Annotated in this window: 43 protein-coding genes (1 of these 43 running past the window's edge); 28 read left to right on the forward strand and 15 right to left on the reverse strand. The window is 70.2% G+C overall.

Translation table 11 applies throughout. From position 1 onward, the window contains the following. Nucleotides 1-99, reverse strand: partial view of a cell wall hydrolase gene (locus ACODSY_RS11095; RefSeq protein ID WP_488951806.1) — the start only. Its footprint begins 1,020 nt before the window's first position; the window shows 99 of its 1,119 coding nt (coding positions 1-99); its start codon is at nt 97-99; its stop codon lies beyond the left edge, outside the window. A 274-nt stretch (nt 100-373) separates the two neighbouring features. On the opposite strand from ACODSY_RS11095, the gene ACODSY_RS11100 reads away from it, so the two are divergent. The 14 genes from ACODSY_RS11100 (at nt 374) to ACODSY_RS11165 (ending at nt 11,905) form a co-directional block, all read left to right on the forward strand. Next, nucleotides 374-2,353 (forward strand): hybrid sensor histidine kinase/response regulator, encoded by a 1,980-nt coding sequence (locus ACODSY_RS11100; protein ID WP_488951807.1) that lies wholly within the window; start codon nt 374-376, stop codon nt 2,351-2,353. 157 nt (nt 2,354-2,510) lie between these two features. After that, on the forward strand, nt 2,511-3,596 hold the full coding sequence (gene nadA, locus ACODSY_RS11105) for a quinolinate synthase NadA (protein ID WP_488951808.1): 1,086 nt from the start codon (nt 2,511-2,513) through the stop codon (nt 3,594-3,596). Nucleotide 3,597: 1 nt separating this feature from the next. Beyond that, nucleotides 3,598-5,109 carry an L-aspartate oxidase gene (locus ACODSY_RS11110; protein ID WP_488951809.1) on the forward strand — a complete coding sequence of 504 codons (1,512 nt, stop codon included), beginning with the start codon at nt 3,598-3,600 and terminating at the stop codon, nt 5,107-5,109. Nucleotides 5,110-5,127: 18 nt separating this feature from the next. After that, complete coding sequence (gene nadC / locus ACODSY_RS11115) at nt 5,128-5,982, forward strand: carboxylating nicotinate-nucleotide diphosphorylase (protein WP_488951810.1); 855 nt, start codon at nt 5,128-5,130, stop codon at nt 5,980-5,982. 94 nt (nt 5,983-6,076) lie between these two features. Next, nucleotides 6,077-6,517 (forward strand): curli assembly protein CsgF, encoded by a 441-nt coding sequence (locus tag ACODSY_RS11120; RefSeq protein ID WP_488951811.1) that lies wholly within the window; start codon nt 6,077-6,079, stop codon nt 6,515-6,517. Nucleotide 6,518: 1 nt separating this feature from the next. Beyond that, on the forward strand, nt 6,519-7,298 hold the full coding sequence (locus ACODSY_RS11125) for a CsgG/HfaB family protein (RefSeq protein ID WP_488951812.1): 780 nt from the start codon (nt 6,519-6,521) through the stop codon (nt 7,296-7,298). 25 nt (nt 7,299-7,323) lie between these two features. Further along, entirely contained in the window at nt 7,324-8,394 is a 1,071-nt protein-coding gene (locus ACODSY_RS11130; RefSeq protein ID WP_488951813.1) for a hypothetical protein, read from the forward strand. Beyond that, nucleotides 8,394-8,798 carry a hypothetical protein gene (locus tag ACODSY_RS11135; RefSeq protein ID WP_488951814.1) on the forward strand — a complete coding sequence of 135 codons (405 nt, stop codon included), beginning with the start codon at nt 8,394-8,396 and terminating at the stop codon, nt 8,796-8,798. The genes ACODSY_RS11130 and ACODSY_RS11135 overlap by 1 nt, the downstream gene beginning before the upstream one ends. A 55-nt stretch (nt 8,799-8,853) precedes the next feature. After that, on the forward strand, nt 8,854-9,066 hold the full coding sequence (locus tag ACODSY_RS11140; RefSeq protein WP_488951815.1) for a hypothetical protein: 213 nt from the start codon (nt 8,854-8,856) through the stop codon (nt 9,064-9,066). 298 nt (nt 9,067-9,364) lie between these two features. Further along, the gene (locus ACODSY_RS11145) at nt 9,365-9,760 is read left to right on the forward strand and encodes an ArsR/SmtB family transcription factor (protein ID WP_488951816.1); all 396 of its coding nucleotides are present in this window, start codon (nt 9,365-9,367) and stop codon (nt 9,758-9,760) included. Continuing rightward, nucleotides 9,757-10,293: an SRPBCC family protein gene (locus ACODSY_RS11150; RefSeq protein ID WP_488951817.1), complete on the forward strand. Its 537-nt coding sequence runs from the start codon at nt 9,757-9,759 to the stop codon at nt 10,291-10,293. The genes ACODSY_RS11145 and ACODSY_RS11150 overlap by 4 nt, the downstream gene beginning before the upstream one ends. Nucleotides 10,294-10,340: 47 nt before the next feature. Continuing rightward, nucleotides 10,341-11,090, forward strand: coding sequence for a DUF899 domain-containing protein (locus ACODSY_RS11155; protein WP_488951818.1), 750 nt, complete (start codon nt 10,341-10,343; stop codon nt 11,088-11,090). Beyond that, complete coding sequence (locus ACODSY_RS11160) at nt 11,087-11,311, forward strand: hypothetical protein (RefSeq protein ID WP_488951819.1); 225 nt, start codon at nt 11,087-11,089, stop codon at nt 11,309-11,311. Before ACODSY_RS11155 ends, ACODSY_RS11160 begins: the two co-directional genes overlap by 4 nt. 48 nt (nt 11,312-11,359) lie before the next feature. Then, on the forward strand, nt 11,360-11,905 hold the full coding sequence (locus ACODSY_RS11165; protein WP_488951820.1) for a Rid family hydrolase: 546 nt from the start codon (nt 11,360-11,362) through the stop codon (nt 11,903-11,905). A gap of 51 nt (nt 11,906-11,956) precedes the next feature. On the opposite strand, the gene ACODSY_RS11170 is transcribed toward ACODSY_RS11165, so the two are convergent. Then, entirely contained in the window at nt 11,957-13,804 is a 1,848-nt protein-coding gene (locus tag ACODSY_RS11170) for a methyl-accepting chemotaxis protein (RefSeq protein ID WP_488951821.1), read from the reverse strand. Nucleotides 13,805-14,040: 236 nt separating this feature from the next. Here ACODSY_RS11170 and ACODSY_RS11175 point away from each other — a divergent pair, with 236 nt between their 5' ends. Further along, nucleotides 14,041-15,465: a porin gene (locus ACODSY_RS11175; RefSeq protein WP_488951822.1), complete on the forward strand. Its 1,425-nt coding sequence runs from the start codon at nt 14,041-14,043 to the stop codon at nt 15,463-15,465. Here ACODSY_RS11175 and ACODSY_RS11180 read toward each other — a convergent pair. After that, nucleotides 15,462-16,148, reverse strand: coding sequence for a DJ-1/PfpI family protein (locus ACODSY_RS11180; RefSeq protein WP_488951823.1), 687 nt, complete (start codon nt 16,146-16,148; stop codon nt 15,462-15,464). The genes ACODSY_RS11175 and ACODSY_RS11180 overlap by 4 nt on opposite strands. An 82-nt stretch (nt 16,149-16,230) precedes the next feature. Between ACODSY_RS11180 and ACODSY_RS11185 the strand changes: the two genes are divergently transcribed. Further along, a complete protein-coding gene (locus tag ACODSY_RS11185; protein WP_488951824.1) occupies nt 16,231-17,181 on the forward strand; it encodes a GlxA family transcriptional regulator in 951 nt (316 codons plus the stop codon). Here the strand turns inward: ACODSY_RS11185 and ACODSY_RS11190 are convergent. Both ACODSY_RS11190 and ACODSY_RS11195 read right to left on the reverse strand, forming a co-directional pair. Further along, the gene (locus ACODSY_RS11190; RefSeq protein WP_488951825.1) at nt 17,178-21,311 is read right to left on the reverse strand and encodes a hybrid sensor histidine kinase/response regulator; all 4,134 of its coding nucleotides are present in this window, start codon (nt 21,309-21,311) and stop codon (nt 17,178-17,180) included. The genes ACODSY_RS11185 and ACODSY_RS11190 overlap by 4 nt on opposite strands. Nucleotides 21,312-21,416: 105 nt before the next feature. Beyond that, on the reverse strand, nt 21,417-21,962 hold the full coding sequence (locus ACODSY_RS11195; RefSeq protein ID WP_488951826.1) for a DUF1003 domain-containing protein: 546 nt from the start codon (nt 21,960-21,962) through the stop codon (nt 21,417-21,419). A 57-nt stretch (nt 21,963-22,019) separates the two neighbouring features. Between ACODSY_RS11195 and ACODSY_RS11200 the strand changes: the two genes are divergently transcribed. After that, complete coding sequence (locus ACODSY_RS11200) at nt 22,020-22,844, forward strand: SDR family oxidoreductase (RefSeq protein ID WP_488951827.1); 825 nt, start codon at nt 22,020-22,022, stop codon at nt 22,842-22,844. Here ACODSY_RS11200 and ACODSY_RS11205 read toward each other — a convergent pair. Next, on the reverse strand, nt 22,807-23,781 hold the full coding sequence (locus tag ACODSY_RS11205) for a cell wall hydrolase (protein WP_488951828.1): 975 nt from the start codon (nt 23,779-23,781) through the stop codon (nt 22,807-22,809). The genes ACODSY_RS11200 and ACODSY_RS11205 overlap by 38 nt on opposite strands. 416 nt (nt 23,782-24,197) lie before the next feature. On the opposite strand from ACODSY_RS11205, the gene ACODSY_RS11210 reads away from it, so the two are divergent. Continuing rightward, on the forward strand, nt 24,198-24,377 hold the full coding sequence (locus ACODSY_RS11210; RefSeq protein WP_488951829.1) for a YMGG-like glycine zipper-containing protein: 180 nt from the start codon (nt 24,198-24,200) through the stop codon (nt 24,375-24,377). Nucleotides 24,378-24,527: 150 nt separating this feature from the next. On the opposite strand, the gene ACODSY_RS11215 is transcribed toward ACODSY_RS11210, so the two are convergent. Together ACODSY_RS11215 and ACODSY_RS11220 are read right to left on the reverse strand one after the other, a co-directional pair. Further along, the gene (locus ACODSY_RS11215) at nt 24,528-25,460 is read right to left on the reverse strand and encodes a hypothetical protein (RefSeq protein ID WP_488951830.1); all 933 of its coding nucleotides are present in this window, start codon (nt 25,458-25,460) and stop codon (nt 24,528-24,530) included. Beyond that, the gene (locus ACODSY_RS11220) at nt 25,457-25,801 is read right to left on the reverse strand and encodes a PadR family transcriptional regulator (protein WP_488951831.1); all 345 of its coding nucleotides are present in this window, start codon (nt 25,799-25,801) and stop codon (nt 25,457-25,459) included. The genes ACODSY_RS11215 and ACODSY_RS11220 overlap by 4 nt, the downstream gene beginning before the upstream one ends. A 188-nt stretch (nt 25,802-25,989) precedes the next feature. On the opposite strand from ACODSY_RS11220, the gene ACODSY_RS11225 reads away from it, so the two are divergent. Both ACODSY_RS11225 and ACODSY_RS11230 read left to right on the forward strand, forming a co-directional pair. Next, complete coding sequence (locus ACODSY_RS11225; RefSeq protein WP_488951832.1) at nt 25,990-26,712, forward strand: ankyrin repeat domain-containing protein; 723 nt, start codon at nt 25,990-25,992, stop codon at nt 26,710-26,712. A gap of 65 nt (nt 26,713-26,777) precedes the next feature. Continuing rightward, nucleotides 26,778-27,683 (forward strand): alpha/beta fold hydrolase, encoded by a 906-nt coding sequence (locus tag ACODSY_RS11230; RefSeq protein ID WP_488951833.1) that lies wholly within the window; start codon nt 26,778-26,780, stop codon nt 27,681-27,683. Here the strand turns inward: ACODSY_RS11230 and ACODSY_RS11235 are convergent, their stop codons facing one another. Further along, nucleotides 27,684-28,793, reverse strand: coding sequence for an aromatic ring-hydroxylating oxygenase subunit alpha (locus tag ACODSY_RS11235; RefSeq protein WP_488951834.1), 1,110 nt, complete (start codon nt 28,791-28,793; stop codon nt 27,684-27,686). Nucleotides 28,794-28,938: 145 nt separating this feature from the next. Between ACODSY_RS11235 and ACODSY_RS11240 the strand changes: the two genes are divergently transcribed. Next, nucleotides 28,939-29,214 carry a helix-turn-helix domain-containing protein gene (locus ACODSY_RS11240; protein ID WP_488951835.1) on the forward strand — a complete coding sequence of 92 codons (276 nt, stop codon included), beginning with the start codon at nt 28,939-28,941 and terminating at the stop codon, nt 29,212-29,214. Between the two features lie 90 nt (nt 29,215-29,304). Then, nucleotides 29,305-31,551 carry an excinuclease ABC subunit UvrB gene (gene uvrB / locus ACODSY_RS11245; protein WP_488951836.1) on the forward strand — a complete coding sequence of 749 codons (2,247 nt, stop codon included), beginning with the start codon at nt 29,305-29,307 and terminating at the stop codon, nt 31,549-31,551. 257 nt (nt 31,552-31,808) lie between these two features. On the opposite strand, the gene ACODSY_RS11250 is transcribed toward uvrB, so the two are convergent. Then, nucleotides 31,809-32,540: a hypothetical protein gene (locus ACODSY_RS11250; protein ID WP_488951837.1), complete on the reverse strand. Its 732-nt coding sequence runs from the start codon at nt 32,538-32,540 to the stop codon at nt 31,809-31,811. A 248-nt stretch (nt 32,541-32,788) separates the two neighbouring features. Between ACODSY_RS11250 and ACODSY_RS11255 the strand changes: the two genes are divergently transcribed. The 4 genes from ACODSY_RS11255 (at nt 32,789) to ACODSY_RS11270 (ending at nt 34,965) form a co-directional block, all read left to right on the forward strand. Beyond that, nucleotides 32,789-33,136 (forward strand): hypothetical protein, encoded by a 348-nt coding sequence (locus tag ACODSY_RS11255; RefSeq protein WP_488951838.1) that lies wholly within the window; start codon nt 32,789-32,791, stop codon nt 33,134-33,136. 275 nt (nt 33,137-33,411) lie between these two features. Then, on the forward strand, nt 33,412-33,699 hold the full coding sequence (locus ACODSY_RS11260) for a hypothetical protein (protein WP_488951839.1): 288 nt from the start codon (nt 33,412-33,414) through the stop codon (nt 33,697-33,699). A gap of 288 nt (nt 33,700-33,987) precedes the next feature. After that, nucleotides 33,988-34,254: a hypothetical protein gene (locus tag ACODSY_RS11265; RefSeq protein ID WP_488951840.1), complete on the forward strand. Its 267-nt coding sequence runs from the start codon at nt 33,988-33,990 to the stop codon at nt 34,252-34,254. Between the two features lie 63 nt (nt 34,255-34,317). Next, nucleotides 34,318-34,965 carry a hypothetical protein gene (locus ACODSY_RS11270; protein ID WP_488951841.1) on the forward strand — a complete coding sequence of 216 codons (648 nt, stop codon included), beginning with the start codon at nt 34,318-34,320 and terminating at the stop codon, nt 34,963-34,965. Between the two features lie 157 nt (nt 34,966-35,122). On the opposite strand, the gene ACODSY_RS11275 is transcribed toward ACODSY_RS11270, so the two are convergent. Then, entirely contained in the window at nt 35,123-35,389 is a 267-nt protein-coding gene (locus tag ACODSY_RS11275) for a GNAT family N-acetyltransferase (protein WP_488951842.1), read from the reverse strand. Between the two features lie 60 nt (nt 35,390-35,449). Between ACODSY_RS11275 and ACODSY_RS11280 the strand changes: the two genes are divergently transcribed. Then, a complete protein-coding gene (locus ACODSY_RS11280) occupies nt 35,450-36,028 on the forward strand; it encodes a DUF3617 domain-containing protein (RefSeq protein WP_488951843.1) in 579 nt (192 codons plus the stop codon). Nucleotides 36,029-36,090: 62 nt separating this feature from the next. After that, nucleotides 36,091-36,579 carry an SRPBCC family protein gene (locus tag ACODSY_RS11285; RefSeq protein ID WP_488951844.1) on the forward strand — a complete coding sequence of 163 codons (489 nt, stop codon included), beginning with the start codon at nt 36,091-36,093 and terminating at the stop codon, nt 36,577-36,579. Here ACODSY_RS11285 and ACODSY_RS11290 read toward each other — a convergent pair. The 4 genes from ACODSY_RS11290 to flgK all read right to left on the reverse strand — a co-directional run bounded on the left by ACODSY_RS11290 (nt 36,576) and on the right by flgK (nt 42,164). Further along, complete coding sequence (locus tag ACODSY_RS11290) at nt 36,576-37,766, reverse strand: acetyl-CoA C-acyltransferase (protein WP_488951845.1); 1,191 nt, start codon at nt 37,764-37,766, stop codon at nt 36,576-36,578. The genes ACODSY_RS11285 and ACODSY_RS11290 overlap by 4 nt on opposite strands. A 124-nt stretch (nt 37,767-37,890) precedes the next feature. Further along, a complete protein-coding gene (mnmA, locus tag ACODSY_RS11295) occupies nt 37,891-39,072 on the reverse strand; it encodes a tRNA 2-thiouridine(34) synthase MnmA (RefSeq protein ID WP_488951846.1) in 1,182 nt (393 codons plus the stop codon). Between the two features lie 54 nt (nt 39,073-39,126). Further along, a complete protein-coding gene (locus tag ACODSY_RS11300) occupies nt 39,127-40,056 on the reverse strand; it encodes a flagellin (RefSeq protein ID WP_488951847.1) in 930 nt (309 codons plus the stop codon). Nucleotides 40,057-40,067: 11 nt separating this feature from the next. Further along, the gene (flgK, locus tag ACODSY_RS11305; RefSeq protein WP_488951848.1) at nt 40,068-42,164 is read right to left on the reverse strand and encodes a flagellar hook-associated protein FlgK; all 2,097 of its coding nucleotides are present in this window, start codon (nt 42,162-42,164) and stop codon (nt 40,068-40,070) included. Nucleotides 42,165-42,655 lie beyond the last annotated feature (491 nt).

Here is a 42,655-nt window from a genome sequence, read left to right on the forward strand (position 1 = left end):
CTGGGCCAACTTGAGCAGGCCCTCGTTCGAAAGGTCGCGCGAGGCGAACCGCGCTCTGTCCTGCGCCTGCTGCGAGGGCGCGCAGGCACTGACGGCCAATGCGGTCGCCAGGACCGCAGCCGTTCCGATCTTCGCCCACAGCGAGCGAAGGGCATGGCCGCTCAATAGCCTCAGGGTCACATCCCCATCTACGTCCGAGCCGTCGCATATAGGCGCAAACCGGCGGTCTTTGGACTCGGAGAAGGCAAAAATCGTGCAAGCGCGTCGCGCTCGGCCTGTTGCGAGCCGGCGTCATCAGGACAGTTGCAACGCCCATTGCCGCATCCCATGCTGGTCGAGGGCCCAACTCGGGTCGGGGTTGGATGCCAGGTTCATGATGCCGGCGCTCTCGCCGCTTCGGCTGATTCCGCGACGCTCGCCGCCATTCCTCACGGCGCTGGCGATCAGCGTCGCATCGCTGGGTGCGTCGGTGCTGGCGCGCGGCTTGGTGCTGGGCTGGACCAACGCCAACGGGCTTTCGGTCAGCACCCTGCCCGCCCTGATCGTCGCGACGCTTTACGCAGGGCCGCGCTGGGGCTGGGCCACCCTGGCCGCCGCCCTGGCGATCGGGCTCGGCGCGCCGATCGTCACCGCCGTGGGCGTTTCCGGCGCCGCCGTGGCGGGGCTGTTCACCTTGTCCGCCGCCCTGACCATCGTCGTCTCGTCCAGTCTGCGCGAAGCGCTCCTGCGGCTCGACGAGGCCAACGCCGCCCACGCCGACGCACAGAAGGCGCTGGAGGCCACCGAGCACCGCTTCCGCGCGCTTGCCGACAGTGCGCCGATCCTGATGTGGGTCACCCGCACTGACGGCAAGCGGGAGTTCGCCAACAAGACCTACGTCGACTATCTGGGCGAGGGCTACCAGACCGCCCTCGACTTCGACTGGCGCAAGGTGCTGCATCCGGACGACATCGCGCGCATCTTCCAGGAACAGGTGGCCGGCGAGGCGTCGCGCAAGCTCTTCACGCTCGAGGCGCGCTTCCGCCGCCATGACGGACAGTACCGCTGGGTGCGCAGCGTCTCCCAGCCGCGCTGGGCGCCGGACGGCGCCTTCGACGGCTTCATCGGCGTGGGCTACGACTTCACGGAAGCCAAGCGCGCCGAGGAAGACCTGAAACGCATCAACGACCTGCTGGCCGAGCGGGTCCAGGCCGCGCTGGCCGAGCGCGACGAGGCCGAGGCCGCCCTGCAGCGCGCCCAGAAGCTCGAGGCGGTGGGCCAGCTCACCGGCGGTGTGGCGCACGACTTCAACAACCTGCTGACCGTGGTGATCGGCGCGCTCGACCTTATGCAGCGCCACCCGAACGACGAGGCGCGGCGCGAGCGCATGATCGAGGCCGCCCTCGGCGCCGCGCGCCGCGGCGAGCGTCTGACCCAGCAGCTCCTGGCCTTCTCGCGGCGCCAGGCGCTGAAGCCCGAGCCCGTGCAGGTGGACGCGCTACTGAAGGACAGCGAACCCCTGCTGCGCCGCGCCGTGGGCGAGGCGGTGACTCTGGTGGTCGCTCCGTCCGCGCCGGACGCCACGGTCAATCTCGATCCCAGCCAGTTCGAGGCGGCGATCATGAACCTGGTCGTCAACGCCCGCGACGCCACGCCCGCCGGCGGCATGATCCGCATCGAGACCCTCCCGGTCACCCTGGCCGCGAAGCAGATCGAGGGGTTAGAGGCCGGCGACTACCTTTGCGTCGGCGTCCATGACACCGGCGCGGGGATGGACGAGGAGACCATCGCGCGCGCCTTCGAGCCGTTCTTCACCACCAAGGCGCCCGGGCGCGGCACCGGCCTGGGCCTTAGCCAGGTCTATGGCTTCACCCGCCAGAGCGGCGGCGCCGCCACCGTGGACAGCAAGCCCGGCAAGGGGGCCAGCGTCTGCCTCTACCTGCCGCGCATCGCCCCCGATCCCGCCGCCGCCGCCGCCGTCGCGCCCAGCGCGCGCGCCGCCTCGAGCCCCGCCCTGCGCGTGCTGCTCGTGGAAGACGACACCCAGGTGGCCGAACTGGTCGAGGCCATGCTGAGCGATCTCGGCCACGCGGTGCGGCGGGCGGAGCACGCCGAGGCGGCCCTGGAGATCCTCCACGCGGGCGGGCCCTTCGACCTGATGCTGACCGACCTCATCATGCCGGGCGACAAGTCTGGCGTGGACCTGGCCCGCGAAGCCGTGGCGTTGCGCCCGGGCCTGCCGGTCATCCTCTCGTCCGGCTATACCGGTGAGGTGCTCTCGGCCGCCGAGGACACGCCGTGGCCGCTGCTGCGCAAGCCCTATGGTTCCGACCAACTCGCCCAGACCATCGCGAGCGTCGCCCCGCCAAAGTGATCGTCACGAATCGTAAAAGGGCCTTGCGCGCCGCTGCGTCAGGCCTATATGGTCGGTTATGCTCCAAGTGAGCAAAAGGGAGCTGGCGTCGGACTCGGTTAGTTCGGCGCATTTTATAGGCCCGAGAAATGCTCACTTTGAGCATAAGGAGGAATCCATGGCCGCCGACGGGTTCCAGTTCGCGTTCACCCCGGCTGTGGAAGCCGCCACCGCCCCTGCATGGGAGAAGGTGAAGCGTCACGTCACGCCCATGGAATGGCGCCTCCAGGCTCCGCTCATCGCCGAGATCAACCGGCTGAAGCGCGAGAAGAACGCCGTCATCCTGGCCCACAACTACATGACGCCCGAGATCTTCCACGGCGTTGGCGACTACGTGGGCGACAGCCTGGGCCTGGCCAAGGAGGCCGCGCGCTCGGACGCCGCGGTGATCGTGCAGGCCGGCGTCCACTTCATGGCCGAGACGTCCAAGATCCTGTCGCCCGAAAAGCGGGTGCTGATCCCAGACCTGCGCGCCGGCTGCAGCCTCGCGTCCTCGATCACCGGCGCCGACGTCCGCCTGATCAAGCAGCGCTATCCCGGCCTGCCGGTGGTCACCTATGTGAACACCACCGCGGACGTGAAGGCCGAGACCGACATCTGCTGCACCAGCGCCAACGCCGTGCAGGTGGTCGAACAAGCCGCCGCCCAGTGGGGCGTCGACAGCGTCATTCTGATCCCCGACGAATTCCTGGCCCGGAACGTCGCGCGCCAGACCGATATCAAGATCATCGCCTGGAAGGGCCGCTGCGAGGTGCACGAGCGCTTCACCGCGTCAGACATCCTGGAGCTTAAGGACGCCTATCCCGACGCCGAGATCCTGGCGCACCCCGAGTGCCCGGCCGAGGTGCTCGAGGTCTCGGATTTCGCCGGCTCGACCGCCGCGATGAACGACTACGTCATCCAGCGGAAGCCCAAGCGGGTGGTGCTGATCACCGAGTGCTCGATGGCCGACAACGTCGCCGCCGACGCGCCGTTCACCGAGTTCGTGCGGCCCTGCAACCTGTGCCCGCACATGAAGATGATCACGCTGGAGAACATCTACGAGGCGCTGCTGAACGACCGCTACGAGGTGACCGTCGATCCGGCGATCGCCGACCGCGCCCGGCTGGCCGTCCAGCGGATGATCGACCTGCCACCGCCCGCCCAGCCGGCCCGCTACGACCTGGTCAAGGCGCGCCACCACGTCGACGTGGAGCTGATCTGAGATGCCTGAACGCCTCCGTCACGACGGGGTGCTGGTGGTCGGCGCGGGGCTTGCGGGCCTCACCGCCGCCATGGCCGCCGCGCCCGCCAGGGTTCTGCTGCTCACCGAAGCGCCCCTGAACCGCGGATGCTCGTCGGCCTGGGCCCAGGGCGGGGTCGCCGCGGCCCTGTCGGACGACGACGCGCCGGCCCTGCACGCCGAGGACACGGTGATCGCCGGCGCCGGCCTGGTGGTCCCCGAGGTCGCGCGGCTGCTGGCCGAGGAAGGCCCCGCTGCGGTTCGCCGCCTCGCCGCCCTCGGCGCGCCGTTCGACCGCAAGCCCGACGGCGCCTTCGCCCAGAGCCTGGAGGCCGCCCACTCCCGCGCCCGCGTGGCCCGGGTGAAGGGCGACCAGGCCGGCCGCGCGATCATGGAAGCGGTCACGGTGGCGGCCCTCGCCGCGCCTCACATCCAGGTCAAGGTCGGCGCCAAGCTGGTCGGCCTGCTGCAGGACGCCACCGGCCGCGTGCGCGGCGTGCTGGCCCGCGACGGCGCAGAGGTCATCGAGATCACCGCCCACGCCGTGATCCTGGCCACCGGCGGCATCGGCGGCCTGTACGCCGTCACCACCACGCCCGCCGAGCTGAAGGGCGAAGGCCTGGGGCTGGCTGCGCTGGCCGGGGCCACCATCGCCGACCCCGAGTTCGTGCAGTTCCACCCCACGGCCATCGACATCGGCCGCGATCCGGCGCCGCTGGCCACGGAGGCCCTGCGCGGCGAGGGCGCCAAGCTGGTGGACGCCGCCGGCCAGCCGTTCATGGCCCTCTACCACCCGGACGCCGAGCTGGCGCCGCGCGACGTGGTGGCCCGCGCCATCCACGCCGAGCGCACGGCGCGCCGCGGCGCCTTCCTCGACGCCCGTGAGGCGGTCGGCGCCCACTTCCCCGACGAGTTCCCGGCGGTGTTCGCCGCCTGCATGGGCGGCGGCGTCGATCCGCGCGTCCAGCCGATCCCGGTCGCGCCAGCCTGCCACTACCACATGGGCGGGATCGCCACCGACACGGACGGCCGCACCAGCCTGCCCGGCCTCTACGCCGCCGGCGAATGCGCCTCGACCGGCGTCCACGGCGCAAACCGCCTGGCCTCGAACTCGCTGCTGGAGGCCGCGGTCTTCGGCGAACGCGCCGGCCGCGCCGCCCGCGACGAGCGCGCGCCCGCCCTGCCGCTGCTCCGCGCGACGCCGGCGCCCGAACTGCCGGACCGGGCGCTGCAGGCGCTGCGGGTCGCCATGAGCCGCGACGCCGGCGTCATCCGCGACGCCGCCGGCCTCGAACGGCTGCTCGGCGAGATCGTGGCCCTGCAGGGCCGTCACGGGTGCGCGGCCGCCCTGGTCGCCGCCCGTCTGGTCGCCCAGGCCGCCCTGGATCGCCGCGAGAGCCGCGGCGGCCACTTCCGCTCCGACTTCCCCGACACCCTGGCGGCCGAACGCACGTTCGTCACCGCCGCCGACCGCGCGCCCTGCCGCGCGGCCTGAGGATCCAGCAGCGCCCTGATGACGATCGAGCCCCTCCCCGACCTGCTGCTCCAGCCCGTGGTGCGCGGCGCGCTCGCCGAGGACCTGGGCCGCGCCGGCGACATCACCGCCCAGGCCTGCGTGCCGGCCGACGTGAAGCTCACCGCCGACTTCGCCGCCCGGCGCGGCGGCGTCGTGGCGGGCTTGTCGGTCATCCGCCTGGCCTTGGCCGAACTCGACCCCCATGTCCGCGTGGACGAGCTCAGTGCCGACGGCCAGGCCGTGCCCGCCGGGACGACGCTCGCCCGCGTCAGCGGCTCGGCCCGCGCCATCCTCACCGCCGAGCGTACGGCGCTGAACCTGCTGGGCCGCATGTGCGGCATCGCCACCCTGACCCAGGACTTCGTCGACGCCGTCGCCGGCACGGGCACGAAGATCACCGACACCCGCAAGACCACGCCCGGCCTGCGGGCCCTGGAGAAATACGCCGTGCGCTGCGGCGGCGGGATCAACCACCGCTTCGGCCTGGATGACGCGATCCTGATCAAGGACAACCACGTGGCCGCCTGCGGCTCGGTCGGCGAGGCCATCCGTCGCGCCAAGGCCTTCGCCGGCCACCTGGTGAAGGTGGAGGTCGAGGTCGACAGCCTGCTGCAGCTCCAGGAGGCGCTCGGCAACGACCCCGACGTCATCATGCTGGACAACTTCACCCTGCAGGACATGCGCGAGGCGGTGAAGCTGGTGGACCGCCGCGTCACCCTGGAAGCCTCGGGCGGGATCACCCTCGACACCGTCCGCGCCTTCGCCGAGACCGGCGTGGACGTCATCAGCGTCGGCGCCCTGACCCACTCCGCCAAGGTGCTAGACATCGGTCTGGACGCCGTCGAAGCCTGAGCCTCCGCTCGGGGTTTCGCCCGAGTGACCGTCCGTCGCACCGCGCCTTAACTCTGTTCGCGGCCGGGGAGCCGTCAGCGGACGGGGCGTCCACATGAAGAGCAGCTACGCGCCGCGCCTTCTGGCGTGGTCGACCGCGATGGCCGCGATGGCGGCGGCCGGGCCCGCGGGCGCGACCGATCTGCACTACGTGCTGATGTCGCCGAACTTCGGCGGAACCAACCCCATCGCCTTCCAGATGGCCCAATACAACAAGGCGCTGCAGGCGTCGCGCGCGGCCGCAGAGGCGGCGGCGGCCCGCACGGCGACGCCTCCGGACCCTAACCAGGTGTTCGTCAACGCCATCATCTCGCAGCTCAACGGCATCGTCGCCCAGACCATCGCCCAGCGCATCGCCAACGCCGGCGCCGGCCAGGCCGGCACGATCCAGTCGGGCGCGGTGACCATCACCTACATGAACTCGGACGGCCAGCTGACGGTGACCATCACGACGCCCAGCGGCTCCACCACCCTGACCATACCCGCCGGAGCCTGACGTGGGCCTTCGCATCCCGCTGGCCCTCGCGACAGCCCTCGTGCTCGGCGCCTGCCAGCACCTGACTCCGACGCCGAAGCCTCCGCGGGTGGCGGGCCGCGCCGAGATCGAGCTGCCGCCGCCCCCCGCGCGGCCGCTCACGGTGGGCATCTACAGCTGCGTCGACACCTCGGGCCAGCGCCGCCCCACCCAGCTGCCGCAGGAGCTCAGCACCGCCGCGCCGATGGACTGCACGCCCTATGTGATCCGGGCCGTCCGCGACCTGCGTCCCGGCTACGTCCTGCTGGTCGAGCGCCAGCACGTGGACGAGCTCCTGCGCGAGCGGCAGCTGGCGACCCTGGCGCTCAGCATGAACGGCGCGGTTCTCGACGTGAACGGCCAGGCCCCGCAGGCGCCCCGCCGCCTCTCCACCCTGCGCGTCGCCGAGATCCTGCTGGTCGGCCAGGTGGTCGCCTATGACCGCTCGATCCGTGAGGCCAGCGGCGGCGTGGCGGTGGGCGGGGGCGGCGCCAGCGGGGCCTATGTCACCGACCTGGTCACCTTCAGCCTGCGCGCGGTGGCTGTGCAGAGCGGCGAGATCCTGGGCGAGACCACCGTCACCAAGCAGATCACCTCGCTGCGCATCGGCGGCCATCTCGCCCGCATCTTCGACACCACCTCCCTCGACGCCGAACTGGGCGGGGCGGTGAACGAGCCCGTCGGCCTGGCCATCGCCGGCGCGGCCCGCACGGCCCTCATCCAGCTCATCCGAGACGGGGTCGCCAGCGGGTGGTGGACCTGAAACGCGCAACAAGGAGCAGACGACCATGATCCGACATCCTCTCCGCCGCATCCTCGCCGGCACGGCGCTCGCCGCCCTGGCCGCGACGCCTTCACTGGCGGCCAACGTCCTGCGCATCGACATCAGCGGCACGGGCACGGTGCGCACCCTGACCATCACCCAGGACGCCACTCACGCCAGCAACGTCCTGACCGCCAACGGCCAGGCGGGCGGCGCCCAGCTGCCCGTTCGCGGGGCCTGGAACGAGTTCATCGTCAATCAGCAGGGGGCCGGCAACATCGTGCAGGGCGCCGTCACCTCCACCGGCGGCTCGACCACCGCCTCGCTCAACCTTGCCTATGGCGCGGCTGCAGATGGCGGGGCCAACCAGCACACCCTCTCGATCGGCCAGACCACGGCCCCCGCCAACCCGGACATCGACGTCAGCATCCTGAACACCGAGCCGGCCGAGGTGGGCGCCGAGAACGTCGTCGTCGACACCCTGGACGGCGCCAGCCTCGACTACGACCTGACGATCAACGGCTCGACCACCCACGTCACCAACACCATCGCCGCCACCGGCGCCGTCGCGGTGAACCTGAACCTCACGGGCGGCACCCTGGCGGGCGGCGGCAACACGGTCACCAACACCATCAGCGCGGCCACCTCGGCCAGCGTCACGGTGGCGGTCGACTCCGACGACAACACCGTGACCAACACCTCCAACGGCGCCGGCGCCAAGACCTTCAGCGTCAACCTGGTCGGCGCGGCCGACGGCAACACCGTGGTCAACGACTTCACCGGCGGGTCGGGCGCCCAGTCGTCAACGCTGACCCTCACCGGGGCCACGTCGCGCGTGAACTTCGACCTCGCCTCCAGCTCGGCCGGCTCGTCCTCGGCGATCACGCTGTCCAACTTCGTCGGCGCGGGCGGCGCGGCGGGCAACGTCACGGTCGACCAGACCGGCGCCGGCGTGACCCTCGGGATGACGGTGAACGGCGGCGCCTTCACGGTCGGCGCGGGCGGCGTCCAGGTGACCCAGGCGAGCGCGGGCGCGGTCACCGATCTCGTCTACAACGCAGCCGCAAACGGCTACGCCATCACGATCTCGCAATAGTGCGCGCGCCCGTCTGGCCGGCCCTGGCGCTCGCGTGCTGGGCCGGCCCGGCCCGGGCGGTAACCCTGGCCGTCTGCCGCACGCTGGACGTCGGCGGGGCGCCGTCCGCCCCGCTCACCGTGCCGGCCGCGTCTCTGTTCCGCGACACCGGCCGCGCCGACGATCCGCTGGCCGCCTTCACCGCCGACCGCTGGCAGCTTCGGCTCGAGACCGTGGCGCCCGCGGTCATCCCCCCGCTGCAGACCTGCGTCGCCGTGCAGGCGCGGGTCACCAGCGATTCCGCCGTGAAGGCCGTCGGCCGCGCCGACAACCGCACCTTCGCCTACGCCGGGTCCAGCGATCTCCTGGCGTCGGACGCGCCTTCCGAGGCTCTGCTGAGCCTGACCGCCTTCGTGATCGACTGACCGGCAACCAAGCGTCTGCACAACGGTTCTCCTCACCCAGCGAAAGGAGGATCCAATGACCTCTAAGGCCCCGCCCATCCCGCCGGATCAGCGATCCGCTCCGGGTGCAAAACCCCACATCGAGGGCTCCGATATCGGACGCCGAGACCGCGTGACGGGCGCCCAGTCCGAGCAGCCCGGCGACGACGACGTGAACCTGAAGGCTCAAGGCCGCCAGGGCAACATCAACCAGAACACCCACAACCAGGGCTACCAGCAGGACCGCTGACGTGTCGCGAAAGGAAGAGAGCACCGGGCGCTGAGGCGGCCCCGACGAGCCGACCAACACCCATAGCGCCGTCTCCGGCGGCGGCGGCGACCGCCACCACGCCCACGACGCCGAGGGCAAGAAGGACACCGAACAGAACAGCCCCGATCGCGCCGAGAGCCACAAGGTCAGGCTGGAATCGCGGCGACGAGACCGTGACATCAGTCTCGTCGACCGCGTGACGGCGGGGCGGCTCGCTACGAACAAACTCTCAACCATTCGGTTGACAATCATTTGGCGCGCACTCATTCTCAACCACATGGTTGAATTACATGGCGCTCCCACCGCCCGCCTCGACGCCGTGTTCCACGCGCTCGGCGACGCCACCCGCCGGGGCATGCTCGCCGACCTGGCCACGGGCCAGCGCAGCGTGGGCGAGCTCGCCGCGCCCTTCGACATGTCGCTGGCGGCGGCGTCCAAGCACATCAAGGCGCTGGAGAAGGCCGGCCTCGTCCGCCGCACCGTGCAGGGCCGCACCCACATCTGCCGGCTCGAGGCCCGCGCCCTGGAAGACGCCCACGAATGGATCGGGCGCTACGAGCGCTTCTGGACCCAGAGCTTCGACGTCCTCGAGAGCCTGCTGCGCGCCGAGGACGCGGCGCGGGCCGCCAGCCCCGACACCCCGCAGGATTCCCCCCGAGGAGACGACCAATGACGCCCACCGTCATGCCCAGCGCGTATGGCGAACTGATCGAGCCCCGCACCGTGCGGATCGAGCGCATGCTTCCCGGCCCCGTGGAGCGCGTCTGGCGCTACCTCACCGACAGCGACCTGCGGGCCCAGTGGCTGGCCGCGGGCGAGATGGAAACCCGGCCCGGCGCGCCGGTGACGCTCACCTGGCGCAACGACGACCTTTCCGGCGGCGCTCAGGACCGGCCGGAGGGCCGGGAGGAAGAGCACAGCATGGAATGCCAGGTGATCCGCGCCGAGCCGCCGCGCCTGCTGGTGCTGAGCTGGGGCGCGTCCGCAAGCGAAGTCACCTTCGAACTCGAGCCGATGGGCTCCGAGGTGAAGTTCACCCTCACCCACCGCAAGCTGCCCAACCGCGACCAACTGCTCGGGGTCTCGGCGGGCTGGCACGCCCACGTCGACCTCATGGTCGCCTGCCTACGCGGCGAGGCCCCGCCGCCGTTCTGGAGCAACTGGAAACGGCTGCGCGGCGAGTACGACGCCCGCATCCCCTCCTGACGTCCCCTTCCCCGACCTTGCCTCCCGCGACAAGAAGGACCTCCCCCATGCAGACGCCCCCCGTTGTTTCTCCCGAGGCGTGGGAAACCGCCCGCCGCCAGCTCCTCGACAAGGAAAAGGCCACGACCCGCGCCCGTGACGCCCTGGCGGCCGAGCGCCGCCGGATGCCCTGGATGGCGGTGGAAAAGCGCTACGCTTTCGAAACGCCGGCTGGCACGAAGAGCCTGGTCGAGCTCTTCGAAGGTCGCCGCCAGCTCATCGTCTATCGCGCCTTCTTCGAACCCGGCGTGTTCGGCTGGCCGGAGCACGGTTGCCGCGGCTGTTCGATGGTGGCCGACCAAGTGGCCCACCCCGCCCACCTGAACGCCCGCGACACGACCCTCGTCTTCGCCTCCCGAGCGCCCCAGGCCGACATCGCGCGGCTGAAGGCGCGGATGGGCTGGGCGGATATCCCCTGGGTCACTGTCACCGACGACTTCGACAAGGACTTCGGCGTCGACGAATGGCACGGGACCAACGTGTTCTACCGCGACGGAGGCCGGGTGTTCCGGACCTACTTCGTCAACAACCGCGGCGACGAGCAGATGGGGGGAACCTGGAACTACCTCGACATCACGCCGCTCGGCCGCCAGGAGGCCTGGGAAAATTCCCCGCCCGGCTATCCCCAGACCCCGACCTACAAGTGGTGGAACTGGCACGACAATTACGAGGCCGAGAAGACAGTGGACAAGACCTGGGCACAGGTCTCCGACGCCGGAGAGGCGGCGTTCCGCGCCGAGGCGGAGGCGAACAGGTGAGCCGCGCCGCCCGCTGGCTGTCGCTGGCGGCGGCGCCGACCTTCGCGGTCATGGCGCTGGTGACTGGCCTGCAGGAGGCCAGGACCGGCGCCGTCCTCTGCGGGGTTCTGCCGAACGCCTCTCCGCTGGGCGGCATGGCGCCCATGTATCTGCTGATGGCCGGCTTCCACCTGGCGCCGTGGCTACGTCTGTCGTCGGAGCGGCGGCGTTCGTCGCAATAACCAAGAGGCATTGGCCCGGACGGCCGCCAGGCGTTCTATGTCCGGGCCATGCTCAAGCCAGTCCTCATCCTCGCCGCCGCCCTCCTCGGGGCCGCCTCCGCCGCCAGCGCGCAACCTGCCCCCAAGCCGTCAGAGGCGGGCTACCCGAGGCTGATCCCGGCTCCGGGCGGCGAGGTGGTCGTTCCCAGCGCCGGCGCCCAGCGCGCCTATGACGAGGTCAAGTACGCGCCCGCCCGCCGGGCCGGCGACTTCCTCTACATCTCCGGCGTCATCGCGGGTCCGCGCGGCGCGACCGAGCGCGACGGCCCGGCCTTCACCGAGCAGGCCCGCCGCGCCTTCCGCGTGATCCAGGCGACCCTCGCGGCCGAGCGGCTGACCTTCGCCGACGTGGTGATGATCAACACCTTCCACGTCTGGGACGGCCCCGGGTTCAGGGGAACGCGCGACGAGCAGTTCGCCGCCTTCGCCAAGGCCAAGGACGAGTTCATGTCGGCCCCGCATCCCGCCTGGACGGCCGTCGGGACCACGGGGCTGCTTGCCGACGATGGGGTCGTCGAGATCCAGATGATCGCCTACGCGCCCCGCAAGAAGTGAAGCGGTGGTGACAGGCGCCTTCCCCCGTCCGGCGGAGGAAGCCGGGCCTCGCTAGCTCGCCTTCCGGAGCGGGACGGCCGCCGGCTCGATGGCCCGCTCGCCGGCGCCGGGGTGCACCTTGAAAGCGCTGATCAGTTCGCTGAGGTCGCGCGCCTGCCGCGACAGCGTGTGGCTGGCGGCCGTGCTTTCCTCGACCATCGCGGCGTTCTGCTGGGTGGTGGAGTCCATCTGGTTGATGGCGGTGTTGACCTGCCCCAGTGCGCCCGACTGTTCGCGCGCGGAGGCGGCGATCTCGGTCACCAGAACGGCGATCTGGTTGAACTGTCCGAAGATCTGCTGCAGCGCCTCGCCCGTCCGGCCGACCAGCTCCACACCCGACTCCACGTGATCGGTGGAGACGTTGATCAGGCTCTTGATCTCCTTGGCGGCCTCGGCCGACCGCTGGGCCAGCGCCCGCACTTCGGAGGCCACCACCGCAAAGCCCTTGCCCGCGTCGCCGGCGCGAGCCGCTTCGACCCCGGCGTTCAGCGCCAGCAGATTGGTCTGGAAGGCGATCTCGTCGATCACCCCGATGATCTGGCCGATCTGGCTGGACGAGGTCGAGATCTCGTCCATGGCGGCCACCGCGCGGCCAACCACGTCGGTGCTGGCCTCGGCGCTGGCGCGGGCCTCGGTCACGACCCCGTCGCACTCCTGGGCGCCTTGGGCGGTCTTGCGGACCGTCGCCGTAATCTCGTCCAGGGCCGCGGCGGTCTCCTCCAGCGTCGCGGCCTGCTGTTCGGTGCGGCGCGCCAGGTTGTCGGCCGCCTGGCTGATCTCGGCCGCGCCGGCGCTCATCGAGCGCGAGTTGCCCTGGATCTTGCCCAGGGTGCGCTCCAGGTGCGAGACGGCACCGTTGAAGTCGTTGCGAAGCTGCTCGTAGGAGCCATTGAAGGCGGTGTCGATCCGATAGGTCAGGTCGCCGGCGGACAGGCGCGACAGGCCCTGGGCGAGGGCGTCCACGACCTGGGTCTGCTCGGCCGCCGAGCGGGCGCGCTCGGCCTCGGTGGACGCCCGCTGGCGGGTCGCCTCGTCGCGCGAGACCTCGGCCTCGCCTTCCAGGCGGATGCGCGCCAGGGCGCCGTCCTTGAAGCTCAGCACGGCCTTGGCCATATCGCCCACTTCGTCCTTACGGTCGGCGGCGGGGACCACGACTTCGTTGTCGCCGGCGGCGAGCTTGCGCATGACCTGGGTCATCGCGCGCACCGGCGTGGCGATGGACCGCGCCAGGATCACTCCGGCGCCGAGCGCCAGGGCCGCCAGCAGCAGGACGCCGCCGATCAGGCCGAGGGTGACGCGCTGCAGCGCCGAGGCTTGCGCCGCCGACTCCGCCTTCTGGGTTTCCACCGCCGCGTCGTTGATCTCGGACAGCGCATCCTCGACGGGCCCGATCGCCTTGTCGGCGACGCCGTCGTTACGCACAAGACCGATGCCTTGCTCGCGAGTCGCCGGGTCGGAGCCCAGCTGGATGCCGAGGTTCAGGGCCGCCTTCTCATAGTTGGCGAACGCGGCTTCGGCCTTGGCGACACGACCCAGCTCGGTCGCATCGTCGCCGGCCAGCTCGCGGAGCTGCTTGATGGCGCCGAAGAACTTGACCTTGTGCACCTCGTTGATGCGCTTGACGTAGTAGGTGTCGCCCGAGAGCAGGAAGCCGCGCAGCGAATTCTCCTGCCGCGCCAGCCGGAACGAGGCGTCCTGCGCCGCTGACAATACCTGCCGTGCGCGCTCGGTGCGTTCGACCGAGGCGGCCAGGGCGGCGTTGTTGAGATAGAGCGCGAGGCCGCCGGCGCCGATCGTCGCGAGCATCCCCGAGAACACCAGAACGAGCTTGCCGGAGATCGAGAGGTTGCTGAATTTCACGGGTGGATCCTGCAGGTCGAAACGGGGGGCATATTTCCACTTCGACACTGACCGCCGTTTACTACCTGCCGATTAAGGTGAACGAGATCGCCATGGGTCAGTATGTCGCAGGACTCGGTTTTCCTTTAAGAATCCCGGAAGGTCGGGGGGCGTTTCGCGCCGCGTTGACCAGCGGTTCACCTCTCTAACCTTAATGACTGTGACATCTGCATGCACAGGCCGAGGTCTAGACCTAGATGAACAAGCTGCTCGGGACGTCGCTGATCGCCGTCCTCCTGGCGGGCGTGTCCGCGCCCGCGATGGCCCAGGCGACGAGCGAGGACCGCATCGCCGCCCTGGAAGCCAAGATCGCCGCCCTGACGGGCGAACTCGCCGATCTCAAGGCCGAGACCAAGAAGTCGAACGAGCAGATCAACAAGAAGCTGGCGGCGACGGCGACCCTGTCGAACGCCCGGCCGACCATCACCAGCGCCGACGGCAGCCAGAAGTTCGCGATCCGCGGCATCGCCCAGTTCGACGCCGCCCAGTACGACGCCCGGAGCAACCTGCCCGGCCGCAACGACTTCAACTCGGGCACGAATTTCCGCCGCGCCCGCCTGGGCATCGAGGGCACGTTCGCCCGCGACTGGAACTACACCCTGACCGGCGAATTCGGCGGCAGCGGCTCGGAAGCCGCCCAGCTGAACGCGGCCTTCATCGAATACACCGGCTGGAAGCCTGCCGATGGCGTGGCCGCGCGGCTCCGCATCGGCGCCTGGGCCACCCCCACCGGCCTGGAGGACGCCACCAGCAACACCGAGGGCCTGTTCCTCGAGCGCGCCGCCGTGGCCGAAATGGTCCGCAACCTGGCCGGCGGTGATGGCCGCTCGGGCGTCGGCGCCTTCTTCAACGGCGAGCGGTGGTACGCCTCGGCCGTGCTCACGGGCGCCCTCTCCGGCAACACCGGCGAGTTCGGCGAGCAGACGGGCTACCTCACCCGCTTCGCCTTCGCCCCCGTGTACGGGAAGGACTACGCCCTGCATCTGGGCGCCAATCTCCAGGGCGTCCTTCACGTGGCCGACACCGGCGCCGGGACCGCGAGGGTCCGTCAGGTGCGCCTGCGCGAGCGGCCGGAGCTGCGCGTCGACGGCACGCGCCTGGTGGACACCAACAACATCAACGCCTCGGGGCTCACAGCCTACGGCGCTGAGCTGGGCGCCTACTACAAGAACCTGCAGGTCTCGGCCGAGGCGTTCCGCGTCGACGTCGACCGCATCGGCGGCTTCAATCCGCGCTCCGACGGCTGGTACGTGCAGGGAGCCTGGACGATCACCGGCGAGAGCCACCCCTGGACGAGCGCCAGCGGCGGCTTCAAGGGCGTGAAGCCCGCGAAGAACTTCAGCCCGGCCGACGGGACCTGGGGCGCCTGGGAGATCGCCGCCCGCTACAGCGTGCTCGACCTCGACGACCATGCCGGAACGGCCGGAGCGGCGACGCCCCTGGGCGGCATCCGCGGCGGCGAGCAGAAGATCGCCACCGTGGGCCTCAACTGGTACCCGAACCCGGTCTACCGCTTCCAGGCCCAGTACGAGCGCGTCAACATCGACCGCCTGAGCGCGACCGGCGTGCAGGTGGGCGAGGACGTCGACATCGTCTCTCTGCGCAGCCAGGTCGCGTTCTAGACCGGCGCCATACGGTTCGCCGCCTCGGCCGCCGCCTGTGCGCGGCTGCCGGTGGCCGCGGCCATTCGGGCCTTCACCTGTTCCAGGATCTCCGGCCGCGCCAGCTCGGGGCGGCCGCGCTCGAACGGCGGCGCCGGGGCGTACTCCAGGCCGAGCTGGATCGACTCGGCGAAGTCGCGGCCGGCCAGTTCCTCCAGCATCACCAGGGCGAAATCGATGCCCGCCGTCACGCCGCCGCCGGTGATGACATTGCCGTCGCGGGCCACGCGCTCCTCGGCCACCGTCGCGCCGAACGCCGGCAGCAGGTCGCGCCAGGCCCAGTGCGTCGCCGCCCGCTTGCCCTGCAGGAAGCCCGCGGCGCCCAGGATCAGCGAGCCCGTGCAGACCGAGGTCCGGTAGCGCGCCTGCCCGCCCAGCCGGCGGATCTGCGCCATGAACGCCTCGTCCTGCATCGCCGCCGTGGTCCCGAAGCCCCCCGGGACGCACAGCACGTCACAGCGCTCGATCTTCGCCAGGTCGGCCAGGTTCGTGAAGGTCAGGCCCTCAGCCTCAATGTCCTGCCCCCCCAGCGAGGCCACCGTCACCTTGGCGCCCGGCGTGCGCGCCAGGAACTGGTGCGGGCCGGTGAAGTCCAGGTGGGTCACGTCGGGATAGAGCGCGAAGACGATCTGCAGCGTGGACATGGCGGCCTCCTCTGAAGTTGACGCGTCCAACCTAGGCTGCGCACTCTCCGGCAGAAATGACACTGATCCGGCATTTCCTGCCATGACCCGATCCATCGCCATGGTGATCTTCCCCGGCTTCCAGCTCCTGGACGCCGCGGGGCCGATCGCCGCCTTCGAAATCGCCGAGCGCTACCGGCCGGGCAGCTACGCCCTGACCGTCATGGCGCCGCTCGCCGAAGGCGACGCCGTGGGCCAGGTCGCCAGTTCGTCCGGCGTCCGCTTTGCCGCCGAGCCGCTGGGCGACGGCCCCTTCGACACGGTCATCATCTCGGGCGGGGACGGCACGCGGTCGCTGAAGGAGCTGGGCCGGATCGTGGCCTGGCTCAAGCGGGTCGCCGCCCGCCGCCGCACCAGCGTCTGTTCGGGCGCCTATGTCCTCGCCGAAGCGGGCCTGCTGGACGGCCGCCGCTGCACCACCCACTGGAGCCGCACCGACGACTTCGCCCGGCGATATCCGAAGGCGCGGCTCGACGCCGACCGCATCTTCATCCGCGATGGCGACGTCTGGACCTCGGCCGGGATCACCGCCGGCATCGACCTGTCTCTCGCCCTCGTCGAGGACGACCTGGGCGCCGAGGTGGCCCGCCGCGTGGCTCAGCAGCTCGTCGTCCACCAGCGCCGCCCCGGCGGGCAGAGCCAGTTCTCCGCCCTAGTGGAGCTGGGGGGTCGTTCGGGCCGCTTCGCCGAGCTCATGGACTGGATGCGGACCCACCTCGCCGAACCCCTGCCCGTCGAACGGCTGGCCACCGAGGCCGCCATGAGTCCCCGCAACTTCGCCCGCGCCTTCGCCGCCGAGACCGGGACGACGCCCGCCAAGGCCGTAGAACGCCTGCGCCTGGAGGCCGCCCGCACCGCTGTCGAGACCAGTCACGCCCCCATCGACCGGGTGGCCGAGGCCGCCGGCTTCGGCGATCCCGAGCGGATGCGCCGCGCCTTTCTCCGCGCGTTCGGCCAGCCGCCCCAGGCCCTGCGGCGGGCGGCGCGCGCCTAGACGGCCTCGGCGGCCGCGTCGTCGTCCGGGATCGCCGGGCCGTTGGCGATCCACCCGGCCACCACGCCCGCGAAGTGGTCGATGTTGATCGGCTTCGAGATGAAGTCGTCCATGCCCGCCGCCAGGCAGGTGCTCTGGTCCTCGGCCGTGGCGTCGGCGGTCATGGCCACGATGGGCACGCGGGCCCCCGCCGCCCGGATCCGCCGCGTGGCCTGCAGCCCGTCCATCTGCGGCATGTGCACGTCCATCAGCACCAGGTCGTAGCCGCCGCGCACGGCGGCCTCGACGGCGTCCGCGCCATTGGTGACCGTGTCCACGTCGCAGCCCATGGCCTGGAGCACCGTCACCGCGACCATGGTGTTCACAGGATTGTCCTCGGCCAGCAGCACCCGGCCGGACGAAACCACGGCCTCGGGCTCGGCGGCCTCGGGCTCGGCCTCGGGCGCCGGTTCGGCCGCGCCGGCGACCAGCAGCGTCTCCAGCGCCTCCACCAGCACGCGACGGCGCACCGGACGCGCCAGTGCCGAGTCGGCGTCCAGGGTCTCGATGTTTCGGCTCTCCGAGGCGTCATCCAGGCCGATGATCAGCACCACCTTCACGCCCGGCTTCGCCGAGCGCACGCGCAGAACCTCCACCAGCCCCTGGGTGTCGTTGCCCGCCAGGTTCGCGTCGGCCACCACGAGATCGAAGCCGATCGCCGGGTCCGCCAGCCGCGCGCAGGCCGCGTCGAGGTCCTCGGCGTCGGTCACCTCGGCGCCCTCGCGCTCCAGCGCATCGCGGGTCGCGATCCGCGCCTCGGCCAGAGTACGGGCCACCAGCACGCGCCGGCCGCCGAGCCGCGCCGCCGGCGCGTGGGGGTGGGCGCTGGCCGGCGGCAGCGGAACCTCGAACCAGAAGACCGCCCCGCCGCCCGGGCGGTCGGCCACACCGATCTCGCCGCCCATCAGTTCCACGAGCTGGCGGCAGATCGAGAGACCCAGGCCCGTGCCGCCATAGCGGCGGGTGATCGAGTTGTCGGCCTGCTGGAATTTCTGGAACAGCCGCGTCTTGGCCTCGTCGGAGACGCCCACGCCGGTGTCGGACACCTCGAAGCGGAGACGTCCCGTCTCGGGCGCGGCGGAGACCGCCACAAGGATGTGGCCTTGCTCGGTGAACTTCAGCGCATTGGACAGCAGGTTCAGCACCACCTGGCGCAGACGCACCGAGTCGCCGCGCACCACCGTCTGCGCCGTGGGATCGACCCGGCAGACTAGCTCCACGCCGTTCTCGAGGGCCCGCGGCGCCATCAGCTCGACGGCGTCCTCGACTAGGGTCTCGACGTCGACGTCCACCGTTTCCAGCTCGACCTTGCCGGCGTCCATCTTCGAGACGTCCAGGATGTCGTTCAGGATGACGAGCAGGTTCTCGGCCGACAGCTTCACCGACCGGGCGAAGGTCTGCTGCTCGGGCGTCAGGCTGGTTCGCAGCAGCAGCGCGTTCATCCCCAGCACGCCGTTCATGGGCGTCCGGATCTCGTGGCTCATGTTGGCCAGGAACTCTGACTTCGTCAGAGCCAGCGCTTCGGCCCGCGCCCGCGCCTCGGACAGCTCGGTGGCCTGGTCCTCCAGCGCGCGCGTCTGCGCCTGAAGCGCCTCGGTCCGCTCCGCCACCTGGCGTTCCAGTTCGACCCGCTGCTTCTGCAGATAGGCGGTGCGGCGCCAGATCACGAAGGCCACCAGCCCCACGATGGCGAGGAGCGCCGCCAGCTTGGTCCAGATCGTCTGGTGCCAGGCCGGCAGCACGCGGATGGGCAGGCGCAGGACCTCCGACGTCCACTGGCCCGACAGGTCCGAGGCGCGAACTTCCAGCACGTAGCGGCCGGGCGGCAGGTTGGTGAAGGCCGCGGCGCGGCGGCCGAAGTCGGTCTCGGTCCAGTTCGGGTCGCCCGCCATCCGGTAGGCGTATCGGAGGCGCTCCGGGGCCGTGTAGTCCAGGGCCGCGAAGCCCACTTCGAAGCCCTGCGCCCCCGCGGGGATCTGTAGCGGCTGGTCATGGCCCAGCGCCAGGAACGGGTTGCCGCCGACCCTTTGGCCGCCGATCCGGACGTCGGTGACCTCCAGGCGGGCCCGCGAGGCCACCGGACGCAGGCGATCGGGCCGCACCACGGTCAGGCCTCCGCGGCCGCCGAACAGGATCGTGCCGTCGGCGGTGATCGCCCCCGCGTCGCTCCAGAAGGTGGAGATGGTCACCCCCTCCGCTGCGCGGAACGCACGGACCTTCATCGTCGCGGGATCTATCCGGGCCAGCCCGCTGTCGGTGCTGACCCAGATCTGACCCTCGCGATCCTCGACGGCGCGGTTCACATTGGTGTTGGGCAGGCCCTGCGCGACCCCGATCTGCCGGAACCGTCGCGGCTTGCCGGGCCCAGCAGGCAGGCTCACGGAAACCCCGTGGCCGAACGTCGACACCCAGAGCCGCCCCGCGCTGTCGACCAGCAGGCTGGCGATGTAGCCCTCGGGCCGGCCCGGATGCACCTCGCTGCGCTCGAACCGCTCCACCATCCCGGTGGCCGGATCGTAGAGGTTGAGGCCGTTGTAGGTGCCGATCCACACCCGTCCGTCGCGGTCAGGCGCGACGGCGCTGACGCGGCGGTCGCTCAGCCGGTCCACCGGCACGATGTCGTGCGGCGCGAGGGCGTCGCCCGTTCCGACGCGGTAGCTCCAGACGCCGTCCAGGCCGCCGATCCACAGCAGCGCGCCGCCGCGCGCCAGGGTCTGCACGCGGGCGTTGGGCTTGCGGCCGGGCATCTCCAGACGGCGTACGCGGCGCGCGGTGGCGTCGGCGCGGAACAGGCCCTGGTCCGCCGCCAGGAACACGTCGCCGCCCGGCGCTGACGCGAGTGATCGGATCGAGGCCTTCGGCAGGCCGCCGTGGGGTTGGGGCGCCACATGGGTGATCGTGCCCCGCGCGGGATCGATCAGGTCGACGCCCTGGCTGATGAATCCCGCCCAGACCCGCCCGTCGGGCGCGGCGTAGAGGGCGACCGGGTTCTTCTCCGACAGCGCCGAACCCGAGGCCCGGCCGCCGAACAGCGTGGCGAAGGCCGGCCGTCGCGGATCGTGCCGGGTCAGGGCGTTGTTGGTCGCGATGAAGATCAGGCCGTTCGGGTCGCGGTACAGGGCGCGGATATTATCGTCGGCGTAGAGCAGGCTGCCGTTGCCCACCGGCAGCCGCCGCCCGATCAGCGTCCCCGGATCCACCGCGATCAGTCCGCCGTCATAGGCGCCCACCCACATCTCGTCCGGCGAGACTTCGACGAAGCCCGCGACCCGCAGGGGGCGGTCGCCGGCCCGCGTCGCGGCGATCGAAGTCACGCCGCCGGTCGCGGGGTCGAGCACGAAGGCCCCGCGTCCGTCGGCGCCGATCCACAGCCGCCCGTCCGAGGCCAGCTTCAGCGTGGTCACCGGGGGCTGCTCCCCCTCCCCCAGGCGCACCTTCGAGAGCGTGCCGTCGGCGGCCCGGCGGAGCAGCCCGCCGGGCGTGCCGATCCACAGGTCGTTCGCGCGGCCGCGCTCCAGCGCCGTCACGCCGCCCGCCAGGGCCTCGGCGCCCGCCGTCCGCGCGTTCATCCGCTTCACGGCGCCGGTCGCCCGGTCCAGCAGGTCGAGGCCGGCCTCCGTCCCCACCCAGAGCCGCCCGCCGCCAGCGTCGGCCAGGGCGGCGATACTCACGTGGCTCAGCCCGCCGACCTTGGACTCGAACGTGGTGAAGCTGTCGGTACGCGGATCGTGCAGCGCCAGCCCGCCCGAGGTTGTGCCGACCCACAGCCGGCCGGCGGCGTCGGTGTGCAGCACCTGGACCTGGCTGTCGGGCAGCCGCCCCGCGCCGCCCCCCTCGGCGGTGAAGGTGCGGAACCGCGCGCCGTCCCAGCGCGCCAGGCCGTTCTGCGTGCCGAGCCACAGGAAGCCGCGGCCATCCGTCGCCAGGGCCATCGGGATCGCGGAGTTGGGGAGTTGGTCGTCCTGGGCGATGGGGGCGATGACGCGGGTGGCGAGGTCGCGCCAGTGCTCGGCGGCCGGCGCGGGCATCGCGGACGCCAGCGCCAGCACGGCGGCGCCGGCGACGGATTTCCACAATTGTTTCAGGCCCATCCCCACCCAGCCCGCACGATCCCACGCGAGCCCGACAGAGAACCGGATATCCGTAAAATAAGTGGTTACACGCGCGGGTTGCCGCAGCCTCCGGGGCGGCGAAGGCTACTTGCTGGCCGCCTGCCCCCGCAGGATCCGCAGGCTTTCGTTCTGCCGCTTGATGATCCCCAGCAATTCGCGGTGGCGCATGGCGTCGACCTTGTCGTGCAGGTGCATGATCTCGAGCTCCGCCCGCAGGTTGACGATGTAGTCGTGCTCGGCAGAGGCCCGGTCGCGCGCCGCGGCGCGGTTCTGGCTCATCATGATGATTGGCGCCTGGATCGCGGCCAGCGTGGACAGCATCAGGTTCAGGAAGATGAAGGGATAGGGATCGAAGGCCAGGCCGAACCCCTTGGTCGCGACGTTCCAGCCCATCCACACGAACAGGGCCACCGCGAAGGCGATGATGAAGGCCCAGGAGCCGCCGATCGCCGCCACGCGGTCAGCCAGCCGCTCACTGGAGCTCCGCTCGTCGTGCTTCAGCTCCGGATCCAGACCAGTCGGCGCCTCGGTGGCGATCAGGTCTATGACGCTGCGTTGGACGGGGGTTAGCGCCTCGTAGGCGCACCCCAGCAGATCCTTGGCCAGTTGCTCGCGGGCATCGACCGTCATCCGTATTCCCTCTGTGCGTCCGAAGCAGTTTAAGCTCCACAGCATAAGAGGGGTTTCATGATGGCGGCGATGGGCAAGGCGCAGGCCGGCGGGCGGCGGGCCATCCTCATCACCGGCGCGGCCAGCGGCATCGGCCTCGCGACGGCCCAACGGTTCGCCCGTGGGGGCTGGTTCGTGGGATTGGCCGACATCGACCAGAAAGGCCTCGCCGCCGCCCTGGAAGCCATCGGCCCCCTGAACGGCTCGACCCATCGACTGGACGTGCGCCACCGCAGCGCCTGGAAGGCTGAACTGGCCGCCTTCGCCAAGGTCACGGGCGGCCGCCTCGACGTCCTGCTCAACAACGCCGGCGTCGCCAAGGGCGGCTACCTCGAGGCCCAGACGGCCGAGGAGGTGGATCTGCAGGTGGACGTCAACCTCAAGGGCGTCATCAACGGCTGCCAGGCCGCCTTCGACCTGCTGGCCGCCACGCCGGGCGCGCTGGTCGTCAATGTGGCCTCGGTCGCGGGCGTGGTCGCCCCGCCGCGGATGAGCGTCTACGCGGCCACGAAATTCGCCGTGCGCGGACTCTCAGAGGCGCTCGAGGCCGAGTTCGCCCGCGTGCGCGTCGGGGTGCGCTGCATCATGCCCTGGTTCATCGACACGCCCCTGTTGGACAAGGCGCGGTTCTCCGGCAACGAAGACCTGCGGGTCTCGCTGCGCCACCAGAAGGTGCCGGTTTACCCGGTCGAAGAGGTCTCCGAGGCCATCTGGGCGGCGGTCCACGGCAAGCCACGGCTGCACCACCTCGTCGGCGGCCAGGCGCGGCAGGTCGGGCTGCTAAGCCGCTGGCTCCCCGAGCTCGTCAGGAAGCAGCTGCAGAAGCAGGTTGAGGCGTGGTGAGCGCGGCGGCCTCGGCCGGCTTTGCGGCGGGCGGCTGAGCGGGCTTCGGCGCCGAGACCGGAGTCGTCGAAACCGGGGCCGTCGAGACGGAGGTGGCCGAGACCGGCTGCAGCGAGTCGGCCACGGCCTTTTCCACCAGCGCCGGCATCAGCCGCAGTTCCGGGACCTGGGCGACTTCGCCCGAGGTCAGCACCGCATGATCCACCGCCGCCGGAGCGGCCGGCGCCGCGCGCAGGCGATAGGGCGAGAAGCGATAGAATACGTGCGTGCCCACATTGGCCACCCGCAGCATTTGCGGCGCCCAGGCGGGCGACACGGCGTTGGTGTGGAAATGGGTCGCCGAACCGATCTCGGCGCGGAGGGCGCCCGACAGGGCGCGGGTGGCGACGGCGCGGGCGCGGTCCCAGGCCAGGGCCTCCCGACGCTTCTTCATCGACCCGTCGCAGGCGAAGCTGAACTGGCAGCCCGAACGGCCGGCGCCTTGGAAGACCACCGCGCAGACGCTCTTCGGGAAGGCCGGATGCTTCACCCGGTTCATCACCACCTGAGCCACCGCGGCTTGCCCGCGGGCGCTCTCACCGCGCGCCTCGTAGTAGACGGCTTCGGTCAGGCATTCGAGGTCGGCGCGCTTCTTGGCCTTCGCCGCTCCTCGGTCGTTCGCGAAGCGTGACGCGATGGTCTGCGCATCCGGCGAGACGCCCGCTGCGTATCGTTCAAGGCCGAAGCGCAGGCCCTGGCCCGTGGCTTCGAGGTGCGAGCCGGCATAGCCGTCGGCCGCGGCCTCGGTCATGCGCAGGGCGCGGGTGTGGTCGGCGGCCTGGCCGGACATGCCGGCCACAAGGAAGAGAGCGCCCAGGCCCAGGCCAACGCCTGCGCCCGCCAAAGCGGCGCTGAACGGCGCACGCCAAGCGGCGAGCACCTTCGTGTCAAACTGCAAAACGGAACGGTCCTCAGCGGCGAGGGCGGACTTGCCCCCAAACTCATTGACGCCGCGGTCGCCCCTGCTCGTGCTGGTAGCGTCCGCCGGCTGGCCTGGCCCGAGATCCGTGTTGGGCGAGGCGACGGCAAATGGTGAAGGGTGTATGAATGCCGGAAGCGCTGCTGGCAAGAGTTTTTTGCGCCGCAGCATTAACGGCGCGGCGGAGCGGAGCCCTCAGCCAACGTAGTTCGCCGTCGCAGAAGACTGACAACACAGTGCATTTCCGCCTGGTTCCCGCGTCTCTGCATCTAGTCTGAAAGTAACGAAGAAATCTTCTTCAACCGCGTTCGTTTACCTTGCTCGCCTCTCACGCGAGCTTGCGCGGAACCGAAGCCTAGCTGGGCTGTTCTCAAGCGGGCAAAACGGAGGGTTCCATGCGCATCTCGCTCATCCTGGTCTCGGCCGCCGCCGCCCTTGCGCTCGGCGCCTGTGGGCACAACGTCGAACAGCGCGCCTCGACCGGAGCCATCGCCGGCGCTGTGGTGGGCGGCCCGGTGGGCGCCGCGGCCGGCGGAGCCGCCGGCGCGGCGATCAGCAAGGGCGTCGACAAGTAGACATATCCCCGCGATCGACGCATCTGGCGCCGGGTTTGCTGCGTACCCATCTCGTGGACGACGGGAGGGGCGCAGGATGCGCAATCTTCTACTGGCTGTGGTCGCCCTGGTGGGCGTACTGCTGATGGCGGCGAGCGCCGTGCACGGCTTCTAGGCCGGCGCGCGGACGCCCGCTTCGTCGCGATACAGGCGCCAGGCTTCGGTGGCCGCCCGCGCGGCGAACCCGAGGATAAGGACGCCCAGCACGATTTTCACGCCGCCGTCGAACATCGCCTGCGCCTTGCCTGAAGGGCCGGTGACGACGATGAACCTGCTCGACTGGATCACGCCCAGCAGGATCCCGGCGCCGAGCAGGCTCCGCCAGATCACCAGCCAGCGGACCAGTTGCACCCGGTCCGGTCGCGCCAGGGCCACGAGGTTGGAGGCGATCTCCACCACGGAATAGCCCACGATCCACCAGTGCCAGCGGCCCCAGACCGGGCCCAACTCCGGCTGGTTCTCGAACGGCGCCGCGGGAAACCGCAGCACGCCGATCCACCACAGCAGGAAGGCCACCCCGAACACCAATTCGGTCGTCAGGTCGAAACGCGAGCGGCCCCTTTCCCGGGCCGGCGGCAGTCTGGCCGGCTTCCACCGCACGATCTTCCTGGGGTCGCCGAACCGCTCGATCGCGGCGAACACCACCGTGACGGCTCCGGTCATGAACACGGCCGCCGAAAGCGGCGACATCACGCCGTCCACCGACAACCGCCCGCCCATCAGCCCGATCAGGATCAGGGCGCCGTACACGACTGCGATCACGACCAGGCTGGCCCGCAGCGCGGCCCACCAGACCGGATAGAGCGTCGGACCGATCAGGTGCTGCACGCGGCGGTACCGCCCGGCGACGAGCAGCGGATTGCCGAAATCGACCAGCAGCGCTTCCACCTCGGACTGGGTGAGCGGCCGGCCCAGGCCCTCCTCCCGAGCCTCCACCCCCGACATGATCTCGTCGCGGAGTTCGGCGGCGATGTCGGTCCGCTTGCGGGCCGGCAGCTCGCGCGCCACGGCCGCCAGGTAGCGGTCGATGAGGTCGTGGGTCATTTCGGTGTGCCCCTCAGGATCGCGTCGACCGAGGCGTTCAGCCTGGTCCATTCCTCGACGAGGCGGCCCAGCACGGCCTCCCCATCGGCCGACAGGCGGTAGAACCGCTTGTTCCGCCGCTCCTCAACCCGCCATTCGCTGGCCAAGAGGCCCTGGTCCTCGAGCCGGCGAAGCATCGGATAGAGCGCGCCTTCGTCGATCTCCACGCCTGCCTCGGCCAGCGCCTTGCGCAGCGTGTAGCCGTAGTGCTCCGCGCGAAGCTGTCCCAGCACGGCCATAATCAGCGACCCGCGCCGCAGCTCCAGCCGCAGGGTCTCGAAGATGTCGGCGTCGTTCGGCATTCTGCTGTGCGGCATACACTGTGTGACACACAGTGTCCATATATACTGTGCGGCGCACAGGTGGCGGGCGGAACTCACCGGCGCCGCGCGGCGCGCGCCAGGTCGGGCGACGCGGGATCGTGAGCGTTTGTCCTGCCGCCGAACGGGACTATTGCAGCTTCACCTTGGAGCACCCGCCGGATCGCCTGATGTCCCGACCGTTCGCCGCCATCATCGTCGCCTTGGCCCTGACCTCGTCCGCGGCGGCCCAGACGACCGAGGCGCTGCAGATCGCCGTCGCCCAGAACAACCCCGCGGCCATGGAGGCCGCGATCCGCGCCGGCTCCGACCCGAACGGGACCACCGACCAGGGCTCGCTGCTCGGCCTGGCGGCGCTGATGGGCAAGGCGCAGGCCGTGCGCGTCCTGCTGGCCCACGGCGCGGACCCCGCGGCCCGCGGCGCAAACGGCGGCAATGCGCTGAACGCCGCCTTCTTCGCCATCAACGGCGCCGCGATCCTCGGCCGCGGCGACCGTCCCGACCCGGCGAAGCGCGCCGAGGGGGTCGAAGTCGTCCGCCTGCTCGCCGCGCGCAAGGTCGGCCTCGACAACCCGGTCAAGATCGCCACCCGCAACATGACGCCGCTGATGCAGGCCGCGGAAGCCGGCGCCCTCGATCTCGTGCAGATCCTACTCGACGCCGGCGCCAATCCCAACACGCCCAACGCGGGCGGCTACACGGCCCTGGATTTCGCCGCGGACCGCGCACCCATCTGGTGCGAGTTGCCCCAGGACCGGCGCGCCGAGGTGGTCCGCGCCCTGCTGGCCAGGGGCGCCCGGCGCGAGCATGTGGGCGCCGATCGCGTCACCCCCCTGGAACGCGCCCGCCGGGCCGGGAACATGGAGATCGTGGCGATCCTCGAGGCCCGCTGATCGGGCCTGTCCTTGGCGCCCCGCCGCCGCTAGTCTACGCCGTAAATCATAAGGGGAGACGTCCGATGATCCGCAGCCTCGCCGCCCTGCTGGCGGCTCTCAGCCTCGCGACCGCCGCCGACGCCGCCCCCCAGGACAAGACCGCCGCCAACGGCGAGGTGAAGATCCACTACGTGGTCGACGGCAAGGGACCGCTGGTCGTCATGATCCACGGCTTCCCTGACTACTGGGGCACCTGGAAGCCGCTGATGGCCGAGCTGAACAAGGCCGGCTACCGCACCGCCGCGCTCGACCTGCGCGGCTACAACCTCTCGGACAAGCCGCAGGGCGTCGCGGCCTACGCCATGCCCAACCTGATCGGCGACGTGGCCGCGGTGATCGCCGCCGAGGGCCAGAAGGACGCCATCGTCATCGGCCACGATTGGGGCGCCGCCATCGCCTGGCAGACCACGTTCGCCCGGCCCGACCTGGTCAACAAGCTGGTGATCATGAGCGTGCCGCACCCGGCCGGCATGGCCCGCGAGCTCGCCACCAACAAGGCCCAGCAGGAGGGCTCCAACTACGCCCGCGTCTTCCAGCAGGAGGGCTCGGAGAAGGCCCTCACGGCCGAGGGCCTCGCCACCTGGGTCAAGGACCCCAAGGCCAAGGCCGAGCAGGTCGAGGCCATGAAGCGCTCCGACTTCGCCGCCATGATGAACTATTACCGCGCCAACTACCCGCGCGGGACCGGCGAGGCGACCCAGCCACCCGCCGCCATGAACCCGCCGAACCAGCGCGTGAAGGTCCCCGTCCTGGTCATCCACGGCATGAAGGACACCGCCCTCAACGCCGCCGGCCATTCGGGGACCTGGAACTACGTCGACGCCGACACCACCATCGTCATGGCCCCCACCGCCGGCCACTTCGTCCAGCACGACGCCGAGAAGCTGGTGAACACCACCGTCCGCGACTGGCTCAACGCGCGGCGGTAGCTACTCCGCCGCCTCCGCCGTCACCCCGGTCATCGCCGTCAGCTTCTCGGCGAAGCTGCGCAGGCACACCTCGGACGGCCCCAGCGGGCCGGTGTCGTAGCCGGAGCTCGCCATGCCGTCCTGCACGCGCTTGATCAGCACCGTGTCCTCGGCGTTGACCTGCCGGTTGATGCGCCAGTTCAGGTAGCGCGCCGCCCTCGCCTCGCGCCGCGCGTCGGGCCGCACATAGGCGATCTCCCGGATCAGGGTCTCGGTCGCCGAGATCGGGATGAACTGCATGAAGTCGATCTGGTCCGGGTAGACGTCGAACGCCACGTTCGGCCAGAGCTTGTAATAGTTCCACCGCCGCGCCTCGCGGCCGTCCAGGTGGTCGAAGGCCGGCAGCAGGGCCTGGTAGTTGCGCTCCACCCAGTTGCTGGACGGCGTCTCCTGCACGTCGCCCCACATCTTGTCGACCCAGGGCGCCGCCTCGATGCCGTAGCTGGCCCCGAACAGCCGGGTGAGCCCCGGATGCGCCACCGGGATGTGCAGGCTGTCGGAGTAGTTGTCCGAGATGTTCTTCCAGTTCACCGGCCGGGGCCGCAGCGTCACCCGACCCTGCGGGATCAGGTCCGGCGGGCAGTGCGGCGCCAGCTCCTCGGCATAGGGCGCCATCATCTCAGCCACGCTGGGCAGCCCCGGCGCGAACCGTACGAAGACGAAGCCCAGGAAGATCTCCTGCTCGATGGGCTTCAGGCCATGCTCCGCCGGGTCCAGCCCCTCGAACCCCTGCCACTTGGGGACATTCGCCAGCCGCCCGTCCAGCCCGTAGCTCCAGGCGTGATAGGGGCAGACGATCCGGTGGCCGCAGTTGCCCTGGTTGCCGTCCGCCAACCGCGAGGCCCGGTGCCGGCAGGCGTTGTGGAAGCTGCGCACCTGCCCGTCGTCGCCGCGCACGGTCAGCACCTTCTCGCCCAGGAAGTCGAACGCCTGGTAGTCGCCGGCCTCCGGGATGTCGTTCAGGTGGCACACCACCTGCCACGCGGTGCGGAAGATCGTCTCCTTCTCGCGCTCGAAGAAGGCCTGGTCGGTGTACATCCAGGCGGGAAGGCTCTGCACGGGCGCGCTCATGGGCCGGCACTCTCCCATGCCACCGCCCGCCTGTCAGCCGCCCCGGCTCGGCAAGAAATCGGCTTTGCTCGGGACAAGCTCGGTCACGCCTTCCGGTTGCTGGGAGTACATGTCCCGGTAGTTGGACTGGCAGGGCGTAAGCATCATGAGCGACGACGTGGACATCCTGGTGGGCCGCCAGCTGCGCCGCCGCCGGCGCATGCTCGGGCTCACCCAGCAACAGCTCGGCGAGGCGGTCGGCGTGCGCTTCCAGCAGATCCAGAAGTACGAGTGCGCCAGCAACCGCATCGGGGTGGCGATGCTCTGGAAGCTGGCCTGCGCCCTGGACGTGGAGGTCGGATACTTCTTCGCCGGGGCCCAGCGCCACGCCGGGACGCCCGCCGACGGCCGGGCCTTCGACGTCTACGACCGCGCGGCCTGACGCCGCCGCCGTTCATGCTGACACTCTGCTGTCAGCAGGCCCGTGCGCAGGATGTGGCGAACCTGCCCCGGAGCGCCTACCTTGGACGCCATGCCAGCCCCCTCCGCGCCGTCCGGCGTCGCCGACATGTCGGCCGTCTTCGACTACGACGAAAACACCATGCCCATGCTCTGGAAGCCGCACCGCCCCGTGCGGCCGGACAAGAGCGAGGGCGGCATCAAGTTCAAGCTGGCCTCCGCCTACCAGCCGGCCGGCGACCAGCCGACCGCCATCCGCGAGCTGGTCCAGGGCGTCCACGGCCAGGAGCGCGACCAGGTCCTGCTGGGCGTCACCGGCTCGGGCAAGACCTTCACCATGGCCAAGATCATCGAGGAGACCCAGCGTCCCGCCCTGATCCTCGCGCCGAACAAGACCCTCGCCGCCCAGCTCTACAGCGAGTTCAAGAGCTTCTTCCCCGAGAACGCGGTCGAGTTCTTCGTCAGCTACTACGACTACTATCAGCCCGAGGCCTACGTCCCCCGCACCGACACCTACATCGAGAAGGACAGCTCGATTAACGAGCAGATCGACCGGATGCGCCACTCGGCCACCCGCGCGATCCTGGAGCGCGACGACGTCATCGTCGTGGCCTCGGTCTCCTGCATCTACGGCATCGGCTCGGTCGAGACCTACTCGGCCATGACCTTCTCCCTGCAGCCGGGCGACCGGATCGACGAGAAGAAGCTGATGGGCGACCTGGTGGCCCTGCAATACAAGCGCAACGACCAAGCCTTCGAGCGCGGCACGTTCCGCCGCCGCGGCGACACCCTGGAGATCTTCCCCGCCCACTACGAGGACCGCGCCTGGCGCATCTCCCTGTTCGGCGACGAGATCGAGAGCATCACCGAGTTCGACCCGCTCACCGGCAAGAAGACCAACGACCTGCAGGGCGTGAAGATCTACGCCAACAGCCACTACGTCACGCCGCGCCCGACGCTCCGCCAGGCCATCAACCAGATCAAGGTCGAGCTGAAGGAACGCCTCGACTGGCTGGTCGCCAACGGCAAGCTGCTGGAGGCCCAGCGGCTGGAGCAGCGCACCACCTTCGACATCGAGATGATCGAGGCCACCGGCTCCTGCGCCGGCATCGAGAACTACAGCCGCTACCTCACCGGCCGCCGGCCGGGCGAGCCGCCGCCGACCTTCTTCGAATACATCCCCGACAACGCCCTGCTGTTCGTGGACGAAAGCCACCAGACCGTGCCCCAGATCGGCGGCATGTACCGCGGCGACTACCGCCGCAAGTTCACCCTCGCGGAATACGGCTTCCGCCTGCCCTCCTGCATCGACAACCGCCCCCTCAAGTTCGAGGAGTGGGACGCCATGCGGCCGGACAGCGTCTTCGTCTCGGCCACCCCCGGCCCGTGGGAGATGGAGCGCTCGGGCGGCGTCTTCGCCGAGCAGGTGATCCGCCCCACCGGCCTGATCGACCCGCCGGTCACCGTCCGCCCCGTCAGCAAAGATGGTTTTAGCCAGGTCGACGACGTCATCGCCGAGGTGCGCGACACGGCCGCCAAGGGCTACCGCTCCCTCGTCACCGTCCTCACCAAGAAGATGGCCGAGGACCTCACCGAGTACATGCACGAGCAGGGCCTGCGCGTCCGCTACATGCACTCCGACGTCGACACCCTGGAGCGGATCGAGATCATCCGCGATCTCCGCCTCGGCGCCTTCGACATCCTGGTGGGCATCAACCTGCTGCGCGAGGGCCTGGACATCCCCGAGTGCGGCCTGGTCGCGATCCTCGACGCCGACAAGGAAGGCTTCCTCCGCTCGGAGACCTCGCTGATCCAGACCATCGGCCGCGCCGCCCGGAACGTGGACGGCCGCGTCATCCTCTACGCCGACAGCGTCACCGGCTCCATGGAACGCGCCATGGCCGAGACCAAGCGCCGGCGGGAGAAGCAGGAGCAGTACAACCTCGAACACGGCATCACGCCCGAGAGCGTGAAGAGCCAGATCAAGGACATCCTCGCCAGCCACTACGAGAAGGACCACGTCACCGTCCCGGCCGGTGTCGCGGAAGGCGACAAGCCGTTCTTTGGCGACAACTTCAAGGCCACCCTCAAGGACCTGGAGGCCCGCATGCGCGAGGCCGCCGCCAACCTGGAGTTCGAGACCGCCGCGCGCCTGCGCGACGAGATCAAGCGCCTGAAGATGATGGACCTCGAATTCGCCAACGAGATGCTGACCCGCGACGGCGAAACCGCCGACAAGGGCGCCGTCAAACGCCTCAAGGCCGAAGTCCGCCAGGAAAAGGCCGAGGAGTTCCGCAAGAAAGGCCGCGCGAAGCGCTAACCCCATTCCTCCCCCATTCCACCCCCGCTGGGGGGTGGATCGCGAAGCGAGGGGGGCCGGTCGCCTCGCGACCGGAGGGGGAGGGGGACCACGAAGTGGTGGAGGGGGCTTCCGCCCAATCTGGAACCACGAAAAACACGAAACACACGAAAAGGCCGCGCAGCGGCGCCCCTGCCCCGATCCCGCCGCCGCACAGCGTCCCGGACGAGAACCCTTTCGTGTCTTTCGTGTCTTTCGTGGTTCCGCGCGAAGCGCGCCTAGTCGAACACCTCCGCCACCGTCGCCGGGCGCTCCACCCGCAGCGTGTAGACCGTCGCCACCAGCCCATAGGCCAGCACGGTGAAGAGCCCGCTGACCGCCTGGGACGCCAGCAGGGTCCCCTTGCTCGGCGCCACCCCGGCCGCCGCGGCCCCCATCATCATCGGGACCAGCACGGCCACCAGCGGGATCAGCAGCACGGCGTAGCCCAGCACCATGCCGCGCGTCGCGCGCCGCATCATGCGCCACGACCGCGCCGGCGTGATGTCGGCCCGGCCCGCCACACGGGCCATCGGCCACAGTGTCAGCCGCATGCCGATATAGAAGAACGCGAGGGCGAGCAGCACGACGCCCAACCCGACCGCCATCATGGTCACCGGCGCCACGCCCGGCCGCACCGCCAGGAGGTTCACCAGGCTCAGCGCCATCAGGCAGAGCACCATGCCCGCCGTGATCCCGGCGCCCTCCAGCAGCGGCCGGTCGAACCGCAGCCATCGCGACGGCTCGCTCATCAGCCGCATGGCCCAGGCCGCCCCCAGGCCCGACACCGCCGAGGCCACCACCGCATAGGCCAGATAGGCCGCGGTGATCTTCGGCGCAGCCGCATCGACGCCCGAGAGCGCGAAGACCTGCTGCACCGCCTGCCCGGACGCCGCCAGGCCCAGCCACACCACCAGCAACCGCCAACCCGCCGCCCGTGCGCGCGCCACCGCGCCACGCAACTGGGTCATCGTCCCGATCCGCGCCCTGGGATCGATCCCCCGCGTCTCCCCGTCCGCCACGCCCGCCGTCATACACCACGCCCCCACTGCACAGCCCGGCACAGGACCAGCCGGGCGCGCAACGGTCAACACCAGGCTGTGACGCCCCACGACGCAACCGCACCCCGACCGTTCGTCGCAACCCGGCCGCCGTTCGCCTTGACAGTCGCCGCCGCCCACGCCGACGCTCGCGCCTCAGGCCAGAGGGGAACCCGTCCATGCGCCAGACCATCCGCCGGCTCGCCGCGCTCCTGGCGCTCGCCGCCGCCGCGGCCCCCGTGGCCTCCCAGGCCGCCACGGCCGGAGACAAGCCCGTCGTCGCCGTCACCAACACCCAGGCCCAGCGCGTCGCCTACTGCACCCTGCTGGTCGACGGCCGCGCCCGCAGCAAGCTCGCCATCCGCCCCGGCAAGACCTGGTCGGAAGCCTTCGACCCCAGGCGCGAACTCCTCCTGGTCTGCGACCGCGGCATCGGCCTCAAGTTCGGCCCGCTGAAGGTGGGCCAGACCTACCGCCTGGTGGAGGAACCCGGCGCGAAGATCTCGCTGGCGGAGGGGGCGGAGTAGGCAGCTAGCCTCGGAACCTAGCCGCAAATCTGCCAGACAATCTAGGCGAGGTGTGCCTATCGCCCCCCACCCCATACCAACGGTTAACTAACAACCGTGACCTCGAATCCCCACCTCGCCCCACGGCAGAGTTAACTGGCCCCGTTCATGCTGGTGACAGGGAACCTGTGCTGTCTCTGGACGTAGGTTCGAGAAGCAAGGTCGGTCGTTTCGCGTCCTACGGAGGGGCGTGGACCGTAAGTGACCTTGGGGATCATCAATTGAGGTACATAAGGATGTCACCGTCTCTCTCTGTCGTCGCCGACAACGATCTGAAGGTCGTCGTTCCGAAGACTGAAACCGTGTCCGAGCGCGTGCGCCGGCTGCAGGCCGAGGCCCGCCAGCTCGCCAAGGACCACATCCGCTCGCTCTCGACGGCCATGGTCGAGCTGGAGCAGCTCGCCGCCGAGATCGCCGAGGGCGGCGACGCCTATGCGCCCGGCATCCGCGAGGTCGCCCGCCAGCTCGTCGAGGACCTCGACAGCCGCGTCCAGACCCTGGAAGCCATCGCCGCGCGCACCTGAGGCGCCGGCTGGGCGGCGCGCGGGGACGCGCCGTGCAAGGCCTTCTCTTGAGGTCTGTCCGTGATCCGGCCATCGGCGGGCGCCTGATCCCCGCCGGCCGAGGGACGTTCCCGGACAACCTCGCGGGTTAACCCCCTTCCTAAACCCTGTTGGGCCTAAACCCTGTTCGGCCGCCCACCCTGGGTCGAGCCGCCACACGCCCCGGCGCCTTTTTGTCGGGAAGTCGACGTCATTTTGGAACAGCCGGCGGCCAAACGCCGTTCTCGCCGCGAACGCGAGGGACGCGCCATGCCGCCGGAAACGGACCTCGCCGCCACGGTGGCGGCGAACGACAAGCTGTTGAAAGCCCTGATCGGCCTCCTGGCCGTCAAGGACCGCCATCTCCTGGGCGAGCTACGCACGGTCTTCGCCATGGCCGGCGCGCCCGATGCCGGGACCACCCCCGCCGAGGCTCGCACCTGGGCCCGCCTCCGCTACGAACTCGACCTCCTCACCGACATGGTCGAAGGCGACGACGACCCCGACGACCGCCCCGAGCGCGGCTCGGAGCACTGAGGCGCGAAAGAAAAACACGAACAACTTTGACGCCGCGCCACGCGCCATGTTCTTTATATGTTCATGTCGCAGGCCGCGCACATCTCCGAACGGCGCCAGCAGATGCTGGGCGAGCTGGCCGAGCTCGATCTCAGCGCGGCCAAGGCCGCGCACGCCAGCTACATGGCCGCCATCGACACCCCCGAGGAGGCCGAGAAGGGCCGCACCTACCAGCGGATGTCCCGCTCGGTGCGCCAGTCCCTGGCCCTGCACGAGCGGCTGGAGCGCCTGGCCGCCCGCGAGGCGCGCGAAGCCGCCCACGAGGCCCGGCGCGAGGCCGTCCTCCATCCCCCGCACGAAGACCCGCCGCCCCGCCGCCAGTTCCCCCGCGACATCGCCGCCGCCGACGCCCGCGCGGACGAGCTGCGCACCGCCGTGCGCCGGCTGATCTGGACCGAGGGCTTCGAGAAGAGCGAACTGGAATCCGAGCGCGAGCTCGAGGGCGAGTTCTACCGTCAGCTCGAGCACTGGCTGGCCGACGCCCGCTGCGACGACGACTTCGTCACCCGCGACCTCGACGATCAGGTCGCCCAGGTCTGCGAGGACTTCGGGCTCAACCCCGACAACGTCCCCCGCTGGCGCGACCTGCCTCCCGTCGACCCCGCCGTCATCAAGCCCTGGCTCGAAGTCCTCGAAGGCTACGCCGAGCCGCCCTGGAAAGGCGCGGGCTAAGGGCGAAGCGCCCCGCACGCCCCTCGTCTCCCCCTATTTTCAGCTCGTCATCCCCGGGCTTGTCCCGGGGATCCATCCAGCGCGCGCTTGGTCTCTTCGGAACCGCCCGCTGGATGGCCGGGTCGAGCCCGGCCGTGACGAGCAGGAGAATGGCGCCCTACCCCACCAGGTCCTTGTACTCCGCGCTGCGCCGCAGCCACGCGGCCGCGTAGCCGCAGATCGGCGTGACCTTCAGGTCCTGCGCCCGCGCCTCGGCGGCCACCGCCGCCATCAAACGCCCCGACGCGCCGGTCCCGCGCAAGGGCACGGGGCTGAACACATAGTCGATGTAGAGCCGGTCGCCGGTCCGGCGGTAGTCGGCGTAGGAGGTCAGGCCCTCCTCGTCCATCTCGTAGCGTTCGCCGGTATCTCTGAGCTCGGGCATTGAACCGCCTTCCACAACGCTTAGGGTTTGCACCTGGGGAACGTGTTCGGAGAGATCAAGATGCGTATCTTTGCGGTTCTGGCGCTGGGCGCCGTGGCCCTGGCGGCCTGTTCGAAGAAGGAAGACAAGGCGCCGGCGGCGGAAGCCTCGGCCTCGGCCAGCGCGTCGGGGGCCAACGCCTCGGCGTCGGCGGGGCCGGCCACCTTCCCGAAGCGCAAGCCCGGCCTGTGGACCCACACCATGACCACCGCCGGCGCCACCCAGACCATGCAGGTCTGCATCGACGAGGACACCGACGCCAAGATGAGCGTCTGGGGCCAGGCGGTGGGCAAGGACATGTGCTCGAAGAACGCGGTCAGCACCGCGCCCGGCGGCTATGCCTTCGAGAGCGAGTGCGACATGGGCAACATGGGACACGTGGTGTCCAAGGGCTCGGTCACCGGCGACTTCAACTCGGCCTATACGGTGAAGACCACCAGCACGACCACGGGCTCGTCCATGCCCCAGGCCAACACCACCAGCGAGATGACCCTGACCGCCAAGTGGGACGGCGCCTGCCCCGCCGGCATGAAGGGCGGCGACATCACCCTGCCCGGCGGGGTGAAGATCAACATGGAGGCGATGACCGCGAAAAAATGATCGCGGGCCTGTCGGGGCGGGCCGGGGCGGCCCGTCCTTATGGGCAACAGAGGAGAGTTGAGATGGCTACCAAGATCGACATCGCCCCGAACCACGACAACGAACTTGTCCTGGCCCGCATCATGGATGCGACGCCCGAGCAGCTCTACAAGGTGTGGACCACGCCCGAGCGCTATCCGGAATGGTTCTGCCCCAAGCCCTGGCGGGCCGAGGTGACCAAGATGGAGCTGAAGGCCGGCGGCGCCAGCAACAACGTCATGTACGGCCCCGACGGCGAGCGCTTCGAGAACAAGGGCGTCTATCTCGAGGTCGTGCCCAACGAGAAGATCGTGTTCACCGACGCCTTCACCGAGGGCTGGGTCCCGGCCGAGGGCGGCGGCATGATGACCTGCGTGCTCACCTTCGAGCGCCAGCCCGACGGCAAGACCCTCTACCTCGCCCGCTGCGGCCACCCCTCGGCCGAGAAGAAGGCCCAGCACGAGCAGATGGGCTTCCACGAAGGCTGGGGCGTCTGCGCCGACCAGTGCGAGGCGCTGGCGAAGACGCTCTAGGCCAGCTCCACCGCCATCGCGGTGGCCTCGCCGCCGCCGATGCAGAGGCTGGCCACGCCCCGCTTCCCGCCGCGCGCTTCCAGCGCGGACAGGAGCGTGGCCAGGATCCGCGCCCCGGACGCCCCGATCGGGTGGCCCAGGGCGCAGGCGCCGCCGTTGACGTTGAGCTTGGCCCGGTCGATGCCCAGGTCGCGCTCGGCGATCATGGCGACCACGGCGAAGGCCTCGTTGATCTCGAAGAGGTCGACGTCGTCCACGCTCCAGCCGGCGCGCGCCAGCGCCTTCTGGACCGCCGGGACCGGGGCGGTGGTGAACAGGCCGGGCTCGTGGGCGTGGGCCGCATGGCCGGCGACCCGGGCGACGACCTTCAGGCCCAGGCGCCTGGCCACGCTCTCGCGGGTCATCACCAGGGCCGCGGCGCCGTCGCTGATCGAGCTGGCGTTGGCCGCCGTGATGGTCCCGTCCTTGGCGAAGGCGGGCTTGAGCGTCGGGATCTTGGCCGGGTCGGCCTTAAGCGGCTGCTCGTCCTTGTCGACGACCGTGGAGCCCTTGCGGTCGGTGACGGTGACCGGGACGATCTCCTTGGCGAAGGCGCCGCTCTCGGTGGCGGCCCGCGCCTTGGCCAGGCTGCCGATGGCGTACTCGTCCTGCGCCTCGCGGGTGAACTGGTAGGCCTTGGCGGTCTCCTCGGCGAAGCTGCCCATCAGGCGGCCGGGCTCGTAGGCGTCCTCCAGGCCGTCCAGGTACATGTGGTCGTACATCGTGTCGTGGCCGATGCGGGCGCCGCCGCGGTGCTTGGTCATCAGGTAGGGCGCGCCGGTCATGCTCTCCATGCCGCCCGCGACGACCACGTCGACCGAGCCGGCCGCCAGGGCGTCGTGCGCCAGGATCGCCGCCTGCATGCCCGAGCCGCACATCTTGTTGACGGTCGTGGCCTGGACCGACTTGGGCAGGCCCGCACCCAGCGCGGCCTGCCGCGCGGGCGCCTGGCCCAGACCGGCGGGCAGGACGCAGCCCATCAGGATCTGCTCCACCGCGTCGGGCGCGACGCCCGCCCGCTCGACCGCGGCCTTCACCGCCGCCGCGCCGAGCTCGGTGGCCTTGACGGAGGACAGGGCGCCCTGGAAGCCGCCCATGGGCGTGCGGGCATAGGCGGCGATGACGACGGGATCGGAGGTCTGGCTCATGGCCTCCATATAATTTCACCGGCTGCTGAGAACCAGCTTCCCCGGCGTCACCGACGCGCGGCGCTCATGCGACCGCATCTGACGTACCCGCCTGCCAAGGTGCGATCCCGACGAGGAGGCGCGCCTATTGGTTCCGGACCGTATCTGCGATGAAGCCGCCGCCCAGGACGCGCGTGTCGTCCTCGGGCGCGTACAGCACGCACGCCTGGCCGGGCGCGACGCCCTCTTCGGGCGCGTCGAACACCACGCCGGGCGCGCCGCCCACGACCCCGAGGCGCCCCAGCACGGGTTCACGGGTCGAGCGTACGCGCGCCAGCACCGGGCGCTGGCGCTTCATCGCCTCCTCGATCGACGGCGCATCGCCGATCCAGTTGGTTTCCTTCAGGCTGAGCGCGCGCGTCAGCAGCGCCTCGCGCGGCCCGACGATCACCTGGCGCTTGTCGGCGTCGATGCGGACCACGAACAGCGGGTCGCCCACGGCCACGTTCAGCCCGCGGCGCTGGCCGATGGTGTAGCGGGTCACGCCCTCGTGGCGGCCCAGCACGCGGCCGTCCTGGTGCACGATGTCGCCCGGCTCTGCCCCGTGCGGCCGCAGGCGGTCGATCACCGTGGTGTAGCGGCCCTCCGGCACGAAGCAGATGTCCTGGCTGTCCGGCTTGTCGGCCACCGCCAGCCCCAGCTCCAGCGCCGCCGCCCGGACCGCCGGCTTCGGCAGCGCGCCCAGCGGGAAGCGCAGGTAGGCGAGCTGCTCCGCCGTGGTGGCGAACAGGAAATAGGACTGGTCCCGGGCCGGGTCGGCCGCGCGGTGCAGCTCGGGTCCCGCCGGCCCCACCTCGCGGCGCACGTAGTGCCCGGTCGCCATCGCCTCGGCGCCCAGGTCGCGGGCCACGTCCAGCAGGTCGCGGAACTTCACCGTCTGATTGCATCGGATGCAGGGAATGGGCGTCTCGCCGCGCAGGTAGCTGTCGGCGAAGTCCTCGATGACCTGCTGCTTGAAGCGGCTCTCGTAGTCCAGGACGTAGTGCGGGATGCCGATGGCGTCGGCCGCCGTCCGCGCATCATGGATGTCCTGGCCGGCGCAGCAGGCGCCCTTCTTCTGGATCGCCGCCCCGTGGTCGTAGAGCTGCAGCGTGACGCCCACCACGTCGTAGCCGGCGCGGGCCAGCAGGGCGGCGGTCACGGTGGAGTCCACACCGCCCGACATCGCGGCCACGATCCGGGTCCCGGCCGGAAGGCGCACGGCGTCGCGCGCGGCCTCGATCAGGCCGTCGCTCAGGCGGTCGGGAACCAGGACCGGGGCGTTCATGGCGGCCCATATAGTCCCTGCGCCCTCTCATGGGGAGGGCTGCGAAGCCGCAGCCTACTTGAGCAGGTTGATCAGCGACGATTGCTGCAGGGTCTGGAAGACATAGGCCGCCGACTGCACCGAGAGCTGCGCCTGCTGCAGCTGGGCCGCCGCTTCGGCCATGTCGGCGTCGGTGATGTCGCCGATCATGCCGGCCAGCGAGTTCTGCCGGCCCTTAAGGTCGTCGGCGATGGTCTCCAGGCGCTTCTGGTTGACGCCGTTGTAGGCCGCGGTCTGGGTGACGTCCTGGCGCACGGCGTCCCAGCTGGCGAGCTCACCCTCCAGGAAGGTCTGCTGGGCCTGGGTGAGCTGGCCGTTGAAGGGACCCGAGGCGCCCTGGTTGAACTGCTGAAATGACTGGAACGCCTGCAGGAGCTGGGTGCCCATGTCGTCCGCCAGGATGCCCGTGGTCACGGTCGTGGCCTCGTCGAGCTTGGCCGTGACCTTGAACTGGTCGTTCTGGAAGAAGCTGGAGATGGGCGGGCCCGCCGTCAGGTCGGAAAGGGTGGTCACGGTGACCGGCCGGGTGTCCACCTGGCCACCGGCGAACAGGTACTTGCCGCCGTAGCGCGCGTTCATCGCCTCGACGGCGTTGCGCAGCTGGCCCTCCACGTCCTCGATCAGCGTATCGGCGCGTCCCGAGGCCAGCGCCTCCGAGAACAGCTGCCGCACCGACTGCGCCGCATCGGCGACCCGGGTGATCGCCGTGTTCTGGGTGTCCAGCTTGTCGGTCAGGACCTTGTTCTGGTCCTCGTAGACGCCCAGGCGGGTCTGCACGGACTTCATCGCCGTCAGGATCTCCGAGGACTTCGCATAGTCCTTCAGGTTCGACCCGTTCTTCTGGGTCGCGACCTTGTTGCCGGCGTCCATCTGGTTCTTCTGCGCAACCAGGAGGTTGGCGAGAACCGCGGCGTAGTTCCCGTTCGTCGTGACGCGGGTGACCATGGCGAGCTTCCTTAGACGATGCCGAGCAGGGTGTCGTACAGTTCGCCGACAGCCTGGATCATGCGGGCAGAGGCGTTGAACGCCTGCTGATAGGTGGTGAGGTTCACCAGTTCCTCGTCGAGGTTCACGCCCTCGACCGACTGGCGGCGATTGTTGGCTTCGCTGGACACTGCCTCGGCGCTCGCCTTGCGGGTCTCGGCGGCAGAGGCGCCGCGGCCGATGGCGCCGCCGAACTCCGACGCGTAACGAGAGAGCGTCATAGTCACCTGGCCGAGCGAGCCGGCGGCCTGGAAGAGCGTGTTCACCTCGCCGGCCGCCGAGATGTCCAGCGCGCCCTTGCCGTCGCCCGGACGCACCGCGACCTGGCCGACGGTGGCCGTGGTGTCCAGCTTGCCCATGGGCATCTTGGTCGGGTCGGAGTTGAAGATGGTGGAAAGCGAGAAGCGGCTGGCGCGCGTCGAGCGCTCCTGCACGCCCAGGCCGAACAGCCCGCTGATGGAAGGCCCGCCAGCGCCGCGCTGGGTGTTGTCGGTGATGACCGAAACCTTGGTGTCCAGGGCGGCCGACGAGGTGAAGCTGAGCACCCCGTTCGAGTCGAGGCCGAAGCTGCCGTAGAGGCCGACGCCGGTCGCGCTGCTGTTCAGCGAGTTGAGCAGGTCGCTCATGTTCGGCGCGGCCGGAACGGTGACCGCGACGCTCGTGATCGGCCGGCCGTCGGGATAGGAGATCTGCAGGTTGATCTGGCCGCCCGGGGTGAAGCCGTGCGGGCTGGCCGCGGTCAGGCCGGTCGCGTAGTTCGTCTGGCCCGACGTCTTGATCAGGTCGTTCAGGCCGAAGAAGTGCGAGAAGCCCCGGCCCGTCCGCTGCGACGTGCCTTCGTCGATCGCCAGGCCGTTGCCGCCCGTGGCGTTCAGGGTGAGTGCGCCATTGGTGAACGTCGCGCTGCCCGAGGCGCCCAGCGCCGTATTGAGGCTGGCGAGGAAGGTCGCGGGCGTGAAAGCCGGCCCCGCGGCGCCGTTCACCGTCATTGTGCCCGCAGTGAAATCGACGTCGATCTTGCGCTGAAGCACGCCCTGGGCGTTCACGATCGCGATCGTGGTGGTTCCAGTGAACCCGTTGATGTCGCTGGTGAGGTCGAGGCCGGTGTCGCGGCCGACCATCTGCGCAGGGGCCGGATAGGCGGCGGCATCGTTGTTGGCGGCGTTGAGCTGGTCCGCCGCCTTGCTCACGAATTCACCGAGTTGATCGTAGAGCTTGGGCAGCTCGATGTCGCGCAGCTCGAGCAGGCCCTTCAGTTCGCCGCTGGTGATGTTCACCGCCGGCGCGGAAGCGCCGCCGGGCAGCAGAGCGGTGATGTAGCCGGGCGTGTTGTCGGTGGAGTTGTAGGTAAGCTTCGACGCCTCGTCGCCGGCCAGCAGCACGCCCTCGGGCGAGCGCACATCCACGCCGCCGCCGTTGCGCGGAGCCACGCGGACGTTCATCAGCCCGGCCAGTTCGTCGAGCAGCTGGCTCTGGATGTTCTCCGACCCCGAAGCGTCGGCGCCGCGCAGGCTCGCGCGGGTGATGTCCGCGTTCAGCTTGCTGATCTGCTCCAGCAGGCTGTTCGCGCGATCCACCCCGGCGGTGATCTGCGTCTCGACCGTGTCGCCCAGCGCCACGATCTGGCTGTTGATCCGGTCCGCCTCGGACAGGAAGTCTTCGATGTTCGAAAGCGCCTGGCTGCGCAGAAGGGTCGACGAGGGATCGTCGGCGGCGGTCGCGAAGGCGCCGAATATCTTGTCCAGGCGGTTGAAGAAGAAGCCGTCCTTGCTGGGGTCGCCGAACAGGCTCTGCGCGTTGTCCAGGTATTCCGCGACCGCGCCCCAGCGCTCGGCGTCGGACGAGGCGGTCAACGAGGCCATCTGCAGATACTGGTCGGTGATCCGCTTGATGCCGTCGATCTTGACGCCCATGCCGGCGCCATCGACCACCAGAGAGCTCTGGTTCACCGCCTTGCGCACGTAGCCGGGCGTGTTGACGTTGGAGATATTGTCCGAGACCGCGCGCAGGGACGCCTGCGCGGCGTTGAGGCCCGAGGACGCGGTCCGGAGTGTGGCGGTCAGCGACATCGATTAAGGCTCCGCCCGGCAAAGGCTGACGCACGACCCGGCGGATTCTGCCGGGGCATTGGTGAACGCGCGTGCGTCAGGCCGGAAATTCTTCAATAATTTCAACATTGGTCCCGTTCGGGGTCCGATGGGGTCGAAGATGGAGGCGCAAGTCCGGCGCCAGTCCGTGAACCGACGCCAAGGCCGCAGTCTGCATGGCCAGGGTTAGGGTTTTGGTAAGGCGGCAGGTAACGCCCCATCGACGCGCGGACGGCCCGGCAATTTCCTCCGTGAAGCTCGGCCATGAAGGCGGTCCTGGGGGAAAGTTTCCCAATGAAAGCAATGCCCCGACGAGTTGGCCCAGGGGTTGCTCAGGATGGGTCCGAATGAGCCCGGCGCAGGACGCGCCTTCCACTCAGATCAAAGTCTGCCCGACAACATGACCGCGTCCGCGATCAATATCGCCTCCATGGCCACCAATGCCCAGCCGGGGGGGGGGGGGGGGGGGGGGG

Source organism: Phenylobacterium sp. FG114 (assembly GCF_057809855.1).

What these genes read in the sequence shown, in the direction of transcription:
- ACODSY_RS11100 (WP_488951807.1), top strand. Translation starts at nt 374, where the DNA reads ATGATGCCGGCGCTCTCGCCGCTTCGGCTGATTCCGCGACGCTCGCCG.
- nadA (WP_488951808.1), top strand. Translation starts at nt 2,511, where the DNA reads ATGGCCGCCGACGGGTTCCAGTTCGCGTTCACCCCGGCTGTGGAAGCC.
- ACODSY_RS11110 (WP_488951809.1), top strand. Translation starts at nt 3,598, where the DNA reads ATGCCTGAACGCCTCCGTCACGACGGGGTGCTGGTGGTCGGCGCGGGG.
- nadC (WP_488951810.1), top strand. Translation starts at nt 5,128, where the DNA reads ATGACGATCGAGCCCCTCCCCGACCTGCTGCTCCAGCCCGTGGTGCGC.
- ACODSY_RS11120 (WP_488951811.1), top strand. Translation starts at nt 6,077, where the DNA reads ATGAAGAGCAGCTACGCGCCGCGCCTTCTGGCGTGGTCGACCGCGATG.
- ACODSY_RS11130 (WP_488951813.1), top strand. Translation starts at nt 7,324, where the DNA reads ATGATCCGACATCCTCTCCGCCGCATCCTCGCCGGCACGGCGCTCGCC.
- ACODSY_RS11140 (WP_488951815.1), top strand. Translation starts at nt 8,854, where the DNA reads ATGACCTCTAAGGCCCCGCCCATCCCGCCGGATCAGCGATCCGCTCCG.
- ACODSY_RS11145 (WP_488951816.1), top strand. Translation starts at nt 9,365, where the DNA reads ATGGTTGAATTACATGGCGCTCCCACCGCCCGCCTCGACGCCGTGTTC.
- ACODSY_RS11150 (WP_488951817.1), top strand. Translation starts at nt 9,757, where the DNA reads ATGACGCCCACCGTCATGCCCAGCGCGTATGGCGAACTGATCGAGCCC.
- ACODSY_RS11155 (WP_488951818.1), top strand. Translation starts at nt 10,341, where the DNA reads ATGCAGACGCCCCCCGTTGTTTCTCCCGAGGCGTGGGAAACCGCCCGC.
- ACODSY_RS11165 (WP_488951820.1), top strand. Translation starts at nt 11,360, where the DNA reads ATGCTCAAGCCAGTCCTCATCCTCGCCGCCGCCCTCCTCGGGGCCGCC.
- ACODSY_RS11175 (WP_488951822.1), top strand. Translation starts at nt 14,041, where the DNA reads ATGAACAAGCTGCTCGGGACGTCGCTGATCGCCGTCCTCCTGGCGGGC.
- ACODSY_RS11180 (WP_488951823.1), bottom strand. Translation starts at nt 16,148, where the DNA reads ATGTCCACGCTGCAGATCGTCTTCGCGCTCTATCCCGACGTGACCCAC.
- ACODSY_RS11185 (WP_488951824.1), top strand. Translation starts at nt 16,231, where the DNA reads ATGACCCGATCCATCGCCATGGTGATCTTCCCCGGCTTCCAGCTCCTG.
- ACODSY_RS11190 (WP_488951825.1), bottom strand. Translation starts at nt 21,311, where the DNA reads ATGGGCCTGAAACAATTGTGGAAATCCGTCGCCGGCGCCGCCGTGCTG.
- ACODSY_RS11195 (WP_488951826.1), bottom strand. Translation starts at nt 21,962, where the DNA reads ATGACGGTCGATGCCCGCGAGCAACTGGCCAAGGATCTGCTGGGGTGC.
- ACODSY_RS11200 (WP_488951827.1), top strand. Translation starts at nt 22,020, where the DNA reads ATGATGGCGGCGATGGGCAAGGCGCAGGCCGGCGGGCGGCGGGCCATC.
- ACODSY_RS11210 (WP_488951829.1), top strand. Translation starts at nt 24,198, where the DNA reads ATGCGCATCTCGCTCATCCTGGTCTCGGCCGCCGCCGCCCTTGCGCTC.
- ACODSY_RS11215 (WP_488951830.1), bottom strand. Translation starts at nt 25,460, where the DNA reads ATGACCCACGACCTCATCGACCGCTACCTGGCGGCCGTGGCGCGCGAG.
- ACODSY_RS11220 (WP_488951831.1), bottom strand. Translation starts at nt 25,801, where the DNA reads ATGCCGAACGACGCCGACATCTTCGAGACCCTGCGGCTGGAGCTGCGG.
- ACODSY_RS11225 (WP_488951832.1), top strand. Translation starts at nt 25,990, where the DNA reads ATGTCCCGACCGTTCGCCGCCATCATCGTCGCCTTGGCCCTGACCTCG.
- ACODSY_RS11230 (WP_488951833.1), top strand. Translation starts at nt 26,778, where the DNA reads ATGATCCGCAGCCTCGCCGCCCTGCTGGCGGCTCTCAGCCTCGCGACC.
- ACODSY_RS11235 (WP_488951834.1), bottom strand. Translation starts at nt 28,793, where the DNA reads ATGAGCGCGCCCGTGCAGAGCCTTCCCGCCTGGATGTACACCGACCAG.
- ACODSY_RS11240 (WP_488951835.1), top strand. Translation starts at nt 28,939, where the DNA reads ATGAGCGACGACGTGGACATCCTGGTGGGCCGCCAGCTGCGCCGCCGC.
- uvrB (WP_488951836.1), top strand. Translation starts at nt 29,305, where the DNA reads ATGCCAGCCCCCTCCGCGCCGTCCGGCGTCGCCGACATGTCGGCCGTC.
- ACODSY_RS11250 (WP_488951837.1), bottom strand. Translation starts at nt 32,540, where the DNA reads ATGACCCAGTTGCGTGGCGCGGTGGCGCGCGCACGGGCGGCGGGTTGG.
- ACODSY_RS11255 (WP_488951838.1), top strand. Translation starts at nt 32,789, where the DNA reads ATGCGCCAGACCATCCGCCGGCTCGCCGCGCTCCTGGCGCTCGCCGCC.
- ACODSY_RS11260 (WP_488951839.1), top strand. Translation starts at nt 33,412, where the DNA reads ATGTCACCGTCTCTCTCTGTCGTCGCCGACAACGATCTGAAGGTCGTC.
- ACODSY_RS11265 (WP_488951840.1), top strand. Translation starts at nt 33,988, where the DNA reads ATGCCGCCGGAAACGGACCTCGCCGCCACGGTGGCGGCGAACGACAAG.
- ACODSY_RS11270 (WP_488951841.1), top strand. Translation starts at nt 34,318, where the DNA reads ATGTCGCAGGCCGCGCACATCTCCGAACGGCGCCAGCAGATGCTGGGC.
- ACODSY_RS11275 (WP_488951842.1), bottom strand. Translation starts at nt 35,389, where the DNA reads ATGCCCGAGCTCAGAGATACCGGCGAACGCTACGAGATGGACGAGGAG.
- ACODSY_RS11280 (WP_488951843.1), top strand. Translation starts at nt 35,450, where the DNA reads ATGCGTATCTTTGCGGTTCTGGCGCTGGGCGCCGTGGCCCTGGCGGCC.
- ACODSY_RS11285 (WP_488951844.1), top strand. Translation starts at nt 36,091, where the DNA reads ATGGCTACCAAGATCGACATCGCCCCGAACCACGACAACGAACTTGTC.
- ACODSY_RS11290 (WP_488951845.1), bottom strand. Translation starts at nt 37,766, where the DNA reads ATGAGCCAGACCTCCGATCCCGTCGTCATCGCCGCCTATGCCCGCACG.
- mnmA (WP_488951846.1), bottom strand. Translation starts at nt 39,072, where the DNA reads ATGAACGCCCCGGTCCTGGTTCCCGACCGCCTGAGCGACGGCCTGATC.
- ACODSY_RS11300 (WP_488951847.1), bottom strand. Translation starts at nt 40,056, where the DNA reads ATGGTCACCCGCGTCACGACGAACGGGAACTACGCCGCGGTTCTCGCC.
- flgK (WP_488951848.1), bottom strand. Translation starts at nt 42,164, where the DNA reads ATGTCGCTGACCGCCACACTCCGGACCGCGTCCTCGGGCCTCAACGCC.